The organism is Amycolatopsis sp., from assembly GCF_025464955.1.
In the GTDB taxonomy this organism is placed as follows: domain Bacteria; phylum Actinomycetota; class Actinomycetes; order Mycobacteriales; family Pseudonocardiaceae; genus Amycolatopsis.
The window spans coordinates 1-51538 of sequence record NZ_JAODNM010000104.1; the positions used below are offsets into that span (position 1 = coordinate 1).

General features: G+C 67.8%; 47 protein-coding genes. 17 read left to right on the top strand and 30 right to left on the bottom strand.

The genetic code is table 11. From position 1 onward, the window contains the following. From JWQ81_RS24215 to JWQ81_RS24250, 8 genes are all read right to left on the bottom strand, one after another. Positions 1-238: hypothetical protein (locus JWQ81_RS24215; RefSeq protein ID WP_297544828.1), on the bottom strand; the 238-nt coding region annotated here is incomplete at its 3' end. 386 nt (positions 239-624) lie between these two features. Then, positions 625-873, bottom strand: coding sequence for an Lsr2 family protein (locus tag JWQ81_RS24220; RefSeq protein ID WP_297544830.1), 249 nt, complete (start codon positions 871-873; stop codon positions 625-627). Positions 874-941: 68 nt separating this feature from the next. Further along, on the bottom strand, positions 942-2729 hold the full coding sequence (locus tag JWQ81_RS24225) for a thiamine pyrophosphate-binding protein (RefSeq protein WP_297544832.1): 1788 nt from the start codon (positions 2727-2729) through the stop codon (positions 942-944). Between the two features lie 21 nt (positions 2730-2750). Then, positions 2751-3419, bottom strand: a complete 669-nt coding sequence (locus JWQ81_RS24230; protein WP_297544834.1) for a ThuA domain-containing protein — start codon at positions 3417-3419, stop codon at positions 2751-2753. Beyond that, on the bottom strand, positions 3416-4996 hold the full coding sequence (locus JWQ81_RS24235; RefSeq protein WP_297544836.1) for an amino acid permease: 1581 nt from the start codon (positions 4994-4996) through the stop codon (positions 3416-3418). The genes JWQ81_RS24230 and JWQ81_RS24235 overlap by 4 nt, the downstream gene beginning before the upstream one ends. Positions 4997-5118: 122 nt before the next feature. Next, the gene (gene hisD, locus JWQ81_RS24240; protein WP_297544838.1) at positions 5119-6456 is read right to left on the bottom strand and encodes a histidinol dehydrogenase; all 1338 of its coding nucleotides are present in this window, start codon (positions 6454-6456) and stop codon (positions 5119-5121) included. Between the two features lie 131 nt (positions 6457-6587). After that, positions 6588-8198, bottom strand: a complete 1611-nt coding sequence (locus JWQ81_RS24245) for a PucR family transcriptional regulator (protein ID WP_297544840.1) — start codon at positions 8196-8198, stop codon at positions 6588-6590. A 20-nt stretch (positions 8199-8218) separates the two neighbouring features. After that, on the bottom strand, positions 8219-9241 hold the full coding sequence (locus JWQ81_RS24250; RefSeq protein WP_297544842.1) for a glycoside hydrolase family 3 N-terminal domain-containing protein: 1023 nt from the start codon (positions 9239-9241) through the stop codon (positions 8219-8221). 191 nt (positions 9242-9432) lie between these two features. Between JWQ81_RS24250 and JWQ81_RS24255 the strand changes: the two genes are divergently transcribed. Both JWQ81_RS24255 and JWQ81_RS24260 read left to right on the top strand, forming a co-directional pair. Continuing rightward, on the top strand, positions 9433-10494 hold the full coding sequence (locus tag JWQ81_RS24255; protein WP_297544920.1) for a LacI family DNA-binding transcriptional regulator: 1062 nt from the start codon (positions 9433-9435) through the stop codon (positions 10492-10494). A gap of 25 nt (positions 10495-10519) precedes the next feature. Continuing rightward, complete coding sequence (locus JWQ81_RS24260) at positions 10520-11326, top strand: transporter substrate-binding domain-containing protein (protein WP_297544844.1); 807 nt, start codon at positions 10520-10522, stop codon at positions 11324-11326. Positions 11327-11419: 93 nt separating this feature from the next. Here JWQ81_RS24260 and JWQ81_RS24265 read toward each other — a convergent pair whose 3' ends face one another. Continuing rightward, positions 11420-11653, bottom strand: coding sequence for a hypothetical protein (locus JWQ81_RS24265; RefSeq protein ID WP_297544846.1), 234 nt, complete (start codon positions 11651-11653; stop codon positions 11420-11422). Positions 11654-11819: 166 nt separating this feature from the next. Here JWQ81_RS24265 and JWQ81_RS24270 point away from each other — a divergent pair, with 166 nt between their 5' ends. From JWQ81_RS24270 to JWQ81_RS24290, 5 genes are all read left to right on the top strand, one after another. Then, positions 11820-12392: a CoA transferase gene (locus JWQ81_RS24270; RefSeq protein ID WP_297544849.1), complete on the top strand. Its 573-nt coding sequence runs from the start codon at positions 11820-11822 to the stop codon at positions 12390-12392. Between the two features lie 37 nt (positions 12393-12429). Next, the gene (locus JWQ81_RS24275; RefSeq protein ID WP_297544851.1) at positions 12430-13548 is read left to right on the top strand and encodes a CaiB/BaiF CoA-transferase family protein; all 1119 of its coding nucleotides are present in this window, start codon (positions 12430-12432) and stop codon (positions 13546-13548) included. Beyond that, the gene (locus JWQ81_RS24280; protein ID WP_297544853.1) at positions 13545-14732 is read left to right on the top strand and encodes an acyl-CoA dehydrogenase family protein; all 1188 of its coding nucleotides are present in this window, start codon (positions 13545-13547) and stop codon (positions 14730-14732) included. Before JWQ81_RS24275 ends, JWQ81_RS24280 begins: the two co-directional genes overlap by 4 nt. A 24-nt stretch (positions 14733-14756) precedes the next feature. Beyond that, positions 14757-15869 (top strand): acyl-CoA dehydrogenase family protein, encoded by a 1113-nt coding sequence (locus tag JWQ81_RS24285; protein ID WP_297544855.1) that lies wholly within the window; start codon positions 14757-14759, stop codon positions 15867-15869. A gap of 83 nt (positions 15870-15952) precedes the next feature. Further along, positions 15953-16570 (top strand): TetR/AcrR family transcriptional regulator, encoded by a 618-nt coding sequence (locus JWQ81_RS24290; protein WP_297544858.1) that lies wholly within the window; start codon positions 15953-15955, stop codon positions 16568-16570. Between the two features lie 754 nt (positions 16571-17324). Here JWQ81_RS24290 and JWQ81_RS24295 read toward each other — a convergent pair. Next, positions 17325-17780, bottom strand: coding sequence for a hypothetical protein (locus tag JWQ81_RS24295; protein ID WP_297544860.1), 456 nt, complete (start codon positions 17778-17780; stop codon positions 17325-17327). Between the two features lie 309 nt (positions 17781-18089). On the opposite strand from JWQ81_RS24295, the gene JWQ81_RS24300 reads away from it, so the two are divergent. Further along, positions 18090-18452: an STAS domain-containing protein gene (locus JWQ81_RS24300; RefSeq protein ID WP_297544862.1), complete on the top strand. Its 363-nt coding sequence runs from the start codon at positions 18090-18092 to the stop codon at positions 18450-18452. Here JWQ81_RS24300 and JWQ81_RS24305 read toward each other — a convergent pair. From JWQ81_RS24305 to JWQ81_RS24325, 5 genes are all read right to left on the bottom strand, one after another. Then, the gene (locus tag JWQ81_RS24305; protein WP_297544864.1) at positions 18449-19201 is read right to left on the bottom strand and encodes a thioesterase family protein; all 753 of its coding nucleotides are present in this window, start codon (positions 19199-19201) and stop codon (positions 18449-18451) included. The genes JWQ81_RS24300 and JWQ81_RS24305 overlap by 4 nt on opposite strands. Continuing rightward, positions 19198-20241 carry an alpha/beta hydrolase gene (locus JWQ81_RS24310; RefSeq protein WP_297544865.1) on the bottom strand — a complete coding sequence of 348 codons (1044 nt, stop codon included), beginning with the start codon at positions 20239-20241 and terminating at the stop codon, positions 19198-19200. The genes JWQ81_RS24305 and JWQ81_RS24310 overlap by 4 nt, the downstream gene beginning before the upstream one ends. Positions 20242-20315: 74 nt before the next feature. Next, the gene (locus JWQ81_RS24315) at positions 20316-21677 is read right to left on the bottom strand and encodes an ATP-binding protein (protein ID WP_297544866.1); all 1362 of its coding nucleotides are present in this window, start codon (positions 21675-21677) and stop codon (positions 20316-20318) included. Then, entirely contained in the window at positions 21674-22363 is a 690-nt protein-coding gene (locus JWQ81_RS24320) for a response regulator transcription factor (protein ID WP_297544867.1), read from the bottom strand. The genes JWQ81_RS24315 and JWQ81_RS24320 overlap by 4 nt, the downstream gene beginning before the upstream one ends. Before the next feature lie 13 nt (positions 22364-22376). Further along, positions 22377-22946: a hypothetical protein gene (locus JWQ81_RS24325; RefSeq protein ID WP_297544869.1), complete on the bottom strand. Its 570-nt coding sequence runs from the start codon at positions 22944-22946 to the stop codon at positions 22377-22379. Positions 22947-23393: 447 nt separating this feature from the next. Here JWQ81_RS24325 and JWQ81_RS24330 point away from each other — a divergent pair, with 447 nt between their 5' ends. Beyond that, entirely contained in the window at positions 23394-23828 is a 435-nt protein-coding gene (locus tag JWQ81_RS24330; RefSeq protein ID WP_297544870.1) for a DoxX family protein, read from the top strand. Positions 23829-23848: 20 nt separating this feature from the next. Beyond that, positions 23849-24373 (top strand): RICIN domain-containing protein, encoded by a 525-nt coding sequence (locus JWQ81_RS24335; RefSeq protein WP_297544872.1) that lies wholly within the window; start codon positions 23849-23851, stop codon positions 24371-24373. Between the two features lie 20 nt (positions 24374-24393). Here JWQ81_RS24335 and JWQ81_RS24340 read toward each other — a convergent pair whose 3' ends face one another. Beyond that, the gene (locus JWQ81_RS24340) at positions 24394-25131 is read right to left on the bottom strand and encodes a VIT family protein (protein ID WP_297544873.1); all 738 of its coding nucleotides are present in this window, start codon (positions 25129-25131) and stop codon (positions 24394-24396) included. A gap of 246 nt (positions 25132-25377) precedes the next feature. On the opposite strand from JWQ81_RS24340, the gene JWQ81_RS24345 reads away from it, so the two are divergent. Both JWQ81_RS24345 and JWQ81_RS24350 read left to right on the top strand, forming a co-directional pair. Further along, on the top strand, positions 25378-26103 hold the full coding sequence (locus JWQ81_RS24345) for a hypothetical protein (RefSeq protein ID WP_297544874.1): 726 nt from the start codon (positions 25378-25380) through the stop codon (positions 26101-26103). Positions 26104-26136: 33 nt separating this feature from the next. After that, positions 26137-26658 (top strand): hypothetical protein, encoded by a 522-nt coding sequence (locus JWQ81_RS24350; RefSeq protein WP_297544876.1) that lies wholly within the window; start codon positions 26137-26139, stop codon positions 26656-26658. Here JWQ81_RS24350 and JWQ81_RS24355 read toward each other — a convergent pair. From JWQ81_RS24355 to JWQ81_RS24370, 4 genes are all read right to left on the bottom strand, one after another. Next, the gene (locus JWQ81_RS24355; RefSeq protein ID WP_297544878.1) at positions 26552-27334 is read right to left on the bottom strand and encodes a hypothetical protein; all 783 of its coding nucleotides are present in this window, start codon (positions 27332-27334) and stop codon (positions 26552-26554) included. The two genes, JWQ81_RS24350 and JWQ81_RS24355, sit on opposite strands and share 107 nt — an antisense overlap. Before the next feature lie 241 nt (positions 27335-27575). Further along, entirely contained in the window at positions 27576-28553 is a 978-nt protein-coding gene (locus tag JWQ81_RS24360) for a methyltransferase (RefSeq protein ID WP_297544880.1), read from the bottom strand. A 470-nt stretch (positions 28554-29023) separates the two neighbouring features. Further along, entirely contained in the window at positions 29024-29974 is a 951-nt protein-coding gene (locus JWQ81_RS24365; RefSeq protein WP_297544882.1) for an alpha/beta hydrolase, read from the bottom strand. Positions 29975-30108: 134 nt separating this feature from the next. Next, positions 30109-31143 (bottom strand): LacI family DNA-binding transcriptional regulator, encoded by a 1035-nt coding sequence (locus JWQ81_RS24370; RefSeq protein ID WP_297544884.1) that lies wholly within the window; start codon positions 31141-31143, stop codon positions 30109-30111. Positions 31144-31313: 170 nt separating this feature from the next. Here JWQ81_RS24370 and JWQ81_RS24375 point away from each other — a divergent pair, with 170 nt between their 5' ends. Next, a complete protein-coding gene (locus tag JWQ81_RS24375) occupies positions 31314-32321 on the top strand; it encodes a glycoside hydrolase family 26 protein (protein ID WP_297544886.1) in 1008 nt (335 codons plus the stop codon). 5 nt (positions 32322-32326) lie between these two features. Here the strand turns inward: JWQ81_RS24375 and JWQ81_RS24380 are convergent, their stop codons facing one another. The 7 genes from JWQ81_RS24380 to JWQ81_RS24410 form a co-directional block, all read right to left on the bottom strand. Continuing rightward, positions 32327-33703, bottom strand: a complete 1377-nt coding sequence (locus tag JWQ81_RS24380; protein WP_297544888.1) for a hypothetical protein — start codon at positions 33701-33703, stop codon at positions 32327-32329. Further along, positions 33700-34239 carry an FHA domain-containing protein gene (locus JWQ81_RS24385; RefSeq protein WP_297544890.1) on the bottom strand — a complete coding sequence of 180 codons (540 nt, stop codon included), beginning with the start codon at positions 34237-34239 and terminating at the stop codon, positions 33700-33702. The genes JWQ81_RS24380 and JWQ81_RS24385 overlap by 4 nt, the downstream gene beginning before the upstream one ends. A gap of 56 nt (positions 34240-34295) precedes the next feature. Further along, positions 34296-35570, bottom strand: coding sequence for a VWA domain-containing protein (locus JWQ81_RS24390; protein ID WP_297544891.1), 1275 nt, complete (start codon positions 35568-35570; stop codon positions 34296-34298). Beyond that, positions 35567-36343: a protein phosphatase 2C domain-containing protein gene (locus tag JWQ81_RS24395; RefSeq protein ID WP_297544893.1), complete on the bottom strand. Its 777-nt coding sequence runs from the start codon at positions 36341-36343 to the stop codon at positions 35567-35569. Before JWQ81_RS24395 ends, JWQ81_RS24390 begins: the two co-directional genes overlap by 4 nt. Then, entirely contained in the window at positions 36340-38559 is a 2220-nt protein-coding gene (locus tag JWQ81_RS24400; protein ID WP_297544895.1) for a serine/threonine-protein kinase, read from the bottom strand. The genes JWQ81_RS24395 and JWQ81_RS24400 overlap by 4 nt, the downstream gene beginning before the upstream one ends. Next, entirely contained in the window at positions 38556-39716 is a 1161-nt protein-coding gene (locus JWQ81_RS24405; protein ID WP_297544897.1) for a hypothetical protein, read from the bottom strand. The genes JWQ81_RS24400 and JWQ81_RS24405 overlap by 4 nt, the downstream gene beginning before the upstream one ends. A gap of 159 nt (positions 39717-39875) precedes the next feature. Further along, positions 39876-41435, bottom strand: coding sequence for a Na+/H+ antiporter (locus tag JWQ81_RS24410; protein WP_297544899.1), 1560 nt, complete (start codon positions 41433-41435; stop codon positions 39876-39878). Between the two features lie 147 nt (positions 41436-41582). Here JWQ81_RS24410 and JWQ81_RS24415 point away from each other — a divergent pair, with 147 nt between their 5' ends. Further along, on the top strand, positions 41583-44096 hold the full coding sequence (locus tag JWQ81_RS24415; RefSeq protein ID WP_297544900.1) for a DUF4118 domain-containing protein: 2514 nt from the start codon (positions 41583-41585) through the stop codon (positions 44094-44096). Positions 44097-44111: 15 nt separating this feature from the next. Here the strand turns inward: JWQ81_RS24415 and JWQ81_RS24420 are convergent, their stop codons facing one another. Continuing rightward, on the bottom strand, positions 44112-44837 hold the full coding sequence (locus JWQ81_RS24420; RefSeq protein ID WP_297544902.1) for a response regulator: 726 nt from the start codon (positions 44835-44837) through the stop codon (positions 44112-44114). A 414-nt stretch (positions 44838-45251) separates the two neighbouring features. Between JWQ81_RS24420 and JWQ81_RS24425 the strand changes: the two genes are divergently transcribed. Then, the gene (locus JWQ81_RS24425; protein WP_297544903.1) at positions 45252-45782 is read left to right on the top strand and encodes a universal stress protein; all 531 of its coding nucleotides are present in this window, start codon (positions 45252-45254) and stop codon (positions 45780-45782) included. Between the two features lie 10 nt (positions 45783-45792). Here JWQ81_RS24425 and JWQ81_RS24430 read toward each other — a convergent pair whose 3' ends face one another. Next, on the bottom strand, positions 45793-45936 hold the full coding sequence (locus tag JWQ81_RS24430) for a hypothetical protein (protein ID WP_297544912.1): 144 nt from the start codon (positions 45934-45936) through the stop codon (positions 45793-45795). Between the two features lie 241 nt (positions 45937-46177). Between JWQ81_RS24430 and JWQ81_RS24435 the strand changes: the two genes are divergently transcribed. Continuing rightward, positions 46178-47137, top strand: coding sequence for an ATP-binding cassette domain-containing protein (locus JWQ81_RS24435; RefSeq protein WP_297544914.1), 960 nt, complete (start codon positions 46178-46180; stop codon positions 47135-47137). Beyond that, positions 47134-47922 (top strand): ABC transporter permease, encoded by a 789-nt coding sequence (locus tag JWQ81_RS24440; RefSeq protein WP_297544916.1) that lies wholly within the window; start codon positions 47134-47136, stop codon positions 47920-47922. The genes JWQ81_RS24435 and JWQ81_RS24440 overlap by 4 nt, the downstream gene beginning before the upstream one ends. Here the strand turns inward: JWQ81_RS24440 and JWQ81_RS24445 are convergent. Then, entirely contained in the window at positions 47919-51089 is a 3171-nt protein-coding gene (locus JWQ81_RS24445) for a BTAD domain-containing putative transcriptional regulator (RefSeq protein ID WP_297544918.1), read from the bottom strand. The genes JWQ81_RS24440 and JWQ81_RS24445 overlap by 4 nt on opposite strands. Positions 51090-51538 lie beyond the last annotated feature (449 nt).

The following is a 51538-nucleotide window of genomic DNA, read 5'->3' on the forward strand; positions in this document are numbered from 1 at the left end:
CGATCTGACGTGCCGCGGGCTCGGCCATCCCCGTCGTATGCATCAGCCACTGCACCGCCGAGTTGTACTGATGAGTCGCCTTGATGCCATCGGTCTCGGTCTTGGTGACCACCAGACCCAGCAGCGCGGTGTACCGGTTCATTTCCCGGGTGATGACCCGGGCGTAGTCGACCAGCGTCGCCGGATTGGCACGCCGGATATCGGCGGCATCGGGGAGGGTGGTCGTTACGCTGAGCACTCCTTTATTCTACTATGGATCAAACGTACATTCGGAACACGTTCAGGTGATACACATTATCGCGGAAGGTAGCCATCGATTATTCACAAAGTCTGCCACCGCAACGAAATCCGCCCACAGGCCGTCTGCAACTGCTTGTCGCGTCACTCGCGCATACACCAGGCTCACGAGAACGGTCGCTTACCGTGATTGGCGAATTATGCACGGCGCCAAACATGCGTTCACCGCAACGTAAATCCCTTTCGCAGCTTGGAGTCGACACAACGGAACGGGCCAAGATCCGCCTGCAGAGAACCCCAGTCCGCCCCGGTCCTTGCTGCAGTAGAGCGGAACCGACCCTGCGCGGTCAGCCCACAGCGGCGCCCAGATCCATCCGCGGATCCAGATCAAACGCGGTGAAGGTAGCCTTCACGAAATCCCGGCCGCCTCACTTCGGTGTCACCTGTGACGGTCTGGTACGCGCCAACGGATCGAGCCGCCGTGATGTACGGCTCGAGAAGCGTCCGAAACTCCGCGGCGTTTTCGTGCGACAGGTCGATCTCGTAGATGGCGCCGTTGAGACCGAAGAAGACTGTCTGCCCCGCGGGCGCACCGGTGAGGTCGTCGACCAGTCCGAAGAACACTTTGCGAACCATGGCTTTTCCTACGATACGAGGCCGGAAACCCGCGGCCGACGCGCTCACGCCGGCCGCGGGTCGAGTGGTCAGAGGTGCTGCTCGGTCGCGCGGGTGCGGTGGTACTCGTCCTGGCGCTCGTCGGTGATGTAGGCAGGGACGGGGAAGTCCCACCAACCCGGCACCCAGGGGCCGGCCGCGTCCCGGTCGGTCGGGATCTCCACGAGCGCCGGCGCGCCGGACTCGACTGCCTTACGCAGCGTCGGTTCCAGCGACTCGGCATCGGACACCTTCGACGACTCGATCCCGAAGGAAGCACCCAAAGCGGCGAAATCGGGGCTGTACGGCGAACCGTCCGGGCGCGTGAACTCCGTGCCGATGTGCCGGGAGGTCTGCTTGCGCTGGCCGCCGCGGATCGACATGTAGCCGGCGTTGTTCTGGACGACGAAGATCACCGGCGCACCCGTGGTCACGCTCAACGCGATCTCCTGGGCCGTCATCAGGAAGTCGCCGTCACCGAGCACGCAGACGACCGTGCGGTCGGGCTGCCCCAGCTTCGCGCCGATCGCGGCCGGGATGGCCCAGCCCATCGAGGAGAACCCACCGGACGTCAGATGCGTGCGCGGGCTGTAGACCGGAAAGGTCTGCTTGACCGCGCCCTGGGTGTTGCCCGAACCGGCCACGATGATCGCGTCACGCGGCAGCACCGAGCGCAGGGCACCAAGCGGGCGTTGCGAGGTGAACGGGAACCGGTCGCTGTCCCGGCGCCCTGCCAGCTTCTCCTCCCAGTCGTGCTTCAGGGTCGCCAGCTCGGCGAGGTACTCCGGACGGTCGGCAGGGGCGCTCGGCAGAGAGTCCACAATGGCCGCGACGGACCGCTGCGCATCGGCGGCGATCCCGACCTCGGCCGGGTAGTTCTTGCCGATCTCGTGGGGATCGATGTCGATGTGGATCAGCTTCGCCGGCGGGATCGAGAAGGTGACGCCCTTCGCGTAGCTCGACGCCGACCAGTCAGTGAACCGGCAGCCGACCGCCACGATGACGTCCGCCGAGCTCGCGATGGTGTTACCGGTCATCGTGCCGGTTTGCCCGACGCTGCCGGCGAAGAGTTCGTGGTCCTCGGGGAACGCGCTCTTCCCGTTCCACGTGGTCACGACCGGAATCTTCCAGTGCTCGGCCAACGCCAGGATCACGTCCGACGCGTCGGACGTGATCGCGCCACCGCCCACGACAATGACCGGACGGCGAGCGGCGCGAAGCACGTCGACCGCGCGGTCCACCGCCTGCGGATCAGGGTACTGGCGGCCGACCGGCAGCCGCCGCCGCAGATCGTGAAGCTCCACATCGGACGCCTCGGCCTGGACGTCCATCGGGATCTCGAGATGCACCGGACCCGGTCGGCCGGTCAGCATCGAATTGAAACAGCGGTGCAGGACAAAGGGGAGTTCCTCGACCCGGTTGACCACCCAGTGCCGCTTGCTGACCGCCTCGGCGATCTTCGGAAAATCGTTGGCCGTATAGCGCTCGAGTTCCTGCAGCAGGCCGTGGCCGCGCATGTGCGTCGGCGGACCACCTGTGATCACCAGCGCGCTGGTCGAATCGGTGAACGCGGTGGCCATGCCGATGACGGTGTTGCTCGCCCCGGCGCCGATCGAGGTGACCGCCGCGATGGGCCTGCCGGTGGCGCGGTAGAACCCATCGGCGAGATGGACCGCGCTCTGCTCGTGGAAAGTCTGGATGAACGGGATGTTCGACTCTTCATCGAGGAACGCGTCGGTGAGCGACCAGATCCCGTGACCGGGGATGCCGGCCACGTAGTCGACGCCGTAGTTGCGCAAGGTCCGCGCGACGATCTGGCCGCCGGTGAGGACAGTCATGGGATACTCCTTTTCCTGCGGTTACTTGCTGTCGCGGGCCGCCCAGGCGAAGCCCTGGGTGCAAAGCCTCGTCACGTCCGGGTTCTGCAGGTCGTCCAGGTCATGGCCGACCGCGCTGTAGAACACCCGTCCCTGTCCCCAGGTCCGAGTCCAGGCCTGCGGCATCCGCTTGCCTTCGATCCAGGGCACGTGTTCGCCGGTGAAGGTCGTTTCGGCCAGCACATGGTTGTTCGGGTCGACCGACATGTAGTACTGCTCCGACGCGACCCGGAAATCACCGACAGCCGCGGTGATCTCATGATCATGGTCGACAATCGAAACCTCGTAGGGGTATTTCACCCCTTCGCCTGCTGGGTGCTCCAGGAAGCTTCCCCCGAGTAACCAGTGGTACTTGATGCTCGTGCGGAATGCCGCCGCGGCACCATGCCAGGCAGCGATTCCGGTGCCTGCCTCGACCGCGCCGAGCAAGCCCGCTTCCTGAGCCGCCGAAAGACCGTCGGACAGCAGCGCATTGTTCCAGTTGAGCGCGATCAGATCGTAGCTGGTGAGATCGTCGTCGAGGGCGAAGACATCGTTGGTCTCCGTCACGTCGAATCCCAATTCCGCGAAGAGCGGGAGGGTCCATTTGGTGGCGATCTCGTAGGGTTTATGGCCGGGCCAGCCACCGTAAAGGTAGAGCACTCGGGTCATCGGATACTCCTGTTCCTCGGGTTCAGTGTGGCGGCGCGGTCACGGAGTCGCGCCGCGATTTCGATCGCGTCACCCTCCGGTGCGGTGGACTTGCGTTCCGGTTTCGCCACCAGCAGGTAGACCAACCCGACCGCGGACACGACGAGGAATCCGATCAGCGCGATCCAGCGGTCGATGAACGACGAGGCGGCGTTGCCGGTGGGGGCGGCGAGCAGGACCATCGCGAAGACGCCGTAGACCAAGGCGGCAGCGTTGATGGCGATTCCGTACCGGCCGAGGCTCCAAGCTCCCGCCGGACGCCACCCGCGTAGCCGCATGCGTAGTGCGGCAAGGACAACCATCTGGAACGCGACGTAGCCCGCCAGCACCTGGAAGGCAACGATCCGCACCAGGGAGTCCGGTGAGAAGTAGACGAACACGAAAATCAGCACCGGCACGACGTTGACCGCGAGCAAGGCGTTGAACGGAACCCGTCGGTGCCGCGAGACCTTGGAAAACACCCGAGCGCCCGGGAACATGTCGTCGCGAGCGAACGAGAACACGATGCGACTTGCCGCGGCCTGCTGGCTCATCACGCCTGCGATGAACGACGTCAACGTCACCACGAGGATGAGCTTGGTACCGACGATGCCCACCGAACTCTGCAGGATCGCCGGAATGGGGTTCGTGTCCTTGCCCGAGACGATCGATGCCAGGTCAGGCGCAGCGAGTGCGTAGCCGGCGAAGGCGAGGATCGCCGCGAGACCACCGACGACCACCGTCAATTGCATGGCGCGAGGAATGCTGCGCGCCGGATTCGGGACTTCTTCGGCGATTTCTCCGCAGGCTTCGAACCCGTAGAACAGGAAGAGGCCGACCAGCGACGCGGCGATGAAAGCCCCCGCGTACCCGCCGCCATGGCTGGTGCCCATACCGTCGACGAAAATCGAGATCGGGTTGTGCCGGTGGAAGATCAGCAGGTAAAGACCGACCACTACGATGCCGATGAGCTCGGCGGCAAGGCCGATCTTCGAAATCAGCGCGAGCACCCTGGTGCCGAAACTGTTGCACACCAGGCAGACGATCGTGATGGCGAGGGCGATGAGCAGCCGCTGCCCAGGCGTCGAACTGATCCCAGGAGCGGCTGCGGTGCCGCCGAACAGGCTGGCTACGAAGTCCGAACTGTACAACGCGGTGCTCGTGATACCGATCGTGATGCAGCAGATATAGGTCCAGGAGGTGAACCACGCATACCGGCCGTTCCACAGGCGGCGAGACCACTGATACAGCCCACCGGCGAGGGGGAACTGCGACACCACCTCACCGAAGACCAGTGCCACCAGCAACTGGCCGAGCCCGATGATCACAATCCAGAAGATCGACGGCGGCCCGGCCGCCGAGAGCCCCACGGCAAAGAGCGAAACGACACCGACCAGCGGCGACAAGTAGACGAAACCGAGGGCGAAATTTCCCCAGAGACTGACTTTGCGGTCGAACTTCTGCTCGTAGCCCAGAGCTGCGAGCAGTTCGGTGTCCTCGGCGGAGGACACCGGACCGGTGGTCTCGGACGACGGTACTGGGGGAGCGTCGGTTGACACCGCTCCCGGCGCTTTCTTCACTGCTGACAAAACGGCCTCCAACGGCCAGGTGAAACATGCTTGGTTCTTCGTAATCCCCTACCGGCGCCAGCCCCGGGATGACCGGGATGGCGGGGTGTACCTCAGCCGCGACGATCAGGCGCGGCGAAGGTGTGGTCTGTCCACTCAGGACGGGCGGAACCGAAGCGGGCGCTTCGGATGTCACCGGACCGGGCATGTCCTTCGAAGTTCTCCAGTCGGGACGCACGGCCGCAGATCTCGCCGAGCTCCGCGCTCGACTGCGCGTCCTGGATCTCCTGATAGGTAACGGTCTTGAGGTACTTCCCGACCCAGAGCCCGCCGGTGTACCGCGCCGCGCCGAGGGTCGGCAGGACATGGTTGGTGCCGATCACCTTGTCGCCGTAGGCGACGCAGGTCTTGTCTCCCAGGAAAAGTGCTCCGTAGTTGCGCATGCGGTCCAGTGCGACGCGCGGCTCGGCGGTGAGCACCTGGACATGCTCGCTGGCGTACTCGTCGGCAAGCTCGTACGCGGCCTTGAGGTCCGGCACGACAAGCACTTCGCCACGATCCCGCCAGGCCTGACCTGCCACTTCGCGAGTCGGCAGGTTGACCAGCAACTCGTCGACGTAGTCGACAGCGCGCCTGGCCACCTCCTCGGAGGTGGTGATCAGCACCGCTGGGGAATCCGGTCCGTGCTCGGCCTGGGAGAGCAAGTCGGTCGCCACAACGAAGGGGTCAGCCGTGTCGTCGGCGATGATCAGCACTTCGGTGGGGCCGGCGAACAGGTCGATGCCGACCTCTCCGAACAGTTGCCGTTTGGCCTCGGCGACATAGGCGTTGCCCGGTCCGGCCAGCATGTCGACCGCGGCGATCGTCTCGGTGCCGAGCGCGAGCGCGGCTACGGCCTGCACCCCGCCCATCACGTAGATCTCGTCGGCGCCGGCCAGGTGCATCGCGGCGATACTCACGGCCGGCGGAGCTCCGCGGTCCGGCGGCGTGGTGGCGGCAACCCGCCCGACACCGGCGACCTTGGCCGTCACCACGGTCATGTGCGCCGACGCGGTCAGCGGGTACCGTCCACCTGGGACGTAAGCGCCCACGGAACCGATCGGGATGTTGCGCTGTCCCAAGTAGACTCCGGGAAGGGTCTCCACCTCGAAGTCGGTGAGGGAATCACGTTGCGCTTGGGCGAAACCGCGGACCTGCCGCTGGACGAAGCGCAGGTCGTCGAGGACGGTCTCCGGAACCGACGACACGACGGCGGCGATCTCATCGGGGCCCAGCCGATACGAATCGGGTGACCAGGAATCGAACTTTTCCGACCAGCGCCGCAGCGCCGCGTCGCCGTTCGCCCGGACGTCCGCGATAACCTCGGCTACCGTGTCGACGGTCTCCGGCCGGCTCGTCCGCGACGCCGCCGATGCGACGGGCTGCTTCACGATCTTGGTCGATGTGGGCACTTCGCACTCCTTGCCGATACGCGAACTCCTGCGTTCTTGTCCGAGAAGTCTGGGCAACGCGTGACCCGAGCGACAGACACAAGTTGTGCAGTCCTCAAGGCCCGCACTGCACGGAGTGGAACTGGCGCCGTTCAGCTACGCCGGAAGGTCGGCCGGCGCAGCAGGTCATGGCCGCGAACGGCGAGTTGAAGGCGTTGCTGCGTATCGACTTCTCCGACGTCGATGCCGAGCAACGAGGAAAGCCGCTCGAGCCGGTGATAGAGGGTGCGCCGCTGGACGAACAGCACCTCCGCGGCGCGGGCCTTGTTACCACCGCACTCCAGGAACGCACGAAGCGTTGGCAGCAAGGGATTTCCGGTGAGCGCATCATGCTCGAGCAGCGAGCCGAGCTCGTCTTCGACGTACCGCGTCAGCTCAGGCCCTTCCGCGAGAGCCACCAGCAACCTGAGGGCGCCGAGATCGTCGAAGCGCAGAAGCTGGGGCTCCGGGGCGGTGGAGGCCACGGACGCGGCGCTCCGTCCCTGCCGGACCGCGGTCGGCAACGCGGCAGGCGGCACGACTCGGCTGACGCCGCCCCACACGCCTCGTTTCGCCAGCACCGCAAGCAACTCCTTGTCGCCCGAGCCCGGCGGAAGCCCGGCGACCGCCAGATCGAAGTCCCCGATGTCGCCGACCACCGCCGGCCAGCCGGCATCGCGCAGCACGCCGATGAGGTCCCGGTCGGTGAAGAGCCCACCGCTCGCGTCCCGCCCGGTGACCACGACGATCAACTGTCGATCGCGCAAGTCCTGGCCGAGCGCCAGTGCGCGGACGATGAACTTCTCGCCGGAGATGTCTCCGAGTTGGAGCCGGTTGAGCAGGGTCCCGTGCCGCTGCGCGGCGCGGGCGCCGTTCTCCCGCTCGCTCAGCAAGGTGATCGTTATGGCCGCGGCGGCCCGCTCGAGCGTCCTGAGGTCGGTCGGACTCGGCCGGACCGAACCATGCAGCAGGTGCAGCCAGCCCCAAGACTCCCCTCGCAGGACGACGGACCGACGCGCGCAGGCCACGACGTCGCGGAAGGAATCCGGCCGCGCCGTCGGCGCGAAGGCCTGCCCGCGCAGCGGAGGATTGTGCCGTTCGTGGATCGCCCGTGAGTGGACGCCCCACTCCCCCACGATCTTGTCCGCTTCCGGGGTCGCCCCCGCGTAGACGAGCATCTGGTGGGCGACATCCTCGAGTACGACTGGGTAGCCCGTCCGCAGCGCGAGCTCCCGAACCATGTCGACGTAGTCCTCGTCGGCCACCAGGAGGTCCATGAAGGCCTGCCCGGTGGCTTCCTCCGCGATCAACTGGCTGACCCGGAGTTCGACCAGTACCTCGTGAATCTGGGCCGAGGCCTCGACGAACGGGATCTCGTCGACAAGGCCGACCAGTGGCAGCCCGACCGCCCGCGCTTCCTCGATCGCCGCCTCCGGCATCGAGTCGAACATGCGTCCCGCGAGTTCGACGACGAGCACGGCGGCGTGAGCGTCCGCGAGCCGCCTGATGAACGCCCGCTGGAGGTCCGCGGTCTCGCCCATGCCGAGCCCGGCGGTCAGCAGCATCTCCTCGCCGGACAGGAACCGGTGGATGTCCGGGATCTCGCCGGTGTGTACCCAGCGAACCGGACGATCGAGCCGGTCGTGTCCGGCGAAGACCCGTACTTCCGTGCGGCGGAAGACTTCCAGCTCGAGCGCGGCCCGGACGGTCAGTACCTCAGCCATCACGGCACCTGCCCAACTCTTCAGAACCGGCGAGCGTGGCTCCCGGCGATCTCGGCGACCCGCCGCACCCGCTCGGCGGCGTTCGTCAGACGCGCGGCGAATTCCGGCTCGCGTTGGGCACGCCGGGCGATCTGCTGGGCGATGTCAGCCAGTTCGGGCCCTCCCGGCAGCAGCAGGAGGTCTGCCCCGGCTTCAAGACTGGCGAGCACCGTGTCGACGAAGGAGCGTCCGTGCGTGGTACTGGGCGTGTCCAGGTCGTCGCTGACGACGAGTCCTTCGAAACCGAGGCGCCGGCGAAGCACCTCGATGGTCACCGCGGACGTCGACGCAGGTTCCTTCGGATCGACCGATTCCACCACGACCGGTCCGACCATGACCGCGTGGACCCCGGCGGCGACGACGCGGCTGAACGGTTCGAGCGCGGCATACACCGAGTGTGCGGCGCTCAGCACGGTGTCGCCGAGCGCCGGGTCGTTCGCCAGGTCAGGGTGGCCGGGGAAATGCTTCGCCACCGCGATCACCCCGGCGCTCTGCACACCAGTGACGAATGCTGCGCCGATGCGACCCACTTCGTTCTCGTTGAAGGGAAGCGTCCTCCCTTCCAACCACGGATTGGGCCCGGTGAGCACATCGAGGACCGGCGAGAGGAACATGTTCACCCCCAGCCGGCGACCGGCGTCGGCGACGGCGGCCGCGGCGGCCGAGATCTCCTCGTCCGGCAGGCCTGCCAGCGCTTCCCCTGCCGGGAAAGGCGGTACCAGATCGTGCAGCCGGGTGATCCCCCACGGCTCTTGGTCGACGGCAAGCAGGGCCGGCCCGTCGACGCGGCTTTCGACGTCGGCCACGAACGCCTGGAAGTCCTCGGCCTTTTCGGTGGCGCGCCGGTCGGCCGTCATCTCCCTGCCCACGTACTCGGCCCGGGTTTCACCGATCAGGACCGATTGCGTGCCACGCTCCAGCAGCTGCGTCAGCCACGGCTCGACGGTCATTCCGCCCGCCACCGGCAGCAGCACGGCGTGCGCCTCCGGCTCGAATTCAGTCACTGTCGACCTCCTGGTACCGATCATGTTGACCATGGCGCCGGCTTGGTGTTGACCTTGGTGATACGATTAACCAGCGTCCACAGATTGACACGACCGGCAGAGCGTGTCAACAGTCAGTAGCCGCCCTGTCGACTGACGTACCGAGAGTCACCGGGAATCGACTCTCCGAGGAGGCCCAAGACGTGGTGAACATGAAAGACGTCGCGCGCGAAGCCGGTGTATCCCAAGCGGCGGTCTCCTACGCCTACAGCCGCCCCGGGAAACTCTCGGACGGCCAACGCCTGCACATCATGGAGACAGCCACCCGCTTGGGTTACGCGGGCCCGAACATCGTCGGCGCCAGCCTGCGCTCCGGAAAGATCGGCGCCATCGGCGTCATGCTCATGGACACCCTCGAGTACGCCTTCACCGACCCTTCGACCAGGGCGTTACTCGAAGGCGTTGTGCAGAGCCACAAGTTCGACGACCTGGCGCTCACCCTGTTACCACTCCCCCACGACGCCGAGTCACTCCAGCCGCAGAACGGTGGGGACCGATCGGCTTTGCAGGGCCTCGTCGACGGCGTCATCGTGCACAGCCTCCCCGATGACCACTCCGCGCTGCTGACCCTCCAGTCACGCGGCATCCCCATGGTCATCGTGGACGCCCCGCGACTGGCCGGGGTCCCACTGGTCGGCATTCCCGATCGGCAGGCGGCGCGCGGGCAACTGGACCACGTCCTGCGGCTCGGGCACCAACGAGTCGGGATCATCGTGGAACGCCTTGCCCCGGACGGTTTCCACGGCCGCGTGAGCGCGTCCAGGCGTGTCCGGAGTACCGAAGGTGTGGTCCGCGAGCGCGTCGAGGGCTACCGCGAGTCCTACGAAGCCGCCGGCGGCGATTTCCAGCGAGTGCCCATCATTGAAGCCGGTGCCTTCGATCTCACGTCCGGTAGCGAGGCTGCCCACGCCCTTCTCGACAACCATGACGTAACGGCTGTCGTCACCACGTCGGACACCATGGCCATCGCGGCGTTGAAAGCAGCCGGCGAACGAGGCCTGCGAGTCCCCGAGGACCTGTCGATCATCGGCTTCGACGACGCCTACGAAGCCGAACGCTGGGGGCTGACCACCATCCGTCAACCCATGGTGGAAAAGGGAACCCTGGCAGCCACCATGCTTTTCGACATGCTGCGCGACAACTCCACGCCGGCGAGCGTTTCACTGCCCACCGAACTCATCGTGCGGCAGACCACAGCGCAACCGACCCGGTAGCAAATTACAACACTTGAGGATGGTCATGACTTCTGGCGTGAAGAGCAGTCGCCTTCGTTGGCTGGTAGGGGTTCTCGCCGTGGTGGCGGTGGTCACCGGGACGGACGCGTCGGCAAGTACCGGTTCCGGCAGCAGAAGCAGACTTGACGCGATCACCAGCCGTGGTGTGCTGAACGTCTGCAGCACCGGCGACTACCGGCCGTTCAGCTTCCGCGACGCGAACGGCAACTGGAGCGGCGTCGACATCGACATGGCTGCCGACCTCGCCACTCACCTCGGCGTGAAGCTCGCCTTTGTGCCCTCGACATTTGCCACGATGGCCACCGACGTGGGCGTCAAATGCGACGTCGGAATGGGCGGCGTGTCGATTACTCTGGACCGCGCCAAAGCGGCGTTCTTCACCCAGCCCTATCTCCGCGATGGAAAGACACCCATCACCCGGTGCGAAAACACCGCCAAGTACCAGACACTGGCGCAGATCGACCAGTCCGGTGTCCGGGTGATCGTCAACCCCGGTGGTACCAACGAACAGTTCGACACCGCGAACCTGCACCAGGCGACCATCGTCCATTATCCGGACAACAACACGATCTTCGACGCGTTGCTGGCCGGGCAGGCCGACCTGATGATCACCGACGCCACTGAGACCCGCTATCAGGCCAAGCAGCACCCGGAACTGTGCGCGGTCCACCCGGACCAGCCGTTCACCTTCGCCGAGAAGGCGTACCTTCTGCCGCGCGGCGACGTCGTGTTCCAGCAGTGGGTCGACCAGTGGCTGCACATCGCGCTGAACGACGGCACCTACCAACGAATCAGCGCACCCCTCGGCTGACTCGCCTTCTGTTGTCCCCCAACAGAGTTGGCGGCACCCAACACTAGTGTCGCGTCATCTCGGACTCCATCGCGTCGCGCGCTCGGTCGACGCTCAGCTGGCTTTCGTGCGGGTCGGTGACCGGCAAGCGACATCCGGGTCCATCGATGCCGGGTGGATGAGCTGAAAGATCCGGGTGAACGTGCAGCACCCCTCGTCCAGCGGCTCCACGGTGAACGTCGCGATTCCCGTGACCACGTCATCCGCGGTGGCACTCGCGGGGTCGAAGACCTGGCCCGCGGCAACCCACAGATGGCCTGGGCGCAGCGCGACGACGGTGCACCGCAAAGCATTGACCGGACCACCCGGGTCGAAATGCTCGACAAGCCTGTCACCGAACCGGGACGGCTTGGCCAGGTCGCCGTCGAACTGGGTGACACCGCAACGGCGACTGATACATCGGCGACGCTGTCCTTTCTGGGACTCCCTCGTCGGAACATCGACCTTCCTGCAGATGGACGACCTGGTCCGGTTCGAGGGTCGACCCGCCCCACCCCGAGGCGGCCGGGACTACCGCGGCCCGCACGCGCTTCACCGCTACTACCCCACCAGTGACCAGTGGGTCTGCGTCGATGCCGGCGACGACGCGTCAGCATTGCGAGCGCTTGTGGCGGTCGGCGTCGGCCACGCGGACGTCGATGACGACGAACTCGCCGACGTACTCGGACAGAGCCTTGGTGAGCTGGACTCCGTCTCGGCGGCAGGCTGGCTCAACGAGCTTGGCATCGCCGCGGTGCCGGCCCGGCGCGTCACCGAAGTGCTCCAGGACCCGCAGCTGCTGCTGACCGAGTTCAGCCACATCCAGGCGGCTGACGGAGGAGGCTTTTTCAGTGTGCCCGGGCGGCACGCCGCCTTCAGCCGCACTCCGCGGTTCGGCCCGCTGCGACCGCCCGGCATCGGCCAGCACACCCGGGAGGTCCTGGAAGCGGCCGGCCTGACCCCGGACGAGATCGACGCCGCCCTCGCCGACGGCCTCATCACCACGGGAGGCGTCATGCCCGCCCGCCTCACCACCGCCTACCGGTGAACGTCCATTGTGGACAATTCAAGTCAGGAGCACGTCGATGAGTGGTCCCCTTCAAGGAATTCGGGTAGTCGAACTGCTCGGCATCGGCCCCGGACCCTTCTGCGGCATGCTGCTGGCCGATCTCGGTGCCGACGTCGTCCGGGTCGAACGGCCCGATGGCACTTCGCTGGGCAGAACGCCGATCCTCGGTCGGGGGAAACGGTCGGTGGGCATGGACCTCAAGACCGCTGAGGGCCGGGCGGCGGTACTCGAGCTGGCGGCGCACGCCGACGTCTTCATCGAACCGTTCCGGCCCGGTTTCGTCGAGCGCCTCGGTCTCGGCCCCGACGACTGCTTGGCGGTCAATCCGAAGCTCGTCTACGGCCGTATGACCGGGTGGGGGCAGAGCGGTCCGTACGCCGACCGGGCCGGTCACGACCTCAACTACATCGCCCTCAGCGGGGCTCTGAGCACCTGCGGCACCGCCGACGGTCCGCCCGTACCGCCGGTCAACATGCTCGGCGACTTCGCCGGCGGGTCGATGTTCCTGGCCGCCGGCGTCCTGGCCGCCGTTCTGTACGCCCGCGAGACCGGCCGCGGGCCGGTGGTCGACGCGGCGATGATCGACGGCTCGGCCTACCTCACCGCCACGACGCTCCAGTCGATGGCCGCCGGGAGGTGGGGGCCGCGCGGCACCAATGTGTTGGACACTGGTGCTCCGTACTACAACGTGTACCAAGCAGCCGACGGCTGGGTCAGCATCGGGGCGATCGAGCCTCGGTTCTGGGCAGAACTGCTCGACGTTCTCGGGTTGACGGACGACGAGCAGTTCGTCCGCCAGAACGACCGGGAAATGTGGCCGCAGATGAAGAAACACTTCGCCGAGATCTTCAGGGAACGGACCCGGGTCGAGTGGGCCGAGGCCTTCGCGGGACGGGACGCCTGCTTCGCGCCGGTCTGGGACCTCGATGAGGCACCAGACGAGCAGCATCTGAAGGACCGGGGCACCTTCGTGACCGAATTCGGCGTACGCCAGCCGGCTCCCGCTCCGCGCTTCTCGGTCACTCCGGGAGCCACCGGCGGTCCGTGCCCAAACCCGGGGGAGCACACCGAAGAGGTCCTGCGCGAGTGGGGTCTCCCCCAGCGAAACTCCAGTGACGAAAGGGAAATCGTATGACGACAGACGAGTTCCGTGCCAAGGCCGACCCTTGGCTCAAGGCGAACGCGAAGCCGTTCGCCGAGACCGGCGACCAGCAAGGTCGGGAGGGCCCCCTCGACGAGTCCAAGGCATTCATGAAGCGTCTGCACGCGGCCGGGTTCGCCGGCATCACGTACCCGACGGAGTACGGCGGCCAGGGACTCTCGCCCGCCGAGCAGGCGGCGTGGAACGAGCTCGTCGCCGACTACGACCTGCCGATCGGGGTCTTCACCATCGGCCAGGGCATGCCCGCTCCGACGATCCTCGCGCTCGGCACCGAGGAGCAGAAGAGGCGCTACCTGCCCAAGCTGCTCTCGGGTGAGGAGGTCTGGTGCCAGCTGTTCTCGGAACCGGACGGCGGATCCGACGTGGCCTCGCTGCAGACCTCGGCGACCCGGACCGAAACCGGCTGGGTGCTCAACGGGCAGAAGGTGTGGACGACCGTGGCTCAGCACGCCGACTACGGCGCGATCATCGCCCGGACGGATCCCACCGTGCCCAAGCACGCCGGGATCACGATGTTCATCGTGGACATGCACGACCCCGGGGTCACGGTGCGCCCGTTGAAGGTCGCCACCGGGACCTCTCCGTTCAACGAGGTGTTCTTCGACGGGGTCCCGCTTCCTGCCGACGCCGTACTGGGCGAGGTCGACAACGGCTGGCACGCCACGGTGACGATGCTCAACTTCGAGCGCATCATGATCGGTACCGGCGGCCGCCGCCGGGCCAACCCGCTCGGCTACGACAACCTCGCCAAGCTCGTCACCGAACGCGGTCTCAACTCCGACACGCACGTACGGCGCCGGCTCGCCGAGGTGTACGCGCGAGAGATGTCGCTCGACGCGTTCGGCCAGTTCCTCAACGCCGACAGCGCGGCGGGCAATCCGATCGGCGCCCGCGGCTCTGCCGCGAAGCTCGCGGGCGCGGAGTACGGCTTGTGGGCCAGCACGGTGGTGCAGGACATCTTCGGGCTGGACCTCGCCGCCGGGGACAACAGTCTCAACGCCGTGCTGATGGCGGTCATGAGCCAGTCCGGCATGTCCACCGCGGGCGGCACCAACGAGATCCAGCGCAACATCGTCGCGGAGCGGGTTCTCGGGCTGCCGAAGGACCCCGGCGTCGACAAGAGCATCCCGTTCAACAAGATCAAGTTCTCGCGCTGACCCGCCGACCGTCAAGGAGCCCGCATGTCCCTCATCTACAACGAAGACCAGAAGTCCTTGTCCCAGACGGTCAAGCGTTTCGTCACCGAGCGCTCACCGATGCCGAAGGTCCGTGAGGTCATTGATAGCCCTGACGCGTACTCGGCGAAGACCTGGCAGGGGATCGCGAGCGAACTCGGCCTCGCCGCGCTGACCGTCCCCGAGGAGTACGACGGCGTCGGCGGCACCCAAAGCGACGTCGCCGCCGCGCTTCGCGAACTCGGGGCCGGGCTCGTCCCGTCTCCGATGCTCAGCTCGGCCATCCTCGCCACCGGCGTCCTGGTCGCCCTCGACGACGAAGTGGCCAAGAAGGAGCTGCTCCCCCAGCTCGCCGGGGGGAGGATCACCGGTGCCGTGGCCGTGAGCGAGCCGGGCGCTCGGGCGTGGATCGTGCCGGAACCCGCCACGACCGCTTCGGGCACGGGCGCCGAAGTCACCCTGAGCGGCACGAAGACGGCCGTAGTCAACGGTGTCGACGCCGACATCCTGCTCGTGCACGCGAGCGGCCCCGACGGGGTCGGCCTCTACCTGGTGGCCAAGAACGCGAGTGGCGTAACGGCACTCGCGAGCCGCGGTGCCGACCCTACCATCGGCATGGCCACCGTGACCTTCGACAGCACCCCGGCCAGGCACCTGAGCGGTGACGTCGCCGCAGCGCTCGACACGGTCGCCGACCAGGCGAATGTCGCGGTGTCCGCCTTGCAGTCGGGGGCCATCGGCGCCTGCTTGGCGATGCAGACCGAGTACGCCAAGATCCGGTACAGCTTCGGTCAGCCGATCGGTGCCTACCAGGGTGTCAAGCACAAGATCGCGGACCTCTACACCGCGCACGCCCTCGCCGACGCACAACTGCGCGTCGCCACCGACGCCGCGGACACCGGGGCCGAAGGCGCGTCAGCGGCCATCACCGCGGCGCGGGTGCTGTTCAACGACCTGCACTTCCAGGCGGCTATGCAGAACCAGCTGCTGCACGGCGGGATCGGGCACACGTGGGAACACGACTCGCACTGGTACACGAAGAACGCGCTCGCGCTCAGCCAGCTACTGGGAGACCAGGACTTCCAACGCGACCGGCTCGCCGAGAAACTCGGGCTCTGAACACTCGCAGGCGGGTCGGCCCCGGGGGCGGGGCAACAGTAGAATACGGTTCCATTCTCCGATCGATTCGAGGGCCAACCGTTGTGGCGACGAAGGCGAGCGCTAAGGCGATAAACCCGGACCAGCTTCCTGCTTGGCAGCTGGCGACGCGTCAGCGCATCATCAAAGCGGCGAGTAAAGCGCTGAACAAGCAGCCTTACGACCAGATCCAGGTCCGCGACATCGCCAAGTCCGCTGACGTCGCCCTAGCCACGTTGTACCGGTACTTCGGTTCAAAGGAACACCTGTACGCCGTCACGCTCACCGAATGGACAGAACCCGTATTCGGGCGGTCGCACAGTAGTAGCGACCTCGGCGCCGAGGCACGGGTTCGGTCGAAGGTTCACCTGGTGGCGGCCGCCTTCGAAAAGACCCCCCACTTTTTCACGATGGTGTACGCGCTCCAAGGCAGCCAGGAGCCGACGGTACAGAAGCTCATCGAGGAGTGGTCCGAGACGGGCCGCCAGTGGACCGTCAGCGACCTGGCTGTCCTGGGCGAGGAACGCGCTCGTGACCTGGCGCAGATGTTGTGGGCCATCACCAGCACCTTGCTCACCCGCGCGCTGCACAACGGCACTTCCTTCGAAGCCGCCCGCCGAGTCGCCGACGCGTTCATCGACCTGATCGCCGACGAGTTGCACCAGGCCGAACACAGCGGCTAGAACCGCGCGAGGCCACCCTCGCAACTCGCCGTCGACTTGCGGTCGTTGCGGACGCTAAGTACCGCAACTCGCCGTCGACTTGCGGTCTCTTAGAAACTAAGAGACCCCCCAAAGTGGTTCTTCTGTCGTATGTGTGGGTCCGCGACGCCTCGGTGGGTGCTGGGTGATGTGGACTGGCTCCGTTTTACCGCGGCAGGGACGCGGGGTGTGGGGAAGGGATTCTGAAGGCCGGTTGGGTTGGCTCGGTGGTGTCGGTGTGGCTGGTGAAGTTCTTGAGGTCAGCGGGTGTGGTCGGCTGGTGGTGACTGTGGGACTCGTCGGCCTGAACGTGGGACTCGCCGGGCCGGAGTGTGGGACTCGCCGACGCGCTGTGGGAGTCCGGGCATGGTCAGCGTCGCAGGGCCGTGTTGATCAGTTCGCCGCCATGGTCGAGGCAGTCCGCGCAAATCACCGAACCGAGCTCGACGCACCTCATGCGGGACAGCGGGCGATGACGTCCGAAAAAGGTCATGCGCTCGTCGCGTCCGCAGAATTCACACGCCGCCTCGCCGGTCGATCGCACACACAGCAAGCTGGTCGCGCCGGGACTGGGACGAGCTTCACCATCGCGCACGAGCCTCAAGCCCACGGCGATACAACTCGCGCAGATCGGCCCGCGCGGGCCGGGCGCTTGAGGCCGGCGTCCGTCGGGAGCGCGGCCGCAGAACCGGCAGCGGCTCATCGACGGCACCCTGCCGTTGCGGCGGGTCACCGTTCACGTCACCGCCCGCACTCCGGTCGCGTAAAGCGCCTTGCGGGCACTGGCATGGTCACGGTTCGGCCATTCGGCGTCGCGCGCGATCGGCAAGCTGATTCCGCGGTCGGCGACGATGCCGGCGCACAACCAACCATCGCGTTTCCCAGTGGTGTAAGACGTGTGTAGGTCCGCGGTGGTGACCCGGACTTCGCGCAGCTGCCACCGACGTCCGGATGCCAGCTGCACGACAGCGCTGCTGGGTTCGGTGAACTCGGCAGGGGTGGCGACGAAGTGCCGCCCCGTGCTTCCCCGGTCGAGATCGTCGTGATTGGCTCGCGAGAGAACCTGCTCGACGGTGCGCACACCCTGCGGATCCACCAGCCACAGGTGGACTTCCCCCTCGGCGCCGGCGTCCGCGGCGTCTCCGGTGGTCAGGTCGAGGTAGTACCAGGTGTGCGTGCTATCAGCGTCCATCTCTGAACCTTCTCCTCAGGTGAGACCCCCCGGAGCAGTTCCCGATCATGATCAATCGTCACCTCGGCCGATACCGGCAGCAAGGCCGTTCCCCTGGCCGGACCATCATTCACCCAGCCGGGTCGAATGTCCATCCACCGAACGGCACGATCGTCCGATGTGGACACCACGACGGCGGATACGGTCCACCTCAGTGTAAGTGTCCCCCTGCCGATTGAGACCTCCCCCGACACCGAGTACGCTGCTGTGCCGTCGGGGTGCGCGGGCAATCCCAGCGAACCAGACACTTCACGGAACGTAGGTGCTGGAATGACACCATCGGACCACAGACGCCGACTTCCCGACGCTGCCCTCACCGTGCGCATCGCGCAACCACGTCGCGCCACGGTGATCGTGCGAGTACTCGGGAAGGTCGATGCCCCCGCAAACCCGCTCCTGCAGAGCGCGCTGCGTCAGGCGCTGCACCTCGCGCCGGACACCCTGACCGTGGACCTGACCGGCGTGTCCTCGCTCGACACCCAGGGCGCCCGCGCCATGGTTGCCATGGGCAATCACTGCCGCGCGGTCGGCGTCACGCTCCGGGTGCTCACTTCCCCGGCCGTACGCCGCGTGCTGGACCTGGTCGGCCTCGATCGCGATCGCGCGCCGGCCGCGGAACCCGCCCTCCACTAACGGGTCAGCCGAAGCACCCGGCGGGTCTGCCTGCCGAGGGCGAGCAGTCGCCCGTCCGCGGACCAGACAACGCTGTCATCGATCGCCCAGCCGCTTCCGGCCTGCCGGCTGCGCATCGACACGAGCGCCCATCCATCGGCCGGTTTTTCATCGAGCGTCTCGCCCAGGTGCACGCTCAGTTCCACGGTCGGCATCGGCACCGGGTCCACTAGCAACGCGTAGGCGGCCGGCGGCAACGCGTCGGTCAGTAAGACGACCGATTCGGCGTCGAGCGGGCGGCCATCGGCGAACCGGATCCAAAACAGTAGTTCCGCCACCTCGCCACCGACCAGCGGCCGGGCCGGCGTCGCGGGCCGGAACTCCAGGTGCTGCCCGTACGGCGCCAATCCAGGACGCAGCACGAACGGCTCGCACTCCTCGGCATCCGGAACAGCAGGGGCTCGCCGCGCGTCCAGGCGCATTCCCGGCCGGCTCACCCCGAATACAGCATTACCCAGCAACGCCACTTCGCCATCCTGCGCGGCGGTGAACGACAGCACCGCACTCGCGCGACTGAGCCGCTCGACGCGGGCGTCTACGGCCAACGGACGTTCGTCAACCGCCGCGAGGAACTGCACACTCAGCATCTTGACCGGGTAGTCGTACCCGGAGTCCGCAAGCTTGGCGCGCGACGCTGCGAGACCTTCGGCGGCGAGCAAGCCACCATGAGCGCCTGCCGCCGACCACCAACTTCGATCAACCGAGATCACCGAACGACCGCCAGCCAGTTCACGATCGCGGCGTTGACCTCGGCCGGCTTTTCGAGGCCCACCCAATGGCCGGCGTCGATCGCCTTCTCGGTGAGGCGATGGCAATACTCACGCATCGGCCTGACCAGAGCGGACTGCACGGTGTCGGCGACGTAGTCGTAGCGGGCTCCGATGAACAGCACCGGCATGTGGAGATGGCCGTTGTCGATCGACGAGTCGCTGTAGGCCCGGTTCGCGGAGTGGTTGAGGTAATAGGCGGTCGGACCGGTGAAGCCATTGCGCTCGAAGGACTTTCGCAGTGCCTCATAGAGGGTTTCGTCCAAGACGTCCTCGTCGCGCAGCAGGTCGGGAACGACGGACGCGCCACCGAACCAGCCGCCGTCGCGCGTCAGCTGTGCGGTCAGGTGAGGCTTCCCATATGCGCCAGGCTTGCCGCTGCGGTAAAAGGCTCGCGCTACTCGCCCCGGAGCGGCGTCGAAAAGCGACGTGACCTGTTCGGGATGGCGCTCGTAGTAGGTCATGTAGTCGAACTGCGCGTCGGGATACTCGTCGGCCGGGTACACATCGCGGTTCACGTACGGGAGCGCCGCCGAGGGTCCGCGTTCGAGCGAGCGATACGGGATGCACAGGCTGACGACGGCGCGGCAGACCTCCGGATGGTGGGCCGCCAGCCCCCAGGTCGCCCCGCAGCCCCAGTCGTGGCCGACCCAGATCGCGGTGTTCCGGCCCAGGTGGGCAAGCAGGGCCAGCATGTCGTCGACGAGGTGTCGTTGCGCGTATTCGGCCGGATCCGCCGGGATGGCCGAGTGGCCGTATCCGCGCATGTCCGGGGCGACGACCCGGTAGCCCCGCGCCGCGAACGCTTCCAGCTGGGGCCGCCAGGTCTCCGCGATCGCCGGCCAGCCATGGACGAAGACGATCAGTGGTCCGTCGACGGGACCGGCGGCGAGGTAGGAAATCCGGCCTGCCGGACCCGCGGTCGAGTTCCGGCTGATGGGCTCCGCGTCCAGCCCAGTGGCATTCGTACCCGTCTTCGTCATGCTGCCGTCCGATCGGAGCCCGAGCGAGTTGGATAAAGCAACTCACTCGAGCCTAGCAGGTCGCTTCATCGAACTCACCCGGGTTGACTCGAGTCGCGGCCGACGGTGAAACCCACCACCGCGCCACCTCCGACGCGCGCCCCGGCGAAGACGTCACCACCGTGGGACCTGGCCACCTCCCGAACGATCGCCAGGCCCAGGCCGGATCCGGGCAGACCGCGTGCCGCGTCGGCGCGGTAGAAGCGATCGAAGACCCGGGCCAGGTCGTCGACGCCGATGCCGGGACCGCGATCAAACACCTCGACCCGGTTCCCTCGGACGAGGACCGACACCGGCTCCGCGGAATCGGCGTCGAACTTGACCGCGTTCTCGATGAGGTTGGACATCGCGCGCTCGAGTCCTTTCGCCCGACCCAGAAGCTTCGTCGTGTCCGCGTCAATGGTGACAACCCGCCCCGAGCGGCGTTGCACGCGCTCCGCCGCACGCTGGGCGATCGCGGCCAGTTCGACGACCGCCGTTTCCTCTTCGTCGTGCCGGCGAGTGGCGAGCTCGACAAGCTCGTCGACGAGGTGGGTGAGCTCGCGGGACTCCCCGTCGACGTCGTCGAGCAGCCGGGCGCGCGCGATAGGCGTCAGTTCGTCGAACCGGCGAAGGACGCTGGCATTGGTACGCAGGCTGGTCAGCGGCGTGCGCAGTTCGTGCGCGGCATCCTGGACCAGGCGTTCCTGGTCTTCCCGGGCGCCGGCCAGCCGGCCGAGCATGCCGGTGAACGACGCCGCGAGCCGCCCTACCTCGTCGCGGCCTCCGCTCGGCACCGCGACGTCCAGTAGCCCGCCGTCGTTGACCTGCTCGGCCACCCGGGTCAGCCGCACCAGGCGCCGGGTGATCCGGCGAGCGATCAGCCAGCCCGCCAGCGCGGCGACGACCAGCACGATCGCGCTGACCGCGGTGATGCGCTCGGCTAGTGAGCGCATCACCATCCGGGTCTCGTCGACGTCGATGCCCAGCTGGATCGCGCCGCGACCCCCGCCGAGTGCCACGGTGATCACCCGGTAGCTGTCCGCGCTGAGGGCGAGGTCCTGAAAGCGGTGGTCGCCCGGGTGCCCGGTCGCGGCCAGAGCCCGATCGGCGGTGTCGACGGCGAGCCGGACCGGCCTGCCACCGATCGGCCGGACGGTGCCGTCCGCGGCGATCCCCTGCGCCACCTTGTTCTGGGCCTTGCCGTGGTCGCCGCCGTTCGCGCCCTTGATGACCGCGCTGGGCGCGAGCACCTGGGTCGCCCCGGCGGCGATCTCCGACGACGTCGTCAGGAGCGAACGGTCGCGTTCCTCGCCGATCCGCTGGGACGCCGTCTGGTAGCTGAACACTCCGACCAGGATCGCGGCGGCCGCACCGACCCCGCCGAAGGCGATCACGAGCTTGCCGCGAAGGTTCACGTCGACCGTGCCGAATAGCCGACGCCACGCACGGTGCGGATCAGCTCCACCGCGCCCGCGTTTTCCAGTTTGCGCCGCAGGTAGCCGATGTAGACCGCGAGGTTCTTCGAATCGGGCCCGAACTCGTAGCCCCAGATCAGCTGATAGATGGTGGCGCGGTCGAGCACGACGCCTTCGTTACGGACGAGCAGCTCCAGCAGGTCGAATTCGGTCTTCGACAGGTCGATCTCGGAGCCCCGCCACCACACCTGCCGCGCGGCCGGGTCGAGTGTCAGCCCGCCGCACCGAAGCACGCGCTGCGCCACAGCGCCGGTCTCCGAGGACGTGCGGCGCAACAGTGCCCGCAGCCGGGCGAGTAGCTCGTCCAGCTCGAACGGCTTCGGCAGATAGTCGTCGGCCCCGGCATCAAGCCCGGCCACCCGATCGGGTGTTTCCACCCGGGCGGTCAACATCAGGATCGGTGTGGCGTCGCCGTCGGCGCGGAGGACCCGGCACACCCCGAGGCCGTCGACTCCCGGCATCATGACGTCGATGATGAGCACGTCGAACTCATCGCGGCGCGCGGTGGCCAGCGCACCCACCCCATCGGCGGCCTCCGTGATCCGGTAGCCCTCCAGTTCGAGCGCGCGCACGAGCGACTCCCGGATCGCGCGATCGTCGTCGGCGAGCAAAACCCGATGCGGCACCGTGAACGGTCGGCTAGTCGACGGCGGGGCTGGTCAGCCAGCCGAACCGCCCCACCTTCGTCCGCAGCACCCGATCCATGCTCCACACCGATCCCGCGGCGGCGCACAACAACGCGAGCGAAGCGAAGATGTACGCCACCGACGGGCCTAGATCGGTGATACCCGGTGTACTCCAGGGAAGGTGGAACGCCTCGGCCGAGGACCAGATCCCGAAGGAGAACACCGCGCTGCCGACGAACACCAAGTTGGAGAACACCCCGAAGATCAGCCCCAGTGCGATCGCGGTCTCGACGATCGCGGTCCCCACCGCGAACGTGCCGGGGCTGGCCCCGGCCAGGCCGTGCCACAACTGGATCCACTGATGGACCCCCGGGGTGGTGACCTTGCTTGCCTTACCGAACTCCTGGCTCAGCGTCTGGCCGTGCACGAAACCGGGTAGCCACTTGAAACTGGCGTCGATCGCCCAGACGAGCCCGTATCCGATGCGGACCGCGGCCGCGCCACGCAGCCGTCGGCCGCTCATCGCGGTAGTACCACCGGCAGCGACCGCTGCCGAGGAGGTGCTGTCGGTCAGTGTGCTCATGCCTGTTCCTGTTCCTGGTCGGGACGTCGCGGGCAACGGCGAGAGGAGTCGGCTATCGCGGCTGGTTGGGTATTCACAATCACCCCTTCGATGATCAGGTATATCGGCAACCACCCCTCGAGCGAAACCCTTTGAAGCCGGACTGCTGCCCTTTCTCACCGTTCTCTTACCTGCTGCGACAACGCATCTCCGGCGAACTGACGTCTCCGGTTAGCAAAAGGTGAGAAGAAGGTAAAAACGGGACTTTCGGGGGTGTCGCGGGGACGTGGTAGCCGATATACCTGATCGCTGCACCCACTGGCTGTAATTGCCCAACTGCTCACCACGCAACGGAGTCTCGCCCCAGCGGCGCGGCATCCGTCATTGGTCGACGCCTGCCAAAACCCGGCGCAATTCAGGTCTAGACCACCAACGTAGGCAGCTGACGGACTACGCTCTGGAGGACCAATGCACCGCCTCAACGACGCCCGTGATCACGCCCTCGGCCTGTTTCGGATCGTTCTCGGGTTCCTCTTCGCCTGCCACGGAGCAAAAACCATCTTCGGCATCCTCGGCGCCAAAGCCCCGGCCGCCTTCGGGACCTGGCCCGGCTGGTGGGCCGCACTGATCCAACTCGTCGGCGGGGTACTGGTCCTGCTCGGTGTCGGCACCCGAATCGCCGCCTTGATCAGCTCAGGCTCGATGGCCTTCGCCTACTTCACCGTCCACGTCGAAAACGGGCTGTGGCCGATCAACAACGGTGGCGAAGCCGCTGCCATGTTCTGCTGGACCTTCCTGCTGATCGCCGTTGCCGGCCCAGGACGGTTCGCACTCGGCACTGTGCTCACCGCCCGCAGCCAGGGCCAACGGAGCCAACCGTCCACCACCGCTGGTCAACACTAGTTGCCTCAAGGAGGAGAACGATGAAGCGACAACTCGTCACCGCGGTCCTGAGCGCCGCACTACTGGCCTCTTGGACACAACCAGCCACCGCCCAACCCGGCGAAGACTTTTCGAGCACGATCTACTCGGCGTCGACCAAGTCCTGTGTGGACGTTCCGGGCGGCACCACCGACGTCAACACCGACGTGCGCGGACGGACCTGCGACGGCGCAGCCGAGGAGAAGTTCCGATTCCAGCAGGTACCCGGCCGGTCCGCCGATACCTACGACGTCGTGAACGCGGCCAGCGGCCTGTGCCTGGCCCAATTCCGATTCGGTGTCCGGCAGCGCAACTGCCTCATACCCGTACCCTACGACCCAGTGCTCGACATGTGGACCCTCGTCCCCCTCGACGCCGCGGCCACCGAGTTCCAGTTCACCAGGACCTCCGACGCCGGCGCCGGGCTCGGGCGGTGCCTCGCCGCGCACGCAACCCCTTCGCCGGTCCTGAGGTTGGACTTCTGCAACAAAACCGACCCCGCGCAGTCGTTCACCCGCACCGGGTGACCCGAAGCCAGGACGCCGCACTAACCCGCCGCGACGCCGAAAAGGACGCCGATGTAATAGGCGACGAACATCGTCAAGGCACCGACGCCGACGTTGCGGACGATCGCCGGACGGCTCCTGGCCTCACCCAGCTTCGCGCTGATCAACCCGGTCAACGCCAGTCCGATCCCGACAGCGCCGATACAGGTCCACACCCGCGCCGAAGCCGGCGGCAATGCGATCGCGAGCAGCGGCAGCAGGCCACCGACGGTGAAGGACACCAACGACGCCCATGCCGCCTGCCAGGGACTGGTCAGGTTGTCCGGATCGATCCCCAGCTCGGCATCGGCATGCGCCTGCAGGGCATCCTTCTCGGTCAACTCCCGCGCGACCTGCGCGGCGAGCTCCGGGGACAACCCCTTTCGCTCGTAGATATCCGCCAGTTCGCGTTCCTCGGCTTCGGGCATCGTGGACAGCTCGTACTCCTCGAGCCGCAGCAGCGCCATTTCGGTGTCGCGCTGCGTACTTACCGACACGTACTCGCCGCCGGCCATCGACAATGCCCCCGCGACCAGGCCCGCGATACCGGCGGTGAGAATCGTCGTAGTGCTGGTGGTCGCGCCCGCGACACCGACTACGATCCCGGCAACCGACACGATCCCGTCGTTGCCGCCCAGCACCCCGGCGCGCAACCAGTTCAACTTGCCACCGGCATTACCGTGCGGCTCAACCAGATGCTCGACACGGCCCGCGCCGTCGAGTTCCTTTTGTTCGGTCACCAGTCAAGTAGAACAGGAAAATTGCGGCATCGCGAGCCACTGTGGCGCAGATTTCACAGTAGTCAACCCTTACCGAGTTATACCTTACCTAACGAGGAATGCCTCACCTTATCGGATTTTCACCCGCCACACTCTGCCATTTCCAGCCGACGTGTGCGGAATTCCCAGAATCTTCCCAGAACCACCGGAGACAATGAAACCCTGGCCGGTCTTGCGCCGGGAGGTGCTACTGGAGCAAGGAGAGCAGTGAAACTGCAGCAGTGGGCGAGCGACACCATCGCGGAAGCCGCCGGCCGTGAAAGCCGCAGCGACCCGGTGCTCCCCCGCACCGGTGGCCCGGCCGGCAACGCCAGGCTGACCGCGTGGACGGGTTTGCTGCTCCTCGCGCTGTTCGTCGTCGAACTGGTCACCTTGCTCAACCTCGACGGGCTCATCAGCTGGCACATCGTGGTCGGCGTCCTGCTCGTCCCGCCCGCGCTGGTGAAGACCGCCACCACCGGCTGGCGCATTATCGGGTACTACACCGGACGCGCGCCCTACCGCCAGGCCGGCCCACCACCGATGCTCCTGCGTGTACTGGGGCCCTTGGTGGTGCTGTTCACCCTGGCCGTCCTCGGCACCGGGCTGGCGCTCATCGCGCTGGGGCCGGACTCGAGCCGCAGCGTACTGGTCACCGTGCTCGGCCAACAGATCGACGCGATCAGCCTGCACCAAGCCACGTTCATCGTCTGGGCCGTCGTGACCGGCCTACACTGCCTCGCCCGCCTGGTCCCCGCGATGCGCATCGTCACCACCCCGCGCGAGGACGGCAACCGCGTCCCCGGGCGACCGTCGCGTGCCGCCGTCATGCTGATCACGATGGTCGTCGCCGCGGTGGCCGGCGCCGTTCTGCTCGGCGCCTCCAGCGCGTGGGTGAACGGCGGCCTGCAGCATGGCCATCACGCCCCGAGACGTCCCGCACCACCATCGTGACCGGCACGGGGTGGTGCACCTACGATGATCGGGATGGCCACGACAGAGACAGAGACGCAGCCCGGCCCCACGCCCGAGCACATAGCGGCGGTGCTGCGTGAACGCATCTACGGCGGAATCGCCTGCCTGAGCACGCTGCTGGTCCTGGTCCAGCCGGACGAGGGCCCCCCAGCGCCGTGGACCGCCGTGGTCGACGTCGCGATCGCGGCCGGCGGGCTCTGGGCCGCCAGTGTGCTCGCCGACTACGTCGGCCACCTGGCTGCGCACGGCAAGGGGATGACCGGCTCGGAGGCGGCCGCGGCTTCACGGGCGTCCGCGCAGATCCTGGAAGCTGCGGCCATCCCGCTGCTGTTACTGGTCATTGCCGGGCTTGGCTGGATGCCCTATCACGCCGCCGTGACAGCGGGGGTGTGCGTAACGGTCGCGGAGCTGGGCCTCTTCGCGCTACTCACGGCACGCCGGACGAAGCTGTCACTTTGGAAACGTGTCCTACTCGTGCTCGTCCTACTCGCACTCGGCGCACTCGTGGTGACCGTGAAGACCCTCGCACACTGAAAACGCCTCTGAGAACCTCCTCCTGCGGGGTCAGCATGACGCCGACCAGGACGGAGAGCACTAACACAGCACCGAAACCCCGTGGAGGCAGCAGAGTTTTCCCGTCGGGATGCGTACTGAGCACAAGCCACACCGACACGGCGGACGCGGCCGCGATGCGGGAAGCAGACCAGGTGACCGCCGCGCCGAGCGCCAATGGCCAGGTGAAATACCACAGGAACACCACCGGCGAGAAGAGCACAGTGGCCATCAGCGCCAACGCGGCGCCGCGGACGGCCGCGGCACCACCGTCTCGCGATCGCCACCACAACCAGGCAACGAGCCCTGCGAGCAGTCCCCAGCCCACCAGCCGGAATCGCGCGATCAGCCGAGCCGGGTCGACTTCGGTGAACAGGTTCAGCACCGCCCCGGTGAGCTTGCCCAGCGCGGTCGGCACGGACAACCAGGGCTCAAGATCCGAGTTGCCGCCCAGCGCGGCGATCCACCCGAGATCGACGCCGGCGAGGACAGTGCACAACCCGAACACCATGACCACAGTGGACACCACGACCACAACCACGAACCCACGGACGGTCGGACGGCGCCCACCCGAACGGTGCACCACCCACACCCACGCCAGGAACGGCAAGGCCACCGCCGCGCTGGGGACAGTACTGACCAGATTGGCGTTGGTCACCGGGCTGGGCCTGCTGTGTCTTGCGCTGCCGGCGCTGTGCCGTCACCTCGGGGCGAGGCCGGAATTCGCGTTGTGGATCGGCGTGGCGAACCCGTTGGTCCTGCTGTATCTGGTGGCCGGTGCGCACAACGACCACCCGGCGCAACGATCTTCGGGTGGGTCGTCTACACCGCAGCACCCGGGAGCGAGTCGGCTAACCAGTTGGACCTGCTTCGGGCGACATGCAATTGCGCTCCCGGGACTAAACCGCTTCCGCTTCAATCACCGCATAGGGCGCTTGAACGGCGGTGACGTTCGTGATCCGGAAACCGGCTGCCTTCAGCAGGGCTGTGAATTCACCCAGCTCGCGTTCCTTACCCGTTAACATCGCCGCCATGTTCATGTCCATCAGCGTGCCGATTCCCGGGTCGTTCGCGGCACCGAGGACGATGTCGACGATCGCGACGCGGCCTCCCGGATTGAGCGATTCACGGCAACGCTGGAGAATCGCGACGCAGGCCTCGTCGTCCCAGTCGTGCATGATGTACTTCAGCAGATAGAGATCGCCTGCGGGGACACCGTCGAAGAAGTCTCCCCCGACGACGTCGAACCGGTGGTCCAGTTTCCAGCGCTCGGCTTCCGCCCGGGTTCCGCCGACGACGTGCGGCAGGTCGAGCACCACCCCTTTGATACCGGGGTTGTCGGCCATCAAAGCGAAGACGAACGCGCCGTTCGCGCCACCGACGTCGACGACCGTGGAGACCCCGCGCAAGTCGAGCACCGGAACACATTCGTCGATGACGGGGGTGGACAGGTCGGTCATCGCGCGCGAAAAGTAGTCGGCCTCGTCCGGATTCCGGCCGAAGTGCTCGAAGATGGTGGTCCCCAGCGCCACCTCCGTCTGAGAGACACCCTCGCGGATCGCATCCGGGAACCGGCCCCACGACAACCAATGCCCAGGGGCGGTCTGGACGATAGCCAGGTTCTTGAGCGAATTGGCCGAACCGGCGCGCAAGGTGGCCAAAAGCGGTGTTCCCGCGAAGCGACCATCGGCGTATTCGAACAATCCCAAGGTCACGCAAGACCGCAGCAGCCGGTAAGTATAGGCGGGATCGGTCGACGCACGTTCCGCGGCCTCGACCGCCGTCAGCGGTCCGTCGGCGAACTGCTCGGCGATCGACAGTTTCGCGACAGCGCCGACAATCTGGCTCACCCAGAATCCGGTGATCATCGACAGCATCTGCTGAAAGTCTTCGGCGGACTCCGGTTCGTCCCGACCTGCCGTTGCATGGTTCGACATCGTGACTATTCCCCCCGATTTTCCCTGCGCTCTTCAGTACATTGTGGAGTCAGCCTAGCCGCTGGTGCGGAATTCCGTGTCGCGGTCACGCCGGCCTGGCATGTTCAGGCACGAATCTCTGCGCGTTCTGTCACCGCCATGTCGCCCCTTACGGGAGGAATCAGAATCCTTCCGGGACGTGACTCTCCCCCACGGGGAGGGCTCACGATGATGCTCAATCGGTCATTGCCCGCGCCGACCAAATCTTAGGAGTCATCGGTGAGGGTGTCAGGCAGGACCTGCTGCAGGGTGGCGATGAGTTCGGCGGCGCGGCCGGGCCGGGTGTGAAAGGTGTTCGTGGCTTGGATGCCCATGATCGGCTGTCTCCTCGTTGATGACTGGGTAGTGGCTGGGTGGATGGTCAAGCGTGCTTACAACGTCGTGAGCACGCGCACGCGATCGCCGTAGGCGCGGCGGGCGCTGGCGGAGTCGGCAGCGAACCGGTCCCAGCCGTGGGGCGCGCCGGGGTGCACGTGCAGTTCGACCGGAACGCCCGCACGGGCGAGGCCTTGGGCGTAGGCGATGGTCTCGTCGCGGAAGATGTCCAGGTCGCCGACTTCGAGGTAGGCCGGTGGCAGCCTGCTGAAGTCCTTCAGCCGGCCGGGGGCCGCTACGGGCGCGACGGTGGCGCATCCCAGATCGGCCCCGAGCACCGCCTGCCATGCGGTGTAGTTGTCGCCATACCCCCAGGTGGCGAACGGGACCAGCGCCGGATCGGGGGTCTGGTTGCGGTCGTCGAGCATGGGATAGACCAGGAGCTGCCGGGCAACCGGAAGCCCGCGGTCGCGAGCGAGAATCGTGGCCCCGGCAGTGGGGGCACCACCGCCGCTGTCGCCCATGACCGCGATGCGGGCCGGGTCGACACCGACGCCGGCCGCGTTCGCGGCGAGCCAGGCGAGCCCGGCGAAGACGTCCTCGGCGAGGGCTGTTCCGGTGGCCTCGGGAGCCAGCCGGTAGCCGACCGACAGGATCGGCACACCACTGCGGGCGACGTACCAGGACAGCAGGGCGTCGTACGTGTCGAGGCTGCCCAGGACCATGCCGCCGCCGTGGGCGTAGACGACGGCCGGGCCGGGCTGTGACGCGTCGCCAGTGGTGTACCAGCGCAGCTCGATCGAGGAGCCGTCGCGCGCGGTCGCGTGGTACGTGGCGGTCTTGATTCCCGCGACCTGCGGGACCAGGGTCGCCATGTACGCCTGGCCGACGTTGCCGGCTTCCCGCAGCGCCTTCCAGTCGCCGCGCTCGCGGACGGGTCCCGCCGCCACCTGTTCGGCGCGCGCGGCCATGGCGGGGACGAGCTCGGGGTCAAGGACGTAGCTCATAGGTGCTCGCTTTTCGTCGGCTTGTCCGACCACTCGGCCGGACAAGAACAACGATGGGCCCTACCGCCAGGAGACAGTCAACACGCGACCGGCAGCTGAACTCTCCCCCTGCGGGAGGTTTCCCTCGAGCCGGCTCAGACTGTGGGCGCGCGGCCCGTGCTCGCGCGGGGGGTGAGCACCGCGACGGGGGTCTGGCAGTGCTCCACCCGCTCACTGCGGATCAGCTTTTCCAGTGCGGCGACCGCACTCACGCCGTGCTGCGGAATGTCGCGGTTGACCGCGGTGACCGCCGGCCGGACGAGCCGGCACAGGGCGGAATCATCCCAGGCGACGATCGACAACTGGTCCGGGACGATGATCCCCATCTCCTGAGCGGCAGCCATGGACGCCAAGGCCATCACATCGTTGTCGAAAACGAGCGCGGTCGGGCGCTCCCGTTGCGAGAGCAGCCTTCGCGCCGCTCTCGCACCCCCATCACCGGAGTAGTCCGTGTGGACGGTCGTGGATCCGGTCAGTGCGTACTGCCCGGCGGCTTCGGCGAAGGCGAGATCGCGCTGCACGGTATGCACCAGGGCGGCCGGGCCGGCCACCCGCGCGATACGCGTGTGCCCGAGTGCGGCAAGGTACCCGACGACTTCGCGCATGGGCGCGCCATCATCGCTCCAGACGCAGGGCATGGTGGAACCTTCCTGGGGGAACCCCAGCGCAACGGCAGGCAGGCCGATCTCCTCGAGTACGCCGACCCGCGCGTCGTTCTCGGTCAGGTCGACCACGATGACCCCGTCCACCCGACGCTCGGCCCACCAGTTCCGATAGGTCTGGATCTCGGTCCGCTGGTCGTCGGTCACCTGAAGCATCAGCGCTGTGGACTCGTCGTTCTCGAAACCGTTCTTCAACGCCATCTCGATGCCCGAGACCAGCTGCATGAAAAAGGGCTCGATACCGAGGACCTGCGCGGGCCGATCCACGATCAACCCGATCGCTCCGCTACGGGACCGAGTCAACGCCCTGGCCGCGGTGCTGGGACGCCAGCCGAGGTCCGCCGCGATCCGCACCACCTTGTCCCGGGTCGCCTGGGAGACCCCTGGTTTGCCGTTGAGCGCGTAGGACACCGCGCCCGTAGACACCCCGGCTGCCTCGGCGATGTCGGTGATGGTCAACCGCTTCATCGCACCTCCGACCTCAACCGTCTGCCGAACTCAACCGCTTCAACCTGCGCAAAGCCTAGCGTATCGCCATCGCCGCAGGCCTTGATCATTGACAGTCTCGTCATCCAGGTCACACAATGCTTAAGCGCTTCACCTGGTCCCCGCAGGCTCCGCAACGTCGAGGAGAATCGATGCCCCTCCCCAGCCGGAAGATCCGCACGCGATGGCTGACCGCGCTCGTCGCCGTCACCACCCTCACGATGGCGGTCGCACCCCCGGCCGACGCTACGTCCGCCCAGCTCCAATCCGGCGGCACGCTCGCTTATCTCAAGCAGATCTCGGGCAACCACACGATCGCCGGCCAGCACAACAAGGAACCCAACTCGAACCCATCGCAGTACACCGCCCAGGTGCACGACATCACCGGCAAGTACCCCAGCCTGTGGGGCGGCGACTTCCTCTTCGCCGCGTCGGACGTCGCGGCCCGGCAAAGCATGGTCAACCAGGCCAAGCTCGAGTGGAGCCACGGCGCGGTCGTCACGCTGACCTGGCACATGTGCCCGCCGACCCAAGGCAGTTCGTGCGACTGGGCCGGCGGCGTCGAAAGCCACCTCCTCGATCCTCAGTGGACACAGCTGATGACCAACGGCTCCGACCTCAACAACAAGTACAAAGCGCGTCTCGACGAGGCAGTCCCCTACCTGCAGCAGCTGCAGAACGCGGGAGTGCAGGTGCTGTTCCGGCCGCTGCACGAACTCAACGAGGGATGGTCGTGGTGGGGCGGGCGGCCAGGCCTGACCGGCAGTGCCGGCCTGTACCGCATCACGCACGACTACCTCGTGGGCAAGGGCCTGACCGACATCGTGTGGGACTGGGCCGTCAAGGACGTCGACGTCGGCTCGTTCAGCTCCTACTACCCCGGAGACAACTACGTCGACGTCGCCGGCATCGACATGTGGAACGCGAACTTCCCGTCCGGCTCCGAGTACCAGGCCCTGCAGAACGCGGCCCACGGCAAACCGATCGCACTCGCCGAAGTCGGCAAGATCCCGACCCCGGCCGAACTCGCGGCGCAACCACGGTGGACCTACTTCATGGTCTGGGCGGACTACCTGAAATCGGCGAACAGCACTGCCGACATCCAGAACACGTACTACTCCGATCGCGTGCTGACCCTCGACGAGATGCAGCGCGGCTAGCGACACTAACGATACTCGGCCAGGCGTGGGCGGACACCCACGAAGACCGAGGCCGCGAGGAGGAGGACGGTGAGCCCGGGGATGAGGCCGGTCCAGCCGCCGGTCTCACGGTCACCGTCGGCGATGGCCCCGTCGAAGGCGTGCTGGTTGATCGCGATCAGGGCGGTGAGCGCGGCGTCGTACTGCCCGAAGTCGTAGTTGGAGTTGCCCGGGCTGGTGCTGATGCAGAACAGGATCGCGGCGCGAAGATCACCCGTGGTGGCCATCGCGCGGATCTTGCGGTCGTCGAGTTGGTAGACCTGGTAGGCGGCCAGGGTCTTCTCCGCCGCGGCCCGTTCCCCGGGGAAGGTGATGTTGTTCAACTCGGTGCCGAAGAAGCCGGTGAACCGGACGTCGGAGTTGCGTGCCTGATAAGCGCGCAACGCATCCGCGAGCGCGCTGTCGTAGTGCGTGAGATCGGCACCCAGCCCGACCAGCTGCTGCGATTTATCCACAAAGGACTGCTGGTATTTCGCGGCGAGTTCGGGATCGACCAGATAGCGGCTCTCGTCGGCATTGGCGTCATAGCTGACCGCGCGCGCCTGTGCCAGCGCGACGATCGAGTCGAACGCGTTGCTCTTGGCCACGGTCAGGTGGCCCGACTCGTCCGCCAGCACAACGGTGCCCGCGATGGTCAACCCGGCGCCGAGCAAGGTCGCCAGCAGGAGCGCGACAGTCAGCCGGCGCCGCAGCTTCAGCCGTAGGTACACCTGCGCGACGACGAGCAGCAGCACTAGCGTGCACCCGATGACCAGCACCCAAGTCCGCGCGGTGACCGTGTCGTCCACTTTGGACTGATAGGTACTGTTCAGCAGGTCGTGGTTGGCAGTGGTCAGGCCGCGCACCGCGCTCAGGGTGTCCTGCATCCGGCCGGTCGCCTGCCGGTAGACGGCCAGCACGTCGGCGCCCGGCCTGCCCGCGGCGCCGCCTTTGTCGAGCAGGAGGACCTGCGAAGCCAGCGCCTGGTACTGACCGAACTGGTCGAGCACGGTCCGGACGGCCTGCTGGGCGGACTCGTCGGTGGCCACCTGCTGGAGGTCGGCGTCGGCTTGGCGTCGCCGCTGGTCGAACAGGTCCAGTGACTGCTGGTGGATCGCGGTGAACGCCGGATCGGCGCCGACCAGCATCACGTTGGCCAGCTGGGCGTCCATGTCGGACAGCGCGAAGGACAGGTCCGTGGTGGCGCTTACCTGCGGTGCGGCGCGGCCGCCGATCACCGCGAGCCCGTCGCGCACCCCGGACGTCACCGTGGCGAGCACGACGCCCAGCACGAGCGCGAGCAGCACCGAACCGGCGGCGAGCGCTCGAATCCATTGCGGGGTCGTCCAATCGCCCGGTTTCATCGTGATCCGTCCGCTCGAAGGGTGATGGTGGTCCACGCGCCGACGTGGATGCGGTCGCCGTCGTCGATCGCTACCGCGGCGTCGGCGCCGAGCACGGCGGGGTCGTCGTTGATCGTCGTGCCGTTGGTGGAGCCGGCGTCGGTCAGCGTCCAGCCGCCGTCGGGAAGAGTCCGCAGGACCGCGTGCAGGTGTGAGATGCCGGGGTCCTCCGGCGGCCCGGTCAGGTCGATCTCCGGGACGAGCCCCCGCGAGCGGCTGCGGCGGCCGATCCGCACTTCCCCGGCCCGCAGGCGAACGACCCGCACGGGGTACGCGGCCGGGAAGGGGATGTCTTCGTCCGTCGAGCTCACGGTGTCGAAGTAGGCACGATCGGCCGAGACCACAGCACTCCAGCCGGCTCCGCCCGCGACGAGGTCGTAGCCGCAGCCTTCGCAGAACCGTCCGGAATTCGCCTCACCGCAGGACGGACAGACGGTGGCCGGTTCGACGGCGACCGCGGACGGCGCGGCGGGCGCCCCCAGCTGGCGACCGCACACGTCGCAAAAATCGGTGGCCGCGGAGTCGTGGCCACTCGGGCAGACTGGCATGGCCGTCAGCTCTTGCGCACGCGCGAGGTCTTGGTGGAGCGCGTGTCCAGCGTCATCGCATCGGCCTCGGTGATCCGTGACTTCAGCCGGACAGTGCCGGTGACCGGGTCCTCGACGTCGACCACCTTCGCCAGCAACGCCGCGGTCTCGGTGTTCCCCGATTCGGCCGCCAGCTTCACCGCGCGACCGAGCTTGGCGGTGGCGCGTTCGACGTCGCCCGCCCGCTGGGCGGCCATGCCCTCCTGGATCACGCCCGCCAGTTCGGCCTGGCCGGTGTAGTGCGCGATTTCCTTGCTCAGCCGCGTCGACAGGGCCGGGTCTTCGGTCCAGATCGCCTTGACCAGGGCCTGGCCCAGCACCTCACCGGCGACCAGGCTGACCCGAGCGGCGAGCATGACGTCACCGATCTTGCCGGGCACCACCTCGACGCAGACGTGGTAGTCGCGGCTTTCCGTGCCCCAGGAGCCGGTCGGGTAGTCGCCGCTGCGCGGGCCGGAGTCCGTGCGCTTGCCGGTCAGGTCGACGACCTCCGGCGCGACCTGCTTGACGAATTTCACCTTGGCACTCTCGGGAGTCCACAGCCGCAGGGACACGTCGGCGACCGCCTTGCCCATCGCGGCCGCGGCCATCGCCCGGAAGTCCGCTTCGAGCCCGGCGGGATCGGCGATGATGTCGACCGTACCGAGCAGCGCGGTCGCGACCTTACGCAGCTCAGCGACCTCCCAGGCGGTCCCGACGCCGCGGCAGTCGCAGACGAACCGGCCCTCACACGCCTTCAGGACCCGTTCGAGCTCTTCGGGTCGCTCGTGTTCGTTGCGCCCGTCGGTCAGCAGGATCACGTGTTTCAGCGCGCCTTCGTGCCCCGCGAACAGCTGGGACGCAAGGGAAAGCCACTTCCCGATGGCGGTACCGCCGACCGGCTTCAGCGTCCGCACGGCGGCTTTGGCCTGGGCTCGGGTCTGCGCGTCGGCGGTGGCGAGTCCGGCGGACGGGTAAACCGGAGTGGCGAGTGAGGTTCCGGCCACGACTGCGAACGCGACACCGTCACGCAGGGCGTCGATGGCCGCCGAGGTCGCCTGGATCGCCGCGGCCATCTTGTCCCGCGGGTACTCCATCGAGCCCGAGCAGTCCACGATGATCACTTCGGCCGCCCGGGTCTCCCCTTGAGGCCGGCCCGTGCCGGACGCGGTCACGGTGAGCACCGCGTTGACTTCGCGAGCGCCGTCAGGGAGGTACTCGTTCTGGTAGACCTCGACCTGGAACTCCGGTCCGCTGCTCATGATCTGGCTCTCCTTGCGTCGGTCGGCGGGAACCGCACCACCGCGACGGTGATGTTGTCGTGCCCGCCCTGATCGTTCGCGTACCGGACGAGATCCGCGGCGGCCGCCGCGGGGCTCTCCGAGGTCCGGATGTACTCGGTCAGCGCGTGCGCTTCGCCGAGGTAGTTCCACAGGCCGTCGCTGCATAGCAGCACCGTTCCCGGTTCGTCGGGCCGGAACGTCAGCTCCCCCGCGGCGACCTCCCCGGCGTCCGCTCCGAGCCATGCGGTCAGGACGTGCCCGAGTGCGTCGTCCTCGGTCAGGCGGCGGGATTCCGTCATGCCGAGCCAATAGGCCCGGCTGTCGCCGACCCAGCCGACAGTCACGTCCTCGTCCGTCACCACGGCCGACACATACGTACAAGCCGGGGTCTCCGTCGTGTCGGGAGCCAATGCGCTGACAGCGTCATCAGCCGCCCGCACAGCCTCCTTCGTCGAGCCGTCGTTCGCGAGCACCTGGACTGCGGCTTCGACTGCTACGCGCGAAGCGTCGTCCGGACGGTCCGATGTGGACACGCCGTCGCAGACGACGGCGATCACCCGATCGGTCACCCGCAGCGCGACAGCGTCCTCGTTGCGGTGGTGCCGGCGGCCGCGGTCGCTGATCGCGGCGGCGACGACCAGGTCCAGCTCGACCCGATCGCGCCCGGTCGGCTGGGCCAGGCCGCACCGCTCGCAGAAGTTGTCCCCGGCGGACACGGCCGCGCCACAGCCCGCGCAGTCCTTTGTGGTCACAACCAGGTCACCGGCCGGACGGCGTTCGCCTGATCCACCAACGCGACCCGCTGGCGCTTGTCGGTCGCCAGCCGGGCCAGCGCCCGATAAGACCGCTCAAGGCCGCGGCTGAGATCCCGCTCGGTCAACGGAGAACCCAGCACCACTCCCCCGTCGGCCCGACCCCGGTGGGCCGCCGCCCACCCGTGGGCCGAGCGGAGCAGCTCCACCGCCATCAGCGCCCGGCGTTCCGCGTCGAGCTCCAGCGCTTCCAGCCGGGCGGACGCCTCGACCAGTTCCTCCTCGACGATCTCGGCCGGATCGCGGTCGTGTGTGCGAGCCCGCACGGCCGCGAGCTGCGCGGCGAGATAGTGACGGGAACTCGCCGGTACCGAAGCCAGCCCGTCGACCGCGCCCGTCCGGTTTCCCTGCCTCAACAGAACTCGCGCCAGCCCGAACGCGGCGCTTACGTGCGCGTGGCCGGTACGCCACACGATGTCGTAGAACTGCGCGGCCTTGGTGAATTCGTCCTGGCATTCGAGCACGGCGGCAATGGCGAGCTTCGGCGCGGCCTCGCCGGGCAGGGCGTCATACACGGCGTCGAAGTACCCGTATGCCTGTGCGGGCTGCCCGGCGGCGAGCGCGGCGAGGCCCCGATACCACTCGACTCGCCAGTCCCACGGATCTTCCTGACGAAGTTGTTCGAGGAGCACCGCGGCGTCGTCCAGCTCGCCCAGTTCGATCCGGGCGCGGGCGATCCGAAGCTTGGCCTCCGCTGTCGACGGACGAGCATGCGCGAGCGCCTCGATCAAGGCGGCCGGGTCGTCGGTGGCCACCGACGCGAGCAGTCCCGAAGCCGCGTCGGTGGTGTCCACCCTCGGCACCGGCAGTGCGGCCACCAGTGCGGACGGCTGGATCGGCGCGGGCCAGCCGGCGAGTTCGGTCCCGAAGACCTTGCGCTCGGCGCCGAACACCGTCGAGACGCCGGGCCGTGGTTTGCCGTCGTCGGTGGCCAGGACTTCACGCAGCACGCCGGTCAGCTGCTCGGCCATCTCCTCGGCCGAGGTGAACCGCCGGTCCGGATCGTGGTCGGTGGCGCGCCGCAGGAAGCGGCGGTAGGAGTCGTGCCGGGCCAGGAGCGGCACGTCGGCCGCGATGGGCAGGGTGTCGCGGTGTGCGCCGACGTAGTCGAAGTTGAACGTCAGCACGGCCAGTGTGCGGCCCACGGTGTAGAGGTCCGAGTCGACCGACGGAGTTTCGTCGCCGATTTCGGGCGCGCAGTAGCCGTCGGTCTTGTAGACGGCGCTGTCCTCGTCGTCGAGCCGCCGGACCGCGCCGAGGTCGATCAGCTTGAGCTGTTCCTCGGACTGGATTACGTTGTCCGGTTTGAAGTCGCAGTACGCCAGGCCCTTGCCGTGCAGATAACCCAGTGCGGGCAGCACTTCCAGCGCGTAGGCGATGGACTGGCCGATCGGCAGCGGACGCAGGTGGCCCGACGAGTCCCGCTCCGACCGCAGCTGCTTGAGCGACTGCCCGCCGACGTACTCCATGACGATGTAGCCGACCATCGACCCGCCGCGCGGATCCGGGTGCTGCACGAAGTTGTAGATCTTGACGATGTTCGGGTGCTCGACCTCGGACAGGAACCGGCGTTCCGCCACGGCCGCGGCCATCGCCTCGGCATCGCCGGTGTCCAGCAGTCCTTTGAGGACGACCCAGCGATCGTTGACGTTGCGGTCGTGGGCGAGGTAGATCCAGCCGAGGCCGCCGTGCGCGATGCAGCCGAGTACCTCGTACTGCCCGGCCACGATCTCGCCCGCGACCAGCTTCGGCGCGAACGAGTACGCGGCACCGCACTTCGGGCAGAATCCTTCGGTGCGGCCGGGTTTGCCGTCACGGCCGCGCCCGACCGGCGTGTCACACGTGCCGCAGAACCGTTTGTGCTCGGCCACTTCCGGGTCGGCGAGCACGGCCGACGCCGGGTCGCGATACGGGACCGGCGGTACCTCCACCAGCCCGGCACCCAGCCGGCCGCGGCGGGTCGAGCGGGTGGACCTCGTCGAACCCCGCCGCGAGCCGCGGCCGGTGCGGGTGCTGACCGGCATCGACATCCGCGAGGAAACCGGTGCGGGGGCCGGAGTGGGGACCACCGGCGTGCCCACCGGAGCCATCCCGCAGACGTCGCAGAACCCGTCCTGGATGGTGCCGGTACACCCGTTCCTGGTACACGTGGTCATCGTGCCGTCCCTTTGCCGCTCAGTGCCCGCTGGTAGGCCAGCACGGCGGTGGTCGACGCGGCGAGATCGCACGGTGCGCGCCACAGCAGGTCATGTGCGCGCTGGTGGATAGCCGCCAGTTCGTCGTCTTCGCTGTACCGCAGGCGCGCGGCCTTGACGTGATATGCCTCCAGGCGACCGCGCAGCTCCGCGCGCCGGTCGAGCAGTTCCCGCGCGTTGAGTCGAGCTTGGTTCGCCCGTTCGGTCGCGGTGTCGATCGCCGCCCGCAGCTGCGCCAGTTCAGCCGACAGGCGGCGTAGGTCCGCCAGTGACGAGACGACGTCAAGACGCCCGGCCAGCACCGGGACGGAATCCCGGGCGTCCGCGAGGGCGGCCGAGATCTTGGTTCGCGCAAGGGCGATCGTGTCCCGCGCCTCGCGCTCGGCGTCGGCCAAGCGGCCTAGCGAACCCCGGAGCCCGGCGACTTCGACGTCACGCTCGCGACGCAGGCGGACAAGCTCGTCGATCTCCCGTCGCACCGCATCGAGTTCGCCGGTCAGCCGGGTGATCCGATCGTCGTTCCCGGGCAGTGACAGCGGGTCGGAGAACACCGTCGTGCGGATCACGGCCAGCTCCTCGCGCACCCGGCCCAGCTCGGGGCCGGCGACGTCGGCAGCCGTCGCCGAGCGCAGCCGCTCGTCCATTTGGTCCAGCCACGGCACGTAGTCCGACCAAACCTGTTCCGCGGCCGTCAGGACGTCCACGACCGCGCGGTAGCCGGACGTCATCGTCGTAACCAGCTCGCTCAAGCTCACGAACGGCCCCGTGGCCGACGGCTCGGTGAGCTCGTGCCGCTCTCGTTCGGCAGGCAGTTCGACGACGTTGCCGCGCAGAAGCTCGTTCAGCTCCGTGAGATCCCGGGTGCCTTCAGCCCGGCGAAGGACGTCCTGGTATCGCCCGAACCGGTCCCAGAGCTCACCGATCGCCGCCTGCGCGGCCGTCCAGCGGTCGCGGGAAGCACCCGCCGTCACGACGCCTTCGAGAAAGCGCCGTCCCGGATGGTCCTCCAAGCCGACCAGCGTGGCCGAGATGGTGTCGCCCTCGGCTCGTAAGCGGCGCAACTCCTCGTCGGCTTCCGGCCGGCTCATCGGCGTGACGGCCGCGTTCACCGATGCCACTTCCCCTCCGCCTCCCCCCAACTACCCCCGATCTCGTTGTATACGTGGATGCCGCAAGCCACCACACCGACGGCATCAAGATCTGCCGCCCGGATATCAAGGAGACGTCAAAACACCCAGGGTCGCCGCACGACTACGCGTCAAGCGCCTGCCGTGCGGTCAGTCGTCGCCGAGGCCGGTGGTCTCGAGGTCGAGTTCACGCTGGATCTGCCGTCGGACGCTGTCGGTGATGGCACCGCGGGCGAACAGCCGGGCCAGTTCGGCGCTCTCCACCGCGAGCAGGTCACGGCGCAGCCGCCGGTAGCTCACCGAGTCCGCCATCCCGTCGGGGTCGTCGCCGGTGCTCGCCACGAACCGGTCGAGCCGCGCCTGCCAGCTGCTGCGGAGCTGTTCGATCAGGAACAGCGGCGCCGATTCGGTCTCGGCGATATGCTCGAGCCGGGCAAGCGCGGCTTTCGCGAGCTCTCCGCGGGCGCTGCTTTTCTCCTCGCGGATCTCGTCGGGATGCACGGCGATCCCCGACCACGTCACCAGTGGCCCCAACGTGAAGCCCTGCACCACCAGGGTGAGCACGATGACCGCCGTCGTGAGCAGCAGCACCAGATCACGCGCGGGCAACGCGGATCCGTCGGCGACGGTCAACGGCAGCGACAGCGCCGCGGCGAGCGGCACCACCCCGCGAGCGCCCGCCCAGGACACCACGACCGGAAGGCGCCATGACGGCCGCTCGTCGCCCTCACCGCGGTGCAAGGCGGCCGACAGCGGGAACACCCACAGCAGCCGGACCACGATCAGGGTCGCGCCGAGGGCAAGCGCCTGCAGCGGCCAGCCCAGTTCACCGGACAACCGCCGCACGAGCCCCGGAAGCTCCAGCCCGATGAGCCCGAAGACCACGCTTTCCAGCAGGAACACCACCGTGCGGTACACCGCGCCGACCTGCAGCCGGATCCGGGAAGTGGACAGCTTGCCCGCCTGCGCGCCCAGCCCGACACTGGCCACGACCACCGCCGTCACCCCGGAGGCATGGATCGCCTCGGCGAGCACATAACCCGCGTACGGGGTGACCAACGAGATCACCGTCTCCAGCATCGGGTCCTCCGTGCGACGCCGGATGAAGTAGGCGCCCAACGCCGTCGCCAGCCCGACCAGCACTCCCCCACCGGCCAGCACGACGAATTCCCCGACCGTCGAACCCCACGACGCGGAACCCGCCGCCACGACGAGCGACAGCGCAACCCGGAACAGCAGGAGGCTGGTGGCGTCGTTGAACAGGCTTTCGGCCTGCACCACGGTCTGCACCCGCGCTGGCAGCGGCAGCCGCCGCGCCAACGCCGTCACCGCGACCGGGTCGGTACTGGCCAGGATCGCGCCGAGCACGAACGCCATCCCGACCGGCATCGACGTCAGCGCGAGCGCGACTCCACCGACGGCGGCAGCCGACACCAGCACCAGCCCGAGCGACAGCCCCGCCACCGGTTTCCACGCCGCCCGCAGATCCCGCATGGGCAGTTCCTCGCCCGCGGCGAACAACAGCGGTGGCAGAACCACCAGGCTGATGATCTCCGGGGTGACCTCGATCGTGGGCACCCCGGGCAGCAGCCCGACAAGCACGCCGGCCACCACGAGCAGCGACGGCGCCGGCACACTCAGCCGCTTCGCGAACGTCGCGACGACCGTCGCGACCACGACGAGAAAGAGAACGGTCTCCACACCACGCACGACATGTGCCTCCTGGCCGGGACAGTACCTGCCGGGCTTCCCGGTTCGACGGAGGTCGACGCCGCGCGGACGGATTTACGTTTTCTTTGCGGCACTGGCGATCCACATACCTTGGGAGCGCACCCGGACCACCGTACTGTCGCGCGCGTGACCGATAAGCGCCGTCGCGGCGAGTTGCGGATCTACCTCGGGGCGGCCCCCGGCGTCGGCAAGACCTTCGCGATGCTCGGCGAGGCGCATCGCCGCGCGGAACGGGGTACCGATGTCGTCGTCGGCCTGGTCGAGACGCATAGCCGGGCGAAGACCGAACAGCTCGTCGAAGGCTTGGAGATCCTGCCCCGCGCCTACGTCGAGCACCGCGGCCACGAGTTCGCGGAACTCGACGTCGACGGCCTCCTCTCGCGCAAACCCGAGCTCGCCGTTGTCGACGAGCTGGCCCACACCAACGTGCCCGGCTCCCGCAACACCAAGCGGTGGGAGGACGTCGAGGAACTGCTCCAGGCCGGGATCGACGTGGTGTCCACGGTCAACGTGCAGCACCTGGAAAGCCTCAACGACGTCGTCCAGCGGATCACCGGCATCCGGCAGCAGGAAACCGTCCCCGACGACATGGTCCGCCGCGCCGAGCAGATCGAGCTCGTCGACATCACTCCCGAGGCCCTGCGCCGCCGACTGGCCCACGGCAATATCTACGCCGCGCACAAGATCGACGCGGCGCTCGGCAACTACTTCCGGCCGGGCAACCTGAACGCGCTCCGCGAACTCGCCCTGCTGTGGATGGCCGACCAGGTGGACGTCGCCCTCCAGCGCTACCGGACCGAGCAGCAGATCACCGACACCTGGGAGACGCGGGAACGCGTCGTCGCCGCGGTCACCGGCGGCCCGGAGAGCGAGACCCTCATCCGCCGGGCGTCCCGGATCGCCGTGCGGGCCGGCGCGGAGCTGCTGGTGCTGCAGGTGCTCCGCGGTGACGGCTTGGGCACGACGGGTTCACAGTCCAGCGCCAACCTGCGCAGGCTCGCCGCCGACGTCGGCTCCACGTTCCATACCGTGGTCGGCGACGATGTGCCGACCGCGCTGCTCGACTTCGCTCGCGGCGCGAACGCGACCCAGCTCGTCCTCGGCACCTCGCGGCGGTCGCGGTTCGCGCGGCTGTTCGACGAGGGCATCGGCGCGACCACCGTGCAGCAGTCGGGGCCGATCGACGTGCACATGGTCACCCACGACCAGTCCGTCGGACGCCTTCGCGCCCGCCTCGGGCGCAGCCCCCTGACCGCCTCGAGAAAGACACTCGGCTGGACCCTGGCGGTCGTGCTGCCCGCGCTGGCCACCCTGATCGGCGCGGTCTGGCGGCACCAAGTCACCTTCACCACCGACGTGATGACCCACCTTCTCGTGCTCGTGACGGTCGCACTGGTCGGTGGTCTCGGTCCCGCGTTGTTCGCGTCGGCCGTCAGCGTCCTGCTCCTGGACTTCTTCTTCGTCCCGCCCTTGTATTCCCTGAGCATCGCCGAACCGGAGAACGCACTCGCGCTGATCGCGACGGTGGTCGTCGCCGTGATCGTCGCGCTGGTGGTCGACGGAGCCGCCAGACGAGGCACGCAGGCAGCTACCTCAAGGACCGAAGCGACCCTGCTCGCGTCCTACGCGCGAACCGTGCTCACCCACCCCCAGCCCCTGAACCGGTTGTTGGAGAAAGTGGTGGAGAACTTCGGGCTGACCTCGATCGCGCTACTGGAGAAAACCGACGGCGAGTGGCTACGGGTGGCCTGCGTCGGCGAGGGGCCGTGTGACGAACCGAGCGAGGCCGACGTGGACGTTCCGGTGACCGCGGACGTGCACCTGGCACTCCGCGGCAGGGCACTGCCTGCCGCCGATCGCCGGGTACTGGAGGCCGCCGCCGGGCAGGCGCTGCTAGCGTTGCGCCAGCAGCGGATGACGACCGAAGCGACCGCCGTCCATCGCCGCGCCGCGACCACGGAACTGCCCGGCACCCTGCTGTCCGCCGCCGAAAACGACCTCCGCGAACCGCTGTCCACCATCAGAACCGCGCTCGGCAGCCTCCGCGAACAGCTCCCCGACGAAAAGCTGGCCGCGGCGCAGAACGCGGCCGACCTGCTCTCAGACGTGGTGGACGAACTGCTCGACAGCGCGCACCTGGCCACTGGGGTACGACCGGTCCGGCTGGGATCCGTGTGCTACCAGGACATCGTGGCGCGGGTGTTGTCCGCCGCGCGCCTCGACGAGCCGGTGGCCGTGGACATCAACGAAGCGCTGCCGCCGGTTCACGCGGACGCCGGCCTGCTGGAACGGGTCGTCGCGTGCCTGGTGGACAACGCCGTGCGCTACGGCACGCTCACGCCGCGGCGAAGGGTGGACGTCGATGGCGACGGCCGCGTGGCCGAGAACGAGCCGATCATGGCGATCCGGGCGAGCGAGCACTCCGACCAGGTCGAACTGCGGATCGTCGACCACGGCCCCGGCCTGCCCAAGGGCGCCGCGGAGTCGTTCTTCACCCCGCCGACCGACGAAAACAACGGGCGGCGGCTCGGCTTCGGGCTTTCGGTCGCGAAGGTCTTCACCGCCACCATGGGCGGCACGATCCGCGCGGAAGACACCCCGGGCGGCGGACTCACCGTGGTGATCTCGTTGCCGCACTGAGCGCAGTCACCCAGCTCACCGCTCGAAGCGATAGCCCATCCCCGGTTCGGTGAGCAGATGCCGCGGGCTCGACGGGATGCGCTCGAGTTTGCGGCGCAGCTGCCCCAGATAGACCCGGAGGTAGTTCGAGGCCGACAGATGCTCGGGACCCCACACCTCCATGAGCAGCTGCTGCTGGCTCACGAGCCGGCCGGGGTTGCGCACGAGGACCTCCAGGATCGCCCACTCGTGCCGGGTGAGGTGGACCAGTGTCCCGTCCTTGAGCACCGTCTTCGTGACCAGGTCGACGGTGAAGGAGTCGGTCTCGACCGCCGCCTCGCCGCTGGAGTTCGGCGAAGCCGTGAGCCTGCGCACGACAACGCGGACCCTGGCCAGCAGTTCCGCCATGACGAACGGCTTGGTGACATAGTCGTCGGCCCCGGCGTCAAGGGCCTTGATCTTGTCCTCGCAGTCGGCGCGCGCGGACACCACGATGATCGGCAAGGTGGACCAGCCGCGCAGTCCGGCGATCACGTCGGCGCCGTCGATGTCGGGCAGGTCGAGGTCCAGCACGACCAGGTCCGGCTTGCGGTCGACCGCAAGCCGCAGCGCCGTGGCACCGTCGGACGCCGTCAGGACTCGATAGCCTTTCGCGCGGAGGCGGACACCCAAAGTCTGCTGGGAGCGCTGGTCCGCGTCGACCACAAGGACCGTGACCGCGTCGCCGTGATCTCTGGCCGTCTCGTTCCTCCAGCGAGGCACGGAGGTTCGCGCGGGCTCAGGCTCAGTGTGATGGCTCTCGTCCACGTGATCGATCAGTGTCCGCTCAGCTCCGTTCACTCAGCATCCTCGTGGTGCGCAGACGACGTCCCCGCCGCGCGACGCGCTCCGGCGAAACGCCATGGAACCGCTGGGGCAAAAGCGCTTCCTCAGTGTGTCGCTCAGTGTGCCTCGCCGATCATGGCGCCGGACAAGACCAGGCGAAACCTTGACGGCACGTTTACGACCAGTGACGCGCAGTCAAGGGCTTCCCGGACGACCGCGAGCGCCTGCCGTCAAGAAAGCGCATCGAGATCGGGCCCAGAGCGCCGCCCGCTGTCAATTTTTCGGCAGTATCCGCGGCCGGCACCGGAAACCGGGCAAAAATCACCCCTGCACGAGAGAAGGTGGCCGATCATGGTCGAGATCGCTCCACGGCATCGCCTCGTAGTCGGTGTCGACGGCACGGCCAATTCGGTGTCGGCCTTGCGCTGGGCGGCCGAACAGGCACTCCGGTTCAGGAACGCCGAAATCTGGGCCGTCCACACGTGGTACCGCTGGAGCACCGGGATGGCGTCCGCTCCGGACGCCGTTACCGATGTCTGGTCACACGAGAACGCGCGGTGGTGGGCAGAAGGCACCACGCTGCACACGACCGTGTCGGCCGCGTTCGGTGACAACGTCGGTTGCCCGGTCCGGAAGATCCTCGACTTCGGTGCCCCGGCAGGGATCTTGCTCCGGTATGCGGCTCACGCAGACCTGCTCGTACTGGGCAGTCGCACGCGCCACGATCTCGGCATCCACGCCACGGCCGTCGCGGGCCCGACCGCCCGGGCGTGCCGGCAGCACGCCACCTGCCCGGTGGTCGTCGTTGCGTCAGCCGCCCGCACCACCGCCCTCCTCCACGTGAAGCACGTCGCAACGTCGTCCCAGCACGTCATCGTCTAGCGCTTCAGGTCTAGCGCGGCGGTTGTCCCTGGTGCGGGGGAGGCCGCACGTCGTCGCGGGCGGCGGCCTTCTGCCGTTGTTCGATGCCGCGCAAGATCAGTACCAGCACCACGAAGCTGCCGATCAACATCGCGGTGTAGGCCAGGTCGCTCATTCCGAAGTCCTTTGTCGAACGAGACAATGCATCCGCCAGAGTGGTACCGCCCCGTTGTTCGCGCCGGGTTCGACCATGGAGTCTTGACGCCCAGGCGCCAGAAATTGACAGCGCGTTGATCGGTGCTGTTGATCGGTGCCTGGGTTGCTCGGTGAAGGCGCGATGACACCGCGGTGAAAGCCGCGGCGGGCACGCTCGGCGGGGTCGTGGCCACCAGCGCCACCCCTACGAAAGGACGGACGTGGCCACCAACCCGTCCCGGCCGGCGATCGCGGCAACCGGGCTGCGCAAGTCGTTCGGCGAACACGTTGTGCTCGACGGCGTCGACCTGAACGTCGCCGAGGGAACGATCTTCTCGCTGCTCGGCCCGAACGGCGCCGGCAAAACCACAACGGTGCAGGTCCTGTCCACACTCATCAGCGCGGACGGCGGCGAAGTGCGGATCGCCGGCCACGATCTGGCGACCGATCCCGATCTGGTCCGCGCCGCGATCGGGGTCACCGGCCAGTTCTCCGCGGTGGACGGCCTGCTCACCGGCCAGGAAAACCTGATCCTCATGGCGGACCTGCACCATCTGGGCCGGGCCGAAGGACGGCGGCGCGCCGCCGGGTTGCTCGAGCAGTTCGACCTCGTCGAAGCGGCAGGCAAGACGGCCGCGACCTACTCCGGAGGTATGCGACGCCGGCTCGACCTCGCGATGACATTGGTCGGCGACCCGCAGGTGATCTTCCTCGACGAGCCGACCACCGGCCTGGACCCACGCAGCCGACACACCATGTGGCAGATCATCCGCGAACTGGCCGCCGGCGGGGTCACCCTCTTCCTGACCACGCAGCACCTGGACGAGGCCGATCAGCTCGCCGACCGGATCGCGGTCCTTGACCACGGAAAGCTGGTCGCCGAGGGCACCGCGGACGAACTCAAGCGCCTCATCCCCGGCGGTCACATCCGGCTGCGGTTCGCCGACCCGGTCCGGCTCGAACGTGCCGCCGTCGCTCTCGCTGAGTCGTCAACTGACGACGACGCGCTCACCCTCCAAGTCCCCAGCGACGGCAGCGTCCGGTCGCTGCGGGCGTTGCTCGACCGGCTCGGCGACGCGTCGATCGAGGTCGGCGAGTTGACGGTGCACACGCCGGATCTCGACGACGTCTTCTTCGCCCTCACCGGCCACCCGACCACCGAGAAGGAAGGCGCACGATGAGCACCTTGTCCTACGCCGCAAGCGATTCGGCGACCATGCTGCGGCGCAATCTCCGGCACGCACTGCGTTATCCCTCGACGATGATCATGTCCTTGGGCGTCCCGATTCTGCTGCTCCTGCTGTTCGTCGGCGTTTTCGGAGGCGCGTTGGGCGCCGGCCTCGGCGGCGCGGCGAAAGGCACCCGGTACATCGACTACCTGGTCCCCGGGATCATCCTGATGACCGTCGGCTACGGGAGTTCGACGACGGCATTGGCCGTCAACAGCGACCTGACCGAAGGCATCATCGCCCGGTTCCGCACTATGGCGATTTCCCGCGCTTCGGTGCTCACCGGGCACGTCGCCGGGGCCATGATCCGGACGATGCTCAGCGTGGCACTCGTCATCTGCGTGGCACTGGCCATGGGATTCCGGCCGACGGCCGGTCCGCTCGAATGGCTCGCTACTATCGGCGTCGTCGTACTGCTCGTCCTCGCGCTAACCTGGCTGGCGGTCGCCATCGGGCTGGCGGCGAAGAGTCCTGACGGCGCGTCGAGCTTCATCCTCATCACCCAGGTACTGCCGTTTCTCAGCAGCGCGTTCGTCTCGCCCGGCTCGATGTCGGGAGCGGTGCGCTGGTTCGCCGAGAACGAGCCCTTCACCCCCATCATCGAGACAATGCGCGGACTGCTGACGGGCGCTCCGATCGGCAACAGCGCCATCATCGCCCTCGCCTGGTGCGTCGGACTCGCGTTGGTGGGCTATCTGTGGGCACGAGCGCTGTTCAAGCGCGATCCCGTGCGTTAGGGCCGCGCCCGGAGAGCCCTCAGGGCGGCGGCGCGCAGACTGTCGGGCGCCAGGTCGGCATACGAGGACACCGCGTCGGAGTATGCCGGCCCGTCGGCTTGCTCGGCGGCGCGCCTGGCACGTTCACCGGACATGGTCGGCTGGAAGTTCCGCAGGACACCGAAACGCTCCGCCAGTGCGGTCAATCGCGCCCCTGACGTCGTGGCACGCTCGTCGCCGGCGCGCTCGCCCCGGTCGAAGTCCACTGTGGCCAGAGCCAGCGCCAACGTGCCGCAGACGAAGAGACTCTTGAGGTACGCCGGCGGCTTGACGACGGGTTCGAGGAGCAACGTCGTGAATTTGCGCGGCAGCTCGTCGATCATGTCCTGGACGAGTTCGGGCCTGCCGTGCCGGGCATGGGCGATCACGGCGACGGCCGTGTTCTCCAGGATCCACGGGTTCAGGTCCGGCGGCTCGACCCGGTCGACAGAGTCCTCGGTGTCCTCGATGTTCTTCAGCCTGTCGACAGCTCGCCGCCAGAGACGCAGTCCGGTCTCGACCTCACCCCGCGCGAGCAGGATCTCCGCGCGCACCCCGAGGTCGGAAGCGAGCGCGTTGTCCGTGTCCTCCGGCCGATCCAGCGCCACCCGCTCCAGCCAGTGCTCCGCCTCGTCGACGGCGCCGACCTGGAGGTTGGCGACCGCAAGGCTCCACCGGATCCCGATTACGTTCCGAGAATTCCCCAGCTCCTCGAGCGTCGGCAGCGCGTCCATCAGATGACGCCGCGCCTGGTCACCCAGCTGAGCCTGCATGCATAGCTCGGCGATCCGGCAGTGAGACATCGCCCATGACCACGGGCTTACCTCGTTTCCCAACGCGGCGAGCATCCGCTCGGCGGCCTTCAGCGCGTTGTCCAGATTACCGTCGATCTCCCACAGGTAGCTGGCGACGACGTTCGCGGCCGCGGCCAGCAGCAGCTCGGGACTGTCGCACAGCGCGTCCAGGGCCGTGCGGTCCGGCCCGAGCACTTCGGGCGTGGCACGCAGGACAATCCCGAGGGCCCGGTTCAGCGTGGTCGGCGGGGCCGGCGGCAGCCGGCGCAAGGTGACCAGCGACCGCACCGCGCGGGGACCCTGGATCGCGAACGTGTTTGAGGTGCACAGCGTCGAGACGGCCCGAACGACCTCGACGAATTCGGGTTCCGGCCGGAAATGCGACAGCACCCAAGCCGTCTCGTCGGCCAACGCCGTCATGCGCGCGAAGTTGGAGTCGATAGTCCACAAAGCGCCGAGCACGGCGGCGGTCGCGGCGACTGTTGCCCCGTCCGCCTTGGCGAGTCCGTGCCGCAGCGCGTGCAGGAGGTTGTCCTGCTCGTCCCGGATCCCCGCCACCGCCGAGAAGGGGTCCGGGCCGAACGGCGCCGCGTAGTGCGCCAGCCCGAAATCCCGCGCCCAGGCGAGAAAGCCGTCCAGCACCTGGTCGATCTCGCCGGCCCCCTCCTGGCGTGCTGCACTGAACTCGCGCACGGTCTCCAACATACGAAACCGGGTTCCCGACTGCGTGTCGGCCACTTTGAGCAAGGACTGGTCGACCAGATGCTCCAAGACCCGCAACACGTCGTCGTCGCCGAGCAGCCGTCGTGCGGCGTCGGCAGTGAAGCCACCGACGAACACGGACAGCGCGCGCATCGCGGCCTGCCCGGCCGGATCGAGGAGGTTCCAGCTCCAGTCGACCACGGCGTGCAAGGTGTGATGCCGCTGCGGCGCGTCCCGTGCCCCGCCCCGCAACAGGCCGAACCGATCGTTCAAGCGGCGGGCGATCTCGCTGGCCGACATGACCCGCACCCGCGCGGCCGCCAACTCGACGGCCAGCGGTAACCCGTCCAGGTGACCGCACAGCTGCCGCACCAGGTCGGCGGGCAGGTCGACCCCGGGCCGGGCCGCCGTCGCGCGCTGCCGGAACAACTCGACCGTGGTCGACAAGTCCAGCTCAGGCAACGGGTACACAACTTCAGACGACAGGCCGAGCGGGGCACGGCTCGTGGTGAGCACCCGCAGTTCCCTCGTCATCGACACCAGCGCCCGCACCAGCTCGGCGACACCGGCGATCACCTGCTCGCAGTTGTCCAGCACCAGCAGGGCAGGGCCCGGGCCGAGGGCGTCGGCAATGCGGGCGACCACGTCCGGGCCTGCCACCGCTCGCAAGGACTCCCCGACACCGAGGGCCGAGGCCACCTCGGCTGCGACATCCTGATCACCGGTCACCCCGACGAGCGGGACCAGTTGAACGACGCGTTGTCGCGCCCGGCGGCTCACCGCATGCGCGAGACGGGTCTTGCCCAGCCCGCCCGCACCGACGATCGAGACGACCCGACCCGCGCCCAGCAAGTCCGTCACCGCGGTGAGATCGTCGCCGCGACCCAGCAGCGGGTTGGGCTCGTGCGCGATTCCCTGGCGTACCACGGGTGCCTCGCCGTGCAACAGCTGTTGGTACCCGGCTTGCAGCGCCGGGCCGGGATCGACGCCGAGCTCCTCACGCAGCGACCGGCGGTACGCGTCATACCTGACCAGCGCCGCAGCCGGTCCGGCTGTCGCCGCCTCACAGCGCAGTAGCTCAAGGAGCGCCTCTTCATCCCGCGGCCGCTCACGAACGACCTCAGTGAGCGGCCCGAACGCTTCGACATGGCGACCCAACCGCGACAGGGCCAGCGCGCGAGAACGGACCAGCGACCGATAGGTCGATGCCCGTTCCGTGCGCAGCGTGGACAACGGGTCATTGAGCCCGGGGTCGGCTTCCTCAGCCGCCGCCCACAGCGCGATACCCGTCTCGGAATGGGCGAGCGCGGCCTCGTTGTCACCGGCATGGAAGTGCCGGGCGCTCGCGGCGGCGCTGAGCAGCACGGCGGACGTGTCAACCTGGTCCTCGCTGAGCGCGAGGCGGTAGCCGGTGGACGTGCGGGTGATGACGTCGGCGCCGATCTGAGCCCTGACCCGGGAGACCAGAACCTGCAGCGCCTTCGTAGGGGCCCCGGGCCGCTCGTCCGGCCACACCCCCTCCACCAACCGGGAGATGCCGCAGCCCGTACGCAGATCGCCGGCAAGAAGCGCAAGCAGACCACACAACCGCGGCCCGGTGATCTCCCGGCCGCCGTAGGACACCCGGGACAGCAGGGTCAGTTCGATGGTCACCGAACCAGCTTAGTGGCCGACTTCGGAAGTTCGGCGGAGGCGAGAACGCCTTGGCAACCGCGTCGACACACTGCTGCTAATGCAAGGACTCCCCGTCTACTGAAGCAAGGACAGCGGCGACGGGCACGCGGCACGGATCCAAGCGCCATGTCGGTACCGCTGTGGAAGTTCGCAACTCGACGGCGAGTTGCGATCACGCCCTGAACGCAGTCAGAGCTCACACGGCTACGGTGGCTGAACTCGCGTCCACCGAAGCAAGGACCAGGGCGGCGAGCGGCGCGCTGTACGGATCCCAGCGCTTCTCCCGTCACGCGGTGGTACGACCGGTGCCGATGTGACTGCTGAGGCTCGCCTCGTCCGCTCCCATTCGTATCGGGGGATCCCTGGTCCGAATGATTCGTACCAGGGATCCCCCGATTCAGTACCGCAACGGGCCTTCGCAACTCGAC

Bases quoted from the DNA above. Each gene is read 5' to 3' on its own strand.
- JWQ81_RS24370 (WP_297544884.1), bottom strand. From the start codon at position 31,143: ATGAAGCGGTTGACCATCACCGACATCGCCGAGGCAGCCGGGGTGTCT.
- JWQ81_RS24275 (WP_297544851.1), top strand. From the start codon at position 12,430: ATGAGTGGTCCCCTTCAAGGAATTCGGGTAGTCGAACTGCTCGGCATC.
- JWQ81_RS24365 (WP_297544882.1), bottom strand. From the start codon at position 29,974: ATGAGCTACGTCCTTGACCCCGAGCTCGTCCCCGCCATGGCCGCGCGC.
- JWQ81_RS24245 (WP_297544840.1), bottom strand. From the start codon at position 8,198: ATGGCTGAGGTACTGACCGTCCGGGCCGCGCTCGAGCTGGAAGTCTTC.
- JWQ81_RS24390 (WP_297544891.1), bottom strand. From the start codon at position 35,570: ATGAGCAGCGGACCGGAGTTCCAGGTCGAGGTCTACCAGAACGAGTAC.
- JWQ81_RS24255 (WP_297544920.1), top strand. From the start codon at position 9,433: ATGAAAGACGTCGCGCGCGAAGCCGGTGTATCCCAAGCGGCGGTCTCC.
- JWQ81_RS24325 (WP_297544869.1), bottom strand. From the start codon at position 22,946: ATGAGCACACTGACCGACAGCACCTCCTCGGCAGCGGTCGCTGCCGGT.
- JWQ81_RS24300 (WP_297544862.1), top strand. From the start codon at position 18,090: ATGACACCATCGGACCACAGACGCCGACTTCCCGACGCTGCCCTCACC.
- JWQ81_RS24360 (WP_297544880.1), bottom strand. From the start codon at position 28,553: ATGCTGTCGATGATCACCGGATTCTGGGTGAGCCAGATTGTCGGCGCT.
- JWQ81_RS24280 (WP_297544853.1), top strand. From the start codon at position 13,545: ATGACGACAGACGAGTTCCGTGCCAAGGCCGACCCTTGGCTCAAGGCG.
- JWQ81_RS24375 (WP_297544886.1), top strand. From the start codon at position 31,314: ATGCCCCTCCCCAGCCGGAAGATCCGCACGCGATGGCTGACCGCGCTC.
- JWQ81_RS24260 (WP_297544844.1), top strand. From the start codon at position 10,520: ATGACTTCTGGCGTGAAGAGCAGTCGCCTTCGTTGGCTGGTAGGGGTT.
- JWQ81_RS24225 (WP_297544832.1), bottom strand. From the start codon at position 2,729: ATGACTGTCCTCACCGGCGGCCAGATCGTCGCGCGGACCTTGCGCAAC.
- JWQ81_RS24380 (WP_297544888.1), bottom strand. From the start codon at position 33,703: ATGAAACCGGGCGATTGGACGACCCCGCAATGGATTCGAGCGCTCGCC.
- JWQ81_RS24295 (WP_297544860.1), bottom strand. From the start codon at position 17,780: ATGGACGCTGATAGCACGCACACCTGGTACTACCTCGACCTGACCACC.
- JWQ81_RS24335 (WP_297544872.1), top strand. From the start codon at position 23,849: ATGAAGCGACAACTCGTCACCGCGGTCCTGAGCGCCGCACTACTGGCC.
- JWQ81_RS24425 (WP_297544903.1), top strand. From the start codon at position 45,252: ATGGTCGAGATCGCTCCACGGCATCGCCTCGTAGTCGGTGTCGACGGC.
- JWQ81_RS24310 (WP_297544865.1), bottom strand. From the start codon at position 20,241: ATGACGAAGACGGGTACGAATGCCACTGGGCTGGACGCGGAGCCCATC.
- JWQ81_RS24430 (WP_297544912.1), bottom strand. From the start codon at position 45,936: ATGAGCGACCTGGCCTACACCGCGATGTTGATCGGCAGCTTCGTGGTG.
- JWQ81_RS24330 (WP_297544870.1), top strand. From the start codon at position 23,394: ATGCACCGCCTCAACGACGCCCGTGATCACGCCCTCGGCCTGTTTCGG.
- JWQ81_RS24220 (WP_297544830.1), bottom strand. From the start codon at position 873: ATGGTTCGCAAAGTGTTCTTCGGACTGGTCGACGACCTCACCGGTGCG.
- JWQ81_RS24400 (WP_297544895.1), bottom strand. From the start codon at position 38,559: ATGACCACGTGTACCAGGAACGGGTGTACCGGCACCATCCAGGACGGG.
- JWQ81_RS24350 (WP_297544876.1), top strand. From the start codon at position 26,137: ATGGCCACGACAGAGACAGAGACGCAGCCCGGCCCCACGCCCGAGCAC.
- JWQ81_RS24230 (WP_297544834.1), bottom strand. From the start codon at position 3,419: ATGACCCGAGTGCTCTACCTTTACGGTGGCTGGCCCGGCCATAAACCC.
- JWQ81_RS24270 (WP_297544849.1), top strand. From the start codon at position 11,820: ATGGACGACCTGGTCCGGTTCGAGGGTCGACCCGCCCCACCCCGAGGC.
- JWQ81_RS24440 (WP_297544916.1), top strand. From the start codon at position 47,134: ATGAGCACCTTGTCCTACGCCGCAAGCGATTCGGCGACCATGCTGCGG.
- JWQ81_RS24285 (WP_297544855.1), top strand. From the start codon at position 14,757: ATGTCCCTCATCTACAACGAAGACCAGAAGTCCTTGTCCCAGACGGTC.